Origin of the sequence: Xanthomonas sp. WHRI 10204 (assembly GCF_040202875.1) — a bacterium.
Classification (GTDB): domain Bacteria; phylum Pseudomonadota; class Gammaproteobacteria; order Xanthomonadales; family Xanthomonadaceae; genus Xanthomonas.
On sequence record NZ_JBEGDW010000002.1, the window covers coordinates 957,585 to 1,015,255 of the forward strand.

The window sequence follows — 57,671 nt, forward strand, 5'->3', positions numbered from 1 at the left end:
AGCTGAACTACCGCTCCGCGCTTAAAACTTTGCTTGGTGCTTAGTGGTGGGTGCTGAGGGTTTCGAACCCCCGACCCTCTCCGTGTAAGGGAGACGCTCTACCGCTGAGCTAAGCACCCTAGCGAGTCGATTAGTTTACTGCATCCTTCAGGGCTTTGCCAGCCTTGAATGCAGGATTCTTCGAAGCAGCGATCTTGATGCTGTCGCCCGTCTTCGGATTGCGGCCGGTACGCTCAGCGCGCTCGCGGACCTGGAAGGTGCCGAAGCCAACGAGGGTGACAGCGTCGCCCTTCTTCAGCGCCTTGGTGATTTCGCTCACAACCGCGTCGACAGCACGGCCAGCTTCAGCCTTGGAGATGTCAGCGGCAGCGGCAACGCCATCGATCAATTCGGTTTTATTCATTCTTGAAACTCCCTTTGCGGCAGATGCCGCGGAATCGACAATCGGCGCTCTTGCCGTTAGCGAAGAACCCGACACAAGTGGTATCGCGTGACGCATCACATTTTGCCGCGCCCACGAGTCGTGCATTTATACCAGCGCCCCCAACAGCGCGCAAGCCAAAACCCAATAACGACGCGGGTTTTGGCTTGTTTCGGGACGTCTTAGACAGCGCACGTTAGTGCTTGACGCGGGTACCCGGGGTAGTACGCGACTTGCCGCGCACGGCAACGCGCGACGCAGTCTTGCGGGCCTTTTCCTTGCCTGCCTTCTTCGGTGCGAGCGGACGCTCCAGGGCGAGATCCAGCACTTCGTCGATCCACTTGACCGGCACGATCTTCAAATCGCGCGTGACGTTGGCCGGGATATCGGCCAGGTCCTTGCGGTTCTCGTCCGGGATCAACACGGTGCGGATGCCACCACGCAATGCCGCCAGCAATTTCTCCTTCAAGCCGCCGATTGCCGACACGCGACCGCGCAGCGTGATCTCGCCGGTCATCGCCACATCGGCGCGGATCGGCACCTTGGTCAATACCGATACCAGCGACGTCACCATCGCGATACCTGCGCTGGGGCCGTCCTTCGGTGTGGCGCCATCGGGCACGTGCACATGCACGTCCTGTTTCTGCAGGAAATCCACATCGATGCCCAGACGCTCGGCGCGCGAACGCACCACCGACAGCGCAGCCGATGCAGACTCCTTCATGACGTTACCAAGCTGACCGGTCAGGATCAGATTGCCCTTGCCCGGCACCAACGTCGATTCGACCTGCAACAACTCGCCGCCGACTTCGGTCCAGGCCAGACCGGTGACCAGACCGATTTCGTTTTCTTCTTCGGCGCGACCGAAGTCGAAGCGACGCACGCCCAGGTACTTGTCGAGATTCTTCGACCCGACCATCATCAACGCCTTCGGCTTGCCCTTCTTGGCGACCACTTTCTTCGCTGCCGGCTGCGGGCCGGCAAGCGCGATTTCCTTGACCACCTTGCGGCAGATCTTGGCGATTTCGCGCTCCAGATTACGCACGCCGGATTCGCGGGTGTAATAGCGCACCACATCCTGGATGGCGTCGCTGCCGATTTCGATCTCTTCCGGCTTCAGGCCGTTGGCCTTGATCTGCTTGGGCACCAGGTAACGCATCGCGATGTTGAGCTTTTCATCCTCGGTATAGCCGGGGATGCGGATCACTTCCATGCGGTCCAGCAGCGGGCCGGGGATATTGAGCGAGTTGGAGGTGGCGACGAACATCACTTCCGACAGGTCCAGATCCACTTCCAGATAATGGTCGTTGAAGGAATGGTTCTGCTCGGGATCGAGCACTTCCAGCAACGCCGACGACGGGTCGCCGCGGAAGTCCATCGACATCTTGTCGATCTCGTCCAGCAGGAACAGCGGGTTCTTGCTGCCGACCTTGTTGAGGTTCTGCACCAGACGACCCGGCATCGAGCCGACGTAGGTCCGGCGATGGCCACGGATCTCGGCCTCGTCGCGGATGCCGCCCAGGCTCATGCGCACGAACTTGCGGTTGGTCGCCTTGGCGATCGACTGGCCGAGCGAGGTCTTGCCCACGCCAGGCGGGCCGACCAAGCACAGGATCGGACCCTTCATCTGCTTCACCCGCGACTGCACTGCCAGGTACTCAAGGATGCGCTCCTTGACCTTGTCCAGGCCGTAGTGATCGGCGTCCAGCGTGTCTTCGGCAACCTTCAGATCCTTGCGGACCTTGGTGCGCTTCTTCCACGGCACGCCCAGCAGCCAGTCCAGATAGTTGCGTACCACCGCCGCCTCGGCAGACATCGGCGACATCTGCTTGAGCTTGTTGAGCTCGGCCTTGGCCTTGGTCTCGACCGGCTTGGGCATGCCGGACTCGGCGATCTTGCGCGCGAGCTCTTCCAGTTCGCCCGGCGCATCGTCCAGATCGCCCAGCTCCTTCTGGATCGCCTTCATCTGCTCGTTGAGGTAGTACTCGCGCTGGCTCTTTTCCATCTGCGACTTCACACGCCCGCGGATGCGCTTTTCCAGCTGCTGCACGTCGATTTCGCCATCCACCAGCCCAACCAGCAGCTCCAGGCGTTCACCGATCTCGGTGATCCCCAGCAGGCGCTGCTTGTCGGCCAGACGCACGCCGATATGGGCAGCGATGGTGTCGGCCAGACGGCCCGGCTCGTCGATGCCGGCCAGCGTCTGCAACAACTCCGGCGGCAACTTGCGGTTGGTCTTGACGTACTGCTCGAACAGGGACATCAGCGAGCGCGCGATCGCTTCGACCTCGCGCGGCTCACGGCCATCGCTGGCCTCCACTTCGGTGCCCTGCCCCTGCAGTGCGCCGTCCAGTTCGACGACCTTGTCGACGGTGACCCGCGACAGGCCCTCGACCAGCACCTTGATGGTGCCATCGGGCAATTTGAGCAGTTGCAGCACCTGCGCCAGGGTGCCGACGGTGTACAGATCGCCGGCGGCCGGGTCGTCGGTTTCGGCCGACTTCTGCGCCACCAGCAGGATGCGCTTGTCCGCCTCCATGGCCTTTTCCAGCGCGCGCATCGACTTGTCACGGCCGACGAACAGCGGGATCACCATGTGCGGAAACACCACCACGTCGCGCAGCGGCAACACCGGCAGATCGAGAACTTCTGGTTGGGACTGGGCCATGGGGCGCTCCGCAGGAATCGGGGAAATTAGGGCGTAAAAAAAGCCGATGGCCCCGTTATGGGGCCATCGGCGAGGTGTTGCAAGTAGCTGTCGGAAACCCTTTATCCGCGAGCGGGGCCAAGGCCTGGCAACGCGAATACGGAGCTCAATCGCCGGACGCAGCCTTGGCCGGGGCCGGTTGCGCCTGGTAGATCAGATACGGCTCGGATTTGTGCTCGATCACCGACTCGTCCACCACGACCTTGCTCACATTTTCCTGCGAAGGCAGCTCGTACATCGTATCCAGCAGCACCGATTCGACGATGGTGCGCAGACCACGCGCGCCGGTCTTGCGCTTGAGCGCCTTCTTGGCGATCGCAGACAGTGCGTCCGGGCGGAACTCAAGTTCCACGCCTTCCATGTCGAACAGCTTCTTGAACTGCTTGGTGATGGCGTTCTTGGGCTCGGTCAGAATCTTGATCAGTGCCGGCTCGTCCAGCTCCTCAAGCGTGGCGACCACCGGCAGGCGGCCCACGAACTCGGGAATCAGGCCGAACTTGATCAAATCTTCCGGCTCGACCTCTGCCAGGATCTTGCCGACTTCCTGCTTGCGCTCGCTGCTCTTGACCTTGGCACCGAAGCCGATGCCGCCAGCGTCGTTGGAGCGCGCCTGGATGACCTTGTCCAGACCAGCGAACGCGCCGCCGCAGATGAACAGGATGTTCTTGGTGTCGACCTGCAGGAATTCCTGCTGCGGATGCTTACGACCACCCTGAGGCGGCACCGAGGCAACCGTGCCTTCGATCAGCTTCAGCAGCGCTTGCTGCACGCCTTCGCCGGACACATCGCGGGTGATCGACGGGTTCTCGCTCTTGCGCGAGATCTTGTCGATTTCGTCGATATAAACGATGCCCTGCTGCGCTTTTTCGACGTCGTAGTCGCACTTCTGCAGCAGCTTCTGGATGATGTTTTCCACGTCCTCGCCGACATAGCCGGCCTCGGTCAGCGTGGTGGCATCGGCGATCGTGAACGGCACATTGAGCAGGCGCGCCAGCGTTTCGGCCAGCAGCGTCTTGCCCGAACCGGTCGGACCGACCAGCAGGATGTTGGATTTGGCGAGTTCGACTTCGTCGTTCTTGCTGCGGCTCTCGATACGCTTGTAGTGGTTGTACACCGCCACGGCGAGCGTGCGCTTGGCGCGCAGCTGCCCGATCACGTATTGATCCAGCACTTCGAGGATCTCGCGCGGCTTGGGCAGACTGGAACGTGCCGACTGCGCCTTCTCTTCGAGCTCCTCGCGGATGATGTCGTTGCACAGCTCAACGCATTCATCACAGATGAATACGCTGGGACCGGCAATCAGCTTGCGGACTTCATGCTGACTCTTACCGCAGAACGAGCAGTAGAGAATCTTGTTGCTGTCGCCGGAACGACCTTGGCGGTCTTCGCTCATGCTTCTGTTACCCAGTTACCCCACCCGATGCACGGGGGTTCGATTTCGAGAATAGCACAGGGTCGGGAGGACGTTCGCCCCGCCCGACCCTGCCGGTTTTTCCTGCAATTTCAGCGACCTGGCGATCAAGACGGCTGGATCGACTCTTCCGGACGACGCTCCAGCACCTGATCCACCAGACCATAGGCCTGTGCATCGACCGCGCTCTTGAAGTTGTCGCGCTCGGTATCGCGCGCAATGGTCTCCAACGACTGGCCAGTGTGCTTGGCGAGAATCTCATTCAGGCGCGAACGCAGGGTCAGGATCTCGCGCGCATGGATGTCGATATCGGTCGCCTGGCCCTGGAAGCCGCCCAGCGGCTGATGGATCATCACGCGCGAATTCGGCAGCGCGTAGCGCTTGCCGGCCGCACCCGATGCCAGCAGCAGCGCGCCCATCGAGGCAGCCTGGCCGACGCAGATGGTGGCCACGTCCGGCTTGATGTACTGCATGGTGTCGTAGATCGCCATGCCGGCGGTGACCACGCCACCGGGCGAATTGATGTAGATGCTGATGTCCTTTTCCGGATTATCCGCTTCCAGAAACAGCAACTGAGCCACGATCACGTTGGCCATATGGTCGTCGATCGGACCGACCAGGAAGATCAGACGCTCCTTGAGCAGACGCGAGTAGATGTCATACGCACGCTCGCCACGGCTGGTCTGTTCGACCACCATCGGCACCAGATTCAGGGCTTTGGTCACAATGCTCATCGGTCTTCCTGTTGTGGCACCAGCTTGCGCCGATAACCGGGTTTGACGTCCGCATCCCAGCCAGCAGGATGCGGGTTGGTGTCACACCGCCGCTTTTAGACGCGGATCGCGTCCTGGAACGACAGCGGCTGCTCGGTATGCTGGGCGCGCTCGGCGATCCAGTCGATCACCTGCTCCTCCATCACACGGCTCTGCAGCCCACCCATCAGTTGGGGATCGTTGCGGTACATCTCAATGACCTGTTCCGGCTCTTCGTAGGTCGAGGCGATCAGACGCAGCGTTTCGCTGACGCGCTTGGACTCCAGCCGCAGTTCGTTGCGGCGTGCCACTTCACCGACCAGCAGACCGACCAGCACGCGCTTGGCGGCGGCATCCATGAAACCCTGGTGTGCATCGTCCGGCACCTGGCCTGGATCGCGACCGCTGCGGCGCACCTGCTCAACTTGCTGGGCCAGCATCGAACGGGCCTCGTTCTCGACCAGACGCGGCGGCATCTCGACGTGCGCGTAGGCAGCGATCAGCTGCTCGCCCACTTCGCGACGCAGACGATTCATCAGCGCACCCTTGAGCTCGCGCTCCAGGTTGGTACGGATGTCGGCGCGGAACTGCTCGGCATCGCCGCTCTTAACGCCGAAGCTCTTGATGAACTCCTTGTCCACCACCGGCAGCACCGGCTCGGACACTTCAACTGCTTTGACATGCACCTGCACGGTCTTGCCAGCCAGCTGCGGCACGCGCCACTCGGCCGGGAAATCGATGGTCAGGGCCTTGTCTTCACCCTTGGTCAGGCCTTCCAGGCCCTTCTCGATCTGGTCGAACATCACGCCCGAGCCCAACACGCTGCTGCCGGTTTCCACGCCTTCGGCAGGCAAACGCTCGTCGCCGGCCTGCGACCAGGTCTCCAGCGCCACCAGATCGCCGACCTGCGCGCCGCGCTCGACCGGGTTCCAGGTACGGCGCTGCAGACGCAGGTTTTCGATCATCTGGTCGATGTCGGCGTCGGTCACGTCAGCGGTGTGACGCACCACCGACAGCTTGGCGACATCGATATCGCCGAAATCCGGCACCACTTCGAAGGTGGCGACGAAGTCGAAATCGCTTGCGCCCTGATCGATGCGCGGGTTGCCGGCCAGACGCAGCGAGTGCTCGCGCACGGCCGAGTCGAAGGTTTCACGCAACAGGCCTTCCATCGCCTCGGCACGCACCTGCTGACCGAAGCGCTGCTCGATGACCTTGGTCGGCACCTTGCCGGGACGGAAGCCCTTGATGCGCGTGGTCCGCGCCAGTTCGCGCAGGCGGCCACCGACGTGGGTCTCCAGACGCTCCTGCGGCAGGGTGAAGGTCAGGCGGCGTTCCAGATTGCCGGTGGATTCGATCGATGCTTGCATGTTGACTCCTGCCACCGACAGCACAAGCGTCGGCACGAGATGGAAGAGACGGGTTGACGGATGGCGAGAATGCCGCCGAGCCTTGTAGTTTCGCCGATAACGGCGACGGCTGCCAGCGGAACGCGCGTACCGGCGTTTGCAGCGGAAAAGACGGGTTTGCCGGAACGGCAGCGGCCGGAGCACTCACGGCCGCACTGCATTGGTGCGAAAGGGGGGACTCGAACCCCCACGCCTTGCGGCGTCAGAACCTAAATCTGGTGCGTCTACCAATTCCGCCACTTTCGCGATGTCGCAGGTGCATGCGCATTGTTGCAGGGATGCCGGCAAAGAAAAAGCGCCGCGAACGGGCTGCCAAGGCCGCGCGCCGGGTTGGGGCAGGCATGGCAGGCATGCACCTGCCAAATCGGCGCTCCGGAGGTGCCCGCCAACCGAACTCAAGTGAACGATTCACCCCCCAGCCTGATCCCAGCCCAAACCTGATGCTTTTGCGTGTACATGACTGCGTCAATATTTGCGAAAATTCCGTTAAGCCCAAGTCGAGAGAGCGCGCCGTCGCAATGAGAGACCGATACCGCCAGATCGTGGCACTGTCGCGAGACTGCATCAAAGAGATCGACCTCGACGGGCGGATCACGGCGATCAATGCCAATGGACTGACCGTCTTGGGCGCCAGTCGTCCCGAGCAGTTGCTTTCTCGCCCGTGGCGGGACTTCTGGCCGGCGGGAGCCGTCGGTTTGATCGATACGGCACTTACTGCATCGCTCGCGGGCGCGGTGCACGAGTTCGAGGCCAGCTGCGTCAACTTCGTTGGCGTGCGCCAGACCTGGCAGGTGGTCACCAGCCCGTTGTTCGACGCAGACGGCAACGTCGAGGCGATCCTGGCGGTCAGCAAGAACATTTCCGACCGCCGTGCGTTGGAGGCTGCCTTCCATACGCTGGATCGCACCTTGAAGGCGGAGCGCGAGTTCTCCACGGGCGCACTGATGCTCGCACGCACGCGCGAGAATTCTCTGTCGACCGAGCTGCACAGCCTGCGCGATCTACAGGAGCGCATCGAGGACGATCTGGACATTGCGCGCGCCGCACAGGGTGCTGCCGAACGAATTTCCGAACAGGCACAGAAAGGCGAGGCGGTCGGGCAACTGCTGGCCGGCGTGGTGCACGATCTGAACAATGTGCTGCAAGCCGCCACCTCGGCGATCGACCTGGTGGTCCAGCGTGGGCAGATCGACGCACAGGACACCAAGCTGCTCGGCGTGGCCGATGCCGCGCTTCAACATGGCTCGGTCATGGCGCAGCGCCTGGTTGGATTTTCGCGCCAGTATCCGTATAGCCCCGAACCTGTTGACCTTGCCGCACTGGCCGACCAGCTCAATCCGTTGCTGGAACAGGTCATCGGCACAGACCTGCGCTTGCAGGTGAACACTGCTGCGGGCGGATGCTGCGCCATGGTCGACCGTCATACGGTGGAGCGCGCGATCTTGAATCTGGTCATCAATGCGCGCGATGCCTGCGCAAGCGGTGGTGTCATCCGTGTGGAGACCGGCCAAACGCAGGTCGCCAAGGCCGATGCAACCTTGACCAAACCCGCTGGCGAGTTCGCCACCATCGCGGTTGCCGATGACGGTCACGGCATGGACAGCCATGTGCAGTCGCGGCTATTCGAGGCGTACTTCACCACCAAGAGCGCGGACAAGGGAGCCGGGCTGGGCCTGGCGCAGGTTTACAGCGCGGTGCGCCAGGCAGGCGGCTTTATCGACGTGACATCGGCACCGGGCAAAGGCGCGCGCTTCCTGCTTGCGTTTCCGCGTGTGGACCAGGCGTAACACTCGGTTGGCGAATGCAAACATGCGTAGCTGCATGCGTGCGTTATGCAGTTAAATTGACGTAAATCGCTAACTGCGTCGATTGCGCGCGGCGTTGCAATTGCAGAATTCTTTCACCACTGTCTGCAACATATCGGTAACACCCTTGCCTTAATCGAGGCGAAGGGAAGTTTCGAATATCTAAGGCGGCAGTTGGTAGCCCGCTGATCAAGTGATGCAGCAGCATCCATTCAGTATTCGATACTTCTTACTTAATGCCCATGCATATCGTTCCGGCATTGATGTGTCGCGCTGCTTACCGGGCGACAGCGTGCAGCGCCGCCATAGTGAGTTACCAGCAGGGAACCAGGCGTCGCGCACCTCTCTGCCACCTTCAATCACTCTGCGAATCTATTGCGTCAAACACCCGATAAACGCGGAGCGGCGATTAATCGCCTCACACAGCGCGCGTTCGCACTCGGAGTGCGGGCTTCGTTGTTGGGAAATCCTGGGCTAGCCCACAAGCACATCATCTGGCGCTCTTAACTCGCAATCGCAATCGCAATCGCAATCGCAATCGCACTCGCACTCGCACTGTCGGCATATCGCATGCCACTTTTTTGAAAGCACGTTGGCCGATACGCGCCTGACTGTAAGTCGTTACCGGAAACAAGACTTGCACCAACACCAGCAAGGGATTGCGTCGTAGCGGGAAGCTTTCGAATTCCCGGTCGCTCCCCACGCAATCCGCACTTCTCGGGTAACTACCTATGAGACACCACTCCATGGTCCAGATACGGAATCGCAACGCGTCACGCCTGTTCACTGCCATTGGCACTGCACTGGCTTTTCTGCCGATGATCGCAATGGCATCACCTGCGCGCGGCACGCTGCTCAGCAGTAACTTCCTGACCAGCTATACCCGCTCGGCACTTGCCGCCTTGCTGCCCGACGACAAGGCTAGCGACCTTCCGACATGCGATGTTCGCGTGGCCGAGTTCACCTACGCCACGATCGGTGTCCAGGGAGAGCCGACTACCGCGTCGGGCGTTCTGCTGGTACCGGGCGGCACACGCTGCACCGGCCCCTACCCCTTGCTGAGCTGGAACCAGGGCACCCAACCCAAACGTACCGCGGAACAGGCGAAGGACATCCGCGATGCAAAGGGCGACGACCCGCTTGTCACTCGATTGGCGGGCAAGGGCTATGTGGTGGTCAGCACCGATTATCTGGGATTGGGCAAGTCGCAGTACCCGTTCCCTCCTTATCTGCACGCGGCCACCGAGGCCAGTGCGAGCATCGACGCGATGCGCGCCGCACGCCAGGTTCTGGCACGTTTGCATACGCCACTGTCGGGCAAGGTCATGTTGTCGGGATATTCGCAAGGCGGGCATGCCGCGATGGCGACCCAGCGCGAGATCGAAGCGCACGATTCCAAGGAATTCAATCTGGTTGCCAGCGCACCGATCTCCGGGCCGTATGCACTGAGTCAGACCTTCCTGGACAGCTGGAGCGGGACCAATACGGTTGGCGAAAGCACCTTCGGCCTGGTGCTGGCCACTTACGCGCTGGTCGGCATGCAGCATGCATATCACAACATCTATCTCGCTCCGTCGCAGGTCTTTCAGGACCCGTGGGCCAGCAAGGTCGAGGGTTACTTTCCGGGTAAGGATGAGCTGACCGATCTTGCGATCGGCGACGCACTGCCGGGCATCGACAAGATCGGCAGCTATTTCCAGCCGAGTTTCTACAAGGACGTGCCACGCAATCCGAACAACCCGTTCCGCAAGGACTTGGCGCGCAACGATCTGCTGGACTGGACGCCACGCACACGCACGCTGCTGTGCGGCTCGTCCAATGACGCCACCGTGCCACTGAAGAACGCCATCACCGCCATCGACAGCTTCAAGCGACACGGCAGTACGCAGGTTTCGGTGCTGGATCTGGGAAGCGGCAACCGCGACGACAACAGCGCTCTGGAGCACCTGATCATCAAGGAGAGCTGCATGATCGCCGTGCGCCAGCAACTGCTGGACAAGCAGCGCTAAAGCCAGGGCGCGTGATGCATCGCTGCGAGGCGAGGCGACAACGCATCAGGCGGTACGCGGAGCATTGTCGCCGCCTTCGGATCGCCACTTCGTCATCTCCAAGATGACGAGGTCGAGCCGATCGACTTCGCGCACCGACTTGGGCACCAAGCGTTGCGATGAACGCGTAGATGGCTACGCAGCGATGCGGGGAATGCAGTGCGCCTGGACCAGGCATCGGCACAAAGAAAAACAGCCACTCAACTTGCGCTGAGTGGCTGCCTGTCTGGTGGGCCGTCAAGGATTCGAACCTTGGACCTATTGATTAAGAGTCAACTGCTCTACCAACTGAGCTAACGGCCCTGAAACTGGTCGCACATTGTATGTGCATTTTTGCTTCGTTGCAACACCCCGCGATGCATCGGGTCGAACTTTCCTGCAATCAGTGGGGTGGCTGAGGGGACTCGAACCCCCGACATCTGGAATCACAATCCAGTACTCTAACCAGCTGAGCTACAGCCACCACTGAAAACCTACTTCCTACCGCACCGCCGATGGCGCGCCCGACAGGACTCGAACCTGTAACCGCCGGCTTAGAAGGCCGGTGCTCTATCCGGTTGAGCTACGGGCGCCCGGACCGAACTTTGCACTCCCACGCCGTCAAGAGCTCGGAATGGTCGGGGTAGAGGGATTCGAACCCCCGACATCCTGCTCCCAAAGCAGGCGCGCTACCAGACTGCGCTATACCCCGGCGGGACCTTTCCATCCCAAAGGCTGGAAAGGTCGGCTATTTTGGGAACGATTGGCCTCGCTGTCAATCACTCTGTGTAAATTCGGCGATCCGGTATCCTCGCAGCAACGCTCACCGGTACGGCGAGCACCACTTTCATGGAGAACACGCATGCGTAGCGGTAACCCGGCTCTTCGGGAATCCACGTTCCTCGACCTCGGCTCCGGCTCGGTGGTCACCCGCGACGGCCAGGCAATGACACTCAACGGCACGGTCAACAAGACCGGCCTGCTGTTGCTGATGGCCGTCGCCACCGCTGCGTTTGCCTGGTCGCAATCGATCGGCGCGGACGGCGCGCCGCTGCCGGCAGCGCGCCTGTACATGATCGCCGGTGCGATCGGCGGGCTGGTGTTTGCACTGGCGACCAGCTTCAAGCCGACCTGGGCACCGGTCACCGCGCCGCTGTACGCGCTGATTGAAGGCTTTTTTCTGGGTTCGATCTCGGCCGTCTACGAGGCACGTTTCAACGGCATCGTGTTCCAGGCGGTGCTACTGACCTTCGGCACCATGTTCGCGCTGTTGTTCGCGTATCGCAGCGGCTTGATCAAGGCCACCGAGAACTTCAAGCTGGGTGTGGTCGCGGCCACCGGCGGCATCGCGCTGGTGTATCTGGCCACCATCGTGCTGGGCTTGTTCGGTGTGCGCATTCCCTTCATCCACGACTCGGGCCTGATCGGCATCGGCTTCAGTCTGTTCGTGGTGGTGGTGGCAGCGCTGAATCTGGTGCTGGACTTCGACTTCATCGAAAGCGGCGTCGAGCAGGGTGCACCCAAGCACATGGAGTGGTACGGCGCGTTCGGCCTGATGGTGACGCTGGTGTGGCTATACATCGAGTTTTTGCGCCTGCTGTCGAAGCTGCAGTCGCGCAATTAAGCGGGGAATCGGGAATCGGGATTGGGAAATCGCAGCAGCGATTGCTTGGCCTGATGGTTTGACACTGACGTTAAGCAATCCGCTTCCACCAAAAAGAAAGGGCGCCTAGGCGCCCTTTCTTTTTTACGATCTACCCGCGCGCTCAGAGGCGGCTGGCGATGGCCTTGGCGAAGCCCATGGTGTTGCCGGTGCCACCCAGGTCGGGGGTCAGCGAGTCCTTGGCTTCCAGCGTAGCGACGATCGCTTCGCGCAGGCGCTCGGCGTTCTGCGGCTGACCGATGTGGTCCAGCATCTGCGCGGCGCCCAGCAGCAGTGCGCATGGATTGGCCTTGCCCTGCCCTGCGATGTCCGGCGCCGAGCCATGCACGGCCTCGAAGATCGCCGCATCCAGACCGATGTTGGCACCCGGGGCCAGGCCCAGGCCGCCGACCAGACCGGCACACAGGTCGGAGATGATGTCGCCGAACAGGTTGGTGGTCACGATGATGTCGAACTGCTCCGGACGCATCACCAGCTGCATGCAGGTGTTGTCGACGATCATTTCCTGGAATTCGATTTCCGGGTACTGCGTGGCGACGTCACGGGCGACTTTCAGGAACAGGCCCGAGGTCGACTTGATGATGTTGGCCTTATGCACCGCGGTGACCTTCTTGCGGCCGGTGGCGCGCGCCAGGTCGAAGGCGTAGCGCACGATGCGCTCGGAGCCCTTGCGGGTGACGCGGGCGCCGGAGAATGCGGTCTCGCCATCCTCAGACACGGTCTGGCCTTCGCTCAGATACGCGCCTTCGGTGTTTTCGCGCACCGTGATCAGGTCAACGCCATCGGCGAAACGCGACTTGGTGTTGGGGAACGACTTGGCCGGACGCACGTTGGCGTACAGGTCGAACTTGCGACGCATGGCGACGTTGATCGAGCTGAAACCTTCGCCAACCGGCGTGGTCAGCGGGCTTTTCAACGCCACTTTGTTCTTGGTGATCGAGGCCAGGGTGGACTCGGGCAGCAGATCGCCGTGCTTTTCCAGCGCGACCAGGCCAGCGTCTGCGTACTCGTAGGTCAGGCCAGCTTGCAGCGCGTCGAGCACGAATAGCGTGGCATCCATGATCTCCGGGCCAATACCGTCGCCGCGGATGACCGTGATTGTCTGCGTCATAAGGTTGGGGTTCCGAACTTGAAGGGGGGAGCGCCAGCCGTCAAACCCGGCAAAGCGGCGCAAGGAGGTTTCACCGGCAATTATGCCCGATGCCGGTGACCGCGCCCAAACCGACCATCGTCTAAGGGGCTGGCAACAGGGGCAGCGGCCGCAGCGCGCGTAGCCCGGACGGATGCCGAACCGGTGCGTGTCCTCCCAACCCCTGCGGGCTCTCCACGACACCGCGCGCGGCAGCGCGAACGAGGTCCCGTGCGCCGGATGGCCGCTAGGCCCCAAAACGCAGCGCGCCGCCTCGGTGGGCGGCGCACTGGAGCCACAGCAGCGCTGCATCAGCCGTGGCTGTGTTCGGCCGGCGCCGGCGCGCCGCCTTCGAGCTGGTCGAGGAAATCCACCGCGCGGCGCAGATGCGGGATCACGATGGAGCCACCGACCACCAGGCCAACCGAGAAGGTCTCGAAGAACTCTTCGCGGGTGACCCCGGCCTCCTTGCATTGCGCCACGTGGTAGCTGATGCAGTCGTCGCAACGCAGCACCATCGAGGCGACCAGGCCGAGCAGCTCCTTGGTTTTCACATCCAGCGCGCCGGCCTGGTAGGTCTGGGTATCCAGCGCGAAGAAGCGCCGCACGACTTGGTTGGGCTCGGCCAGGATGCGCTGGTTCATGCGCTGGCGGAAGTCGGTGAACTCGCGCAGGCGATCGGCGCTGCCGTCGTCGGAACCACTCATGCCTGGCCGCCCGCAGCGGAGAACAGCGGTTCGAGTTTGCCCGCGCGGTGCATGGCCATCATGTCGTCGTAGCCGCCCACATGGGTGTCGCCAACGAAGATCTGCGGCACGCTGGTGCGTCGCGCCAGGGCGACCATCTTGTCGCGCTCGACCGGGTCGAGATCGATCCGCACCTCGGTCCAGGTCTGGCCCTTGCTCTTGAGGAAGTTCTTGGCCGCCACGCAGTACGGGCAGATGGCGGTGGAATACAGGGTGATCTGCGGGCCGGTGGCCGCGTCCTGCCCGGTGTGGTCTTGGCTCACAGGAAACTCCGTGGTGGGTCTGAGGTCTGATACATGGTAGCGGGCGACTGGAATTTCCATGTCGTCACCGCAACACTGTGGATTAATTGCCGATTCACACCGCTGCGCTGCGCTGCCCGCATGCTCCGCGCATCACCTGGGAGTTTCACTTGCGCCTGCTTCCGCTCGCCACCGCCCTCACCCTGGCCCTCGCCATGGGCGTGGCACCAGCCCAGGAAAGTCGCCTGCCCGATATCGGCTCGTCGGCGGGCGAGCTGCTGACCCCGGCCCGTCAGGCCGAGTACGGCAAGATGATGCTGGCCGAGTTGCGCAACTACGACTACGTGCTGGACGACCCGCTAATCGGTGACTGGCTGCAGACCATGGGCACCCGCCTGGGCGCCAACAGCGACCAGCCGCAGCAGCCATTTACCTTTTTCATGCTGCGCGACCGCCAGATCAATGCGTTCGCCACGCTGGGCGGCTATATCGCAGTCAACGCCGGGCTGGTGCTGACCGCCGAGCGCGAGGATGAAGTGGCGGCGGTGCTCTCGCACGAAATCGCCCACGTCACCCAGCAGCACGTGCTGCGCGGGGTGGAGCGGGCGCAGCGCGACCAGATTCCGATCCTGCTCGGCATGCTGGCGGCGGTGGTTGCGGCGCAGCAGGCCGGCGGCAATTCCAAAGGCGATGCCACCATGGCCACCATCACCAGTGCGATGGGGCTGATGCAGCAACGCCAGATCGACTACACCCGCTCCAACGAATCCGAAGCCGACCGACTGGGCATCCGCACGCTGGTGCGCAGCGGCTACGACGTGGACGCGATGGCCGGCTTCTTCGAGCGCATGTCGGTGGCGATGCGCGCCAACGAGGGCGGCTACAGCGCGCCGGACTTCCTGCAGACCCACCCGGTCACCACCACCCGCATCAGCGAGGCCAAGGCGCGCGCCGAGCAGATGAAGAAGAACACCGTGGTGTTGACCACCTCGGTGCCGGGCGGAACGCGCCAGGAGCGCGTGGACCCGGCCGACCCGTCGTTGTCGGAACCGTTGAGCCGCAATGGCAACGCGCTGCTGCCGTATGCGCTGCGGCTGCCGGTGGATGCGTTGAACCGTGGCGGCGATCAACAGAGTTTCGACTGGGCCAAGGAACGTCTGCGCGTGCTCAGTGCGAGCACGCCCGATGCGGCCATTCGCGAATACGAAAATCTGCGCCGCAGCGCCAAGCAAGGCCTGACCGATGCGCAGCGTTACGGGCTGGCGCTGGCACAGCTGCGCAACAGCGGAAGCCGGCCGAGCGAGCCGGTGGCCGAACTGGCCGGCCTGCTGGAGGCGCATCCGGACAACCTGTGGCTGGCGTTGGGCCTGAGCGAGGCGCAGGCGCGCGTGGGGCAGCGCGAGGCGGCCAATGCGCGCTTCGATGCGCTGCTGAAGCGGCTGCCGAACAACCGCGCGGTGGCGTTGACCTATGCCGGCGCGCTCAACGAACAAGCCAGCAAGGAATCCGGCCAGCGCGCGCGCCAGGTGCTGGAACCCCTGCTCTACCGCAACGGCGAAGACCCGTTGCTGCAGCAGACCTACGCCCGCGCCTGCGAACTCGCTGGCGACCATCTGCGCGCCAGCGAAGCCTATGCCGAATCGGCATCGTTAAACGGGCGCCCGGAGCAGGCCCTGATCCAGCTGGAAGCACTGAAAAAGAAGGATCTGGATTATGTGACGCGGGCGCGTGTGGATGCGCGCATCGCTGCGATTACGCCCACCGTGCTGGAGCTGCGTCGCCAGGGCATTCGCGACCCGGATCTTTCCACGCGTTGACAGCTGGCACCGCATTGGCGCCGGCGGCGGCATGCGGCGCCCGGGCCTGGAGCCGCTCGCAACGGCTCAGCCCGCTTCGCAAAATGGCAGCCTGTCTACAAGCAGCGCCAGCGATGTCACATTAGAGTCACAAAACCGTAGTCTACTGGCGATCACCAAAGCCAGACGGTAAGCCCCGCGTGCAAAAACGCATTCTAATCGTCGATGACGAACCCGCGATCCGCGACATGGTGGCGTTCGCGCTGCGCAAAGGCGAGTTCGAGCCCATCCATGCCGGCGACGCGCGCGAAGCACAGACCGCCATTGCCGACCGCGTCCCCGACCTGATCCTGCTGGACTGGATGCTGCCGGGCACCAGCGGGCTGGATCTGGCGCGGCGCTGGCGCAAGGAACAGCTGACGCGCGAGATTCCGATCATCATGCTGACCGCGCGTGGCGAAGAGAACGACCGTGTCGGCGGGTTGGAAGCCGGAGTCGACGACTACGTGGTCAAGCCGTTTTCGGCGCGCGAGTTGCTGGCGCGTATCCGTGCGGTGATGCGCCGCACCCGCGAGGACGACGAAGACGGCAGCGTGGCCGTTGGCCGGCTGCGCATCGATGGCGCGGCGCACCGCGTGTTTGCCGGTGATGCGCCGGTGCCGATCGGCCCGACCGAATACCGCCTGCTGCACTTCTTCATGACCCATCCGGAGCGCGTGTACACCCGCACCCAGTTGCTGGACCATGTCTGGGGCGGCAGCGTGTATGTGGAAGAACGCACCATCGATGTGCACATTCGCCGCCTGCGCAAGACGCTGGAACCGTTCGGCCTGGAAAACATGGTGCAGACCGTGCGTGGCTCGGGCTATCGTTTTTCGTCGGCAACTTAAGTACGTGCCGCACGGCAACCCGGCCGCTGCCTGGCCGGGTTGGCTGCCCACCTGACGCTTCGTGGTAACGCCTTCCATGCCCCAACATATCCGTTCCGCCTGGCTCAAGACGCTCGGCACCCTTGCGCTGTTATTGGGCGCTGCCGTCGTAGCGGGCGTGCTGATCGGGCATGTGTGGATGGCACTGACGCTCACCGCGCTGGGCGTGCTGGCCTGGCATTACTGGCGGTTGCGCCAGGTGCTGCGTCGCCTCACCGCACGCCAGCGTGCCGAACCTGCCGCCGGCGTGGGTGCCTGGAACGAACTGGACCGTCTGCTGTATCGCAGCCAGGCCGAAATGCGTGGGCGCAAGCGCCGCTTGATCGACATGCTGCGCACCTACCGCGCCGCCGCACAGGCGCTGCCGGATGCGGTGGTGGTGGTGGATCGCAACAGCCAGCGCGTGCAGTGGTTCAACAAGGCTGCCGGCGGACTGCTGGGCTTGCATCATCCCGGCGACATGGGCGTGTCGGTAGTGGAGCGGCTGCAGCCGTTGCCGCTGGCGCACTGGCTGGCAGCCGGTCGCAACGCCGAGCCGATGCTGGATGCGGCCTCGCCAGTGGACCCGGATCTGCGCCTGAATCTGCGCCTGATCCCCTACTCCGACGACTACTGGCTGTTGGTGGCACGCGATGTCAGCAAGCTGCTGCGTCTGGAACAGGTACGTCGCGATTTCGTGGCCAATGTGTCGCACGAGCTGCGCACGCCATTGACGGTGGTGCACGGCTATCTGGACATGCTCGACCCGGAGGACTTCCCGGACTCCGGCCCGATGCTGGCGGAGATGCGCAAGCAGTCGCAGCGCATGGCGCAGCTGGTCGAAGATCTGCTGACCTTGTCGCGACTGGAATCGCAGGAAGAACTCGGCGAAGAACACGTGGCGATGGCACCGATGCTTTCGACACTCCGCCGCGAGGCCGAGGCCCATAGCCAGGGCCGGCATACGGTGGACGTGATTGATGAGGCCGGCGTGGACCTGCTCGGCTCCAACAAGGAATTGCACAGCGCATTTTCCAACCTGGTCACCAACGCGGTGCGTTATACGCCCGGCGGCGGCACGGTGACGATTCGCTTCGTGCGCGAAGGCGATGGCGCGGCGTTGGCAGTGCGCGACACCGGCTACGGCATTCCTGCCTCGCATCTGCCGCGCATCACCGAGCGCTTCTATCGCGTGTCCAGCAGCCGCTCGCGCGAGAGCGGCGGCACCGGGCTGGGGCTGTCGATCGTCAAGCACATCCTGGGGCTGCACCAGGCACGGCTGGAGATCGAAAGCGAAGTGGGACGCGGCAGCGAATTCTCGTGCCATTTTGTGGGCGCACGCATCGTGCAGCGCGAACAGTCCCTGCCACTGTCACGCTTGGCATGATATGTAGGGAGTGCGCGTCGCCGCGCGGCGCGATGCACCTGCGCAACGCACGTTGCATGCGCTGCACCGCAACGCGCCTGTAGCAACACCGCACACCAACTCGTCTTGATGACCGACTCCATGGGCCACGCCAAACAACTGCACGACGTCACACCTTCCGAAGACATCGCCACCGATCCCTTGCGTGATCCGGCGTTGTACATCAATCGGGAACTGTCGCAACTGGACTTCAATTTCCGGGTGCTGGCGCAGGCGCTGGACGAACAGGTGCCGCTGCTGGAACGGCTGCGGTTCCTGTGCATTTCGTGCACCAACCTGGACGAGTTCTTCGAGATCCGCGCCGCCACCGTGCGGCATGCGCAGGAGTTCGGCCTGCCGCCGGCGCCGGACGGATTGAGCCCCACGGCCATCCTCAATGCTGTGCACGACCGCGCGGCCAAACTGGTGGAACAGCAGTACCACGCATGGAACGACGTGCTGCGCCCGGCGATGGAAGAGGCCGGCGTTGCCGTGCTCGGCCGCGCGACGTGGACCTCGCGCCAGAAGCGCTGGTTGCGTGCCTACTTCCGCAACGAAATCATGCCGGTGCTGTCGCCGTTGGGGCTGGACCCGGCGCATCCGTTCCCGAAGATTCTCAACAAGACCTTGAACATCGTGGTGGTGCTGGAAGGCCAGGACGCGTTCGGGCGCGCCGGCCATCTGGCCATCGTGCGTGCGCCGCGCTCGTTGCCGCGCATCATCCAGTTGCCGGCCAGCCTGTCGCCGGAGGGTGCGCAGAGCTTTGTGTTCCTGTCCTCGGTGTTGTCGGAGTTCGTGGACGAATTGTTCCCGGGCATGCAGGTCAAGGGCTCCTACCAGTTCCGTGTCACCCGCAATTCCGAACTGGTGGTGGACGAAGAAGAAGTCGAAAACCTGGCGCTTGCACTGCGCGACGAGCTGGTCACGCGCGGCTACCGGCCGGCGGTGCGGCTGGAGATTGCGCACGATTGCCCGGCGCCGATCATGCGCACCTTGCTGCAGAACTTCGGTTTGAACGAGAACGCGGTGTATCGCATCGTCGGGCCGGTCAATCTGAGCCGCGTCACCCAGGTCTACGACCTGGTGCAGCGCCCGGAGCTCAAGTACCCCTCGTTCAACCCGCGCACTTTGCGCGACAGCGAGGGCATCTTCCAGATTGTCAGCAAGGGCGATGTGCTGCTGCATCATCCCTTCGATGCGTTCACCGCGGTGCTGGATGTGATTCGCCAGGCCGCCGTCGACCCGAACGTGCTGGCGATCAAGCAGACGCTGTATCGCACCGGCAAGGATTCGCTGATTGTCGATGCGCTGATTCTGGCCGCGCGCAACGGCAAGGACGTCACCGTGGTGGTGGAGCTGCGTGCGCGCTTCGACGAAGAGGCCAACCTGGGCCTGGCCGACAAGTTGCAGGAAGCCGGCGTGCAGGTGGTCTACGGGGTGGTCGGTTTCAAGACCCACGCCAAGATGCTGCTGATCGTGCGGCGCGAGGGGCGCAAGCTCAAACGCTATGTGCATCTGGGCACCGGCAATTACCACAGCGGTACCGCGCGGCTGTATACCGACATCAGCCTGATCACCGCCGATGCGGAGATCGGCAACGACGTGCACATGCTGTTTCAGCAGTTGTCCGGGCTTGCCCCGCGCATGAAGCTGGAACAATTGCTGCAATCGCCATTTACCTTGCATGCCGGTGTGCTGAAGCGGATCGAACGCGAGACCCGCCTGGCGCGTAACGGCCGCCCCGGCCGCATCATCGCCAAGATGAATGCCCTCAACGAACCGCAGGTGGTGCGTGCGTTGTATTCCGCCTCGCAAGCCGGGGTGCAGATCGATCTGATCGTGCGTGGCGCCTGCACGCTGCGGCCGGGAGTGCCCGGTGTGTCGGACAACATCCGCGTGCGTTCGATCGTGGGGCGGTTCCTGGAACACAGCCGTGTCTATTGGTTCGGCAACGACGGGGCGGCCGAGTTGTACTGTGCCAGCGCCGATTGGCTGGAACGCAACCTGTTGCGCCGCGTGGAAACCTGCTTCCCGATCCTGGACCCGGATCTGGCCAAGCGCGTCTATCGCGAAGTGCTGCAGAACTACCTGGACGACAACGTCAGTGCCTGGGAACTGGATGCCGAAGGCGTGTACCACAAGCGCACCCCCGGCCCTGGCGAACCGGCACATTCGGCGCAGATGACCTTGCTCGATCGGATCTGAGAACGCCGCGGCCGTGGCCTCTCACGTGGCCGACCGCCCATCGGCTACCATGCGGCCATGCCAACGCCCTCCCCCACGATTCCGCCCCTGCGCGACGGCGATTTTCTTGCCGCCATCGACTTAGGGTCCAACAGTTTCCACATGGTCATTGCGCGCTACCTGATGGGTCAGCTGCGCGTCGTCGACCGCCTGCGCGAAACCGTGCGCATGGCCGACGGCCTGGATGGCAAGGGTGGCCTGTCCAACGAAGCGCGGCAACGTGCGCTCGAATGTCTGGCGCGCTTCGGTCAACGCATCCGTGAAGTGCCCTCGCTGCGCGTGCGCGCGCTGGCGACCAACACAGTACGTCAGCTGCGTTCGCCGCAAGCGTTTTTGATGCCGGCGGAAACGGCGCTCGGGCACGCGATCGAAGTGGTCAGCGGGCGTGAGGAAGCGCGCCTGATCTACCTGGGCGTTGCCCATGCGCAACCGCCCAAACCCGATCAACGCCGGCTGGTGATCGACATCGGCGGTGGCTCGACCGAATTCATCATCGGCCGCGGATTTCAGACGCTGGAACGCGAGAGTCTGCAGGCCGGCTGCATCGCCAGCACGCGGCGGTTTTTCCCGGGCGGCAAGCTGTCGAAGAAAAAATGGAAAGATGCGCTGACCGAGATTGGCGCCGAATTCCAGCAATTTGCTGGCCAGTACAAGGCGCTGGGCTGGCATGAGGCGATCGGCTCGTCCGGCACCCACAAGGCGATCGGCGACATGTGCGCGGCGATGAAGCTCACCAAGGGTGCGATCACCGCGCAGGCGCTGCCGGCGCTGCGCGATGAGCTGCTCAAGGCCAAGCGCATCGAAGATATCCAGTTGCCCGGCCTGGCGGCCGAACGCCGGCCGATCATCGCCGGTGGAATTCTGGTGCTCGAAGCGGCCTTCCAGGCCCTGGGCCTGGAGAAGCTGATGGTCAGCAAGGCGGCGATGCGCGAAGGCATCCTGTACGACATGCTCGGCCGCGGCGGCGAAAACGACCCACGCGATAGCTCGGTGGCCTCGCTGGTGCAGCGCTACGGCATCGATGAGGTACAGGCGCAACGTGTGGAAGCCACGGCCTGCCGCCTGTTCGATCAGGTGTGCGAATCCTGGCAGCTGGATGGCGACGACGCGCAGGTGCTGCGGCGTGCCGCACGCCTGCACGAGCTGGGCCTGATCATCGCGCACAGCCAGTACCACGTGCATGGCAGCTACATCCTGGAACATTCGGATATCGCCGGTTTTTCGCGGCAGGAACAACAGGTCGTCGCCTCGCTGGTGCGCACGCATCGACGCAACGTGCCCAAGACCGCCTTCGACGCGCTTCCCGACCGGCTGCTGCTGCCCACCCGCCGCAAGGCTGCGCTGCTGCGGCTGGCAGTGCTGCTGCACCGTGCGCACGAATCGGACCCGATTCCGACACTGGAACTCACCGCCGACGACACGCGGCTGTCGTTGATCCTGTCGCAAAGCTGGATCGACTCGCGCCCGCTGCTGCGCGCTGATCTGATCGGCGAAGTCGAAAGCATGGCCGGCCTGGGCATCGCGTTCAAACCGTTTGTAACCTGAGGCCTGCGGCCTCAGGCGGGAATCGGGAATGGGGATTCGGGAATCGGGATTAGTCGATCACGCGGCTATGAAAAATTTCTGACTGGCGGCGATTATGCCGAACGAATGCAGCACGCTGCCTTTGCGATTCCCGATTCCCGATTCTCTATTCCCCATTCCCGGCTCCACTGTCACTGCCGCGTCTTGTCGGCGCAACATCAATGCCATCGCCCTGCCGGAAGCTAGCGAAAACGGGAGAGCGGCATGCGCTACGCGATCGTTACCGAAACCTATCCCCCCGAGGTCAACGGTGTTGCGCTGACCGTCCACGGCCTGGAAACCGGCCTGCGCGCACGCGGACATCAGGTGGACGTGGTGCGTCCACGTCAGAGCAGCGACACCGGCACATCCGATGCGTTGCTGGTACGTGGCGCTGCACTGCCGCGCTACCCGGGGCTGAAATTCGGGCTGCCAGCGACCCAGCGACTGATCCGTCATTGGCGAACGACGCAACCGGATGCGATCTACGTGGCCACGGAAGGCCCGCTGGGCTGGTCGGCAATGCGGGCGGCACGCCGGCTGGGCATTCCGGTCGCATCCGGCTTCCACACGCGCTTTGACGAATACCTGCCGAACTACGGTGCCGCCTGGCTGCAAGGCACCGCGCTACGCTGGATGCGGCGCTTTCATAACCAGGCCGACGCCACGCTGGTGCCGACGCGCGAGCTGCAACAGTTGCTGCGCGACGACGGCTTCGAACGTGTGCAGTTGCTGGCACGCGCGGTGGACAGCCAGCAGTTCGATCCGGGCCGTCGTGATCATGCCTTGCGCGCAGAATGGGGCATCGAAGGCGAAGGCTTTGCGGCGATCTATGTGGGACGGATCGCCAACGAAAAGAATCTGCCCTTGGCGGTGCAGGCATTTCGCAAGTTGCAGCAGGTCCGCCCGAAAGCGCGCTTTGTGTGGGTCGGCGATGGCCCGGCGCGCGCAAAGATCGCGCACGAGAATCCGGACTTCATCTTCTGCGGTGTGCAGCGCGGCGATGCCTTGGCGCGCCATTTTGCCAGCGGCGATCTGTTCCTGTTCGCCAGCCGCAGCGAGACTTTCGGCAACGTGACCCTGGAGGCGATGGCCAGCGGTGTGGCGACGGTCGCCTTCGACTACGGCGCCGCCCGCGAATATCTGCGCAATGGTCAGACCGGCGCGGCGGTAGACACCGATGCGGCCTTTATCCAGGCCGCAGTCGCGCTCACCCAAGACGACGCGCTGCGCCAACGCCTCGGTGCGGCGGCGGCGCAGGCGATGAAAAGGCTGCATCCGGACAATGTGGTGTCCGACTTCGATGGCTTGTTGTTGGGCATCACTGCGGCACGGGGGCGTTATGTCGTCAACGCGGCTTGAGGTCTTGCGCGGCCACGAAGCGCGCTGGTGCCGGCGCGCAAATCACTGGTGCCGGCGCCACCCGGTACGCCGCGCATTCGCCACCGTCAGCCGGCTGGGCGATGGCGTGTTCTGGTACAGCCTGATGGGCATTCTGGTGCTGCTCGACGGCATGGACGGCGTGCGCGCATCGGCGCACATGGCCGCTACCGGCGTGCTCGCATTGACCCTGTACAAGGCACTCAAACGCTGGACCCGCCGCCCGCGCCCGTATGCGGCCGACGTGCGTATCCGCGCCTGGGTGGCACCGCTGGACGAGTTCAGTTTTCCGTCCGGCCACACCTTGCATGCGGTGTCCTTCAGCATCGTGGCGCTGGCCTATTACCCATGGCTCGCACCGTTGCTGGTGCCATTTTCGGCATGCGTGGCGCTGTCGCGCGTAGTGCTCGGGTTGCATTACCCCAGCGACGTACTGGCCGCCACGGCGATCGGGGTGGGACTGGCGAGCCTGTCGTTGTGGGGGCTGCCGGCGCTGATTGGCTAGCGCGGTGTTGCGACACTGCGCTGCAGGTCCTCGCATGTGCCCTCGCTTCATGCCCTCATCGTTTTCCGCAGGAGAGCGGACTCTGCCCGAGTTGCCTGCGCAGGCATGCCCCGCTGCAACGCGCTAATCGCCCGCTCACGCAATCGCAGTTCCCGCGCCTCGCCATCCGGCGGTCGCGCCGTACAATGGCGCGATGACGACACTGTTCATTTCCGACCTGCATCTGGATCCGGCCCGGCCGGCGATCACCGCGCTGTTTCTGGATTTCCTGCGGACGCAGGTGCCCGGTAGCGATGCGCTCTACATCCTTGGCGATCTGTTCGAAGCCTGGATCGGTGATGACACGCCGTCCACCGCGGCAGACGAGGTGGCGGTGGCACTGCACGCAGTGGCCGATTCCGGCGTACCGGTCTTCTTCATGCCGGGCAACCGCGATTTCCTGGTGGGCGATGCCTACGCACAGCGCGCGGGCTTCCGCATCCTGCCCGACCCCACCGTGATCGATCTCTACGGCCATACGACGCTGCTGATGCACGGCGACCTGCTGTGCACCGACGACACCGCCTACCAGGCATTCCGCACGCAGACGCGCGACCCGGCGTTCCAGGCGCAGTTTCTGGCGCAGCCGCTGGCAGCGCGCGTGGCGTTCGCGCAGCAGGCGCGTGCGGCCAGCCAGGCCCGCTACGCCGAACTCAAGCAGGGCGACCAGGCGGAGCTCGAAACCGTCACCGACGTGTCGCCGGCCGAGGTGGAAGCGACCTTCGTGCGGTACGGGCTGGATCGCATGATCCACGGCCATACCCATCGCCCTGCAATCCACACCCTGCAAGCCGGTGGTAACACCTGCACGCGCATCGTGCTGGGCGACTGGTACGAGCAAGGTTCGGTGCTGCGTGTGGATGCCGATGGCGTTGCGTTGGAGCAGTTGTCGCTGTAGATCCGGCACTCGCAGCTGCAGCTGCAGCTGCCCCTGCATGCGGGGATCGCGCCGCGGTGAGTCCTGACGCCGCCGGTTTTGCGCGCCGCCGCTGTTATCCGCATCGCAGGCCTCCGCATCGCAGGCCAATCGTGCCTCATGCTTCGCAAGCACGACGGCGTGCGACTGGATACCGGCAAGGACGTTCGGTAAGGCCAGCCAATGAAGAGCGCGCTCAAAACGACGCAGCGCGCGCGTTCCGCATTTCAATCCGAGTGTCGCAGCGAGTCCACGCGGCATCGGACACATCGCTGAATCGCGCTGTTGAAGGGCCGCACTTGGCGACGCTCATCGACAACGGACGCCGCTAGCAATAGCGCACTTTGGTGCGGAAACCCTCAATTCTCAGCGCTTGGTGGCAACCCAATGCGGGCGCGTACTCCTGCGTGGCCAAACCACTTCAACGCGTCACTGCGTGCTGCGCGCACGCTCGGCGTAGTCGACGAAATCCGCATTGACCACGTCGTACCAGAACAGTGTGCCGTCGGCCTGGACGCGGAAGCGGTCACGCACCGGACTGGTCTGCGGGTCGCCTGGGCAGCCGTCGCCGTGGCGTTCGTGCACGGCAAATTCAAACACGTCCGGCGATGGCGGATCGTCTTGTTCAGCCATGATGCTGATGCAGTTGTCCGGGTACACCTTGTCGCTCTGCAAGCGCGTTTCGAGTACCTGCAACGCACGCGCTTCGGCAGCGTTTTCGGTGGTCGGCGCTGGCGCCGCAACTGCGGGCTTGGGTGGAGTGGCGGCGGGCTCGGCAGGTTGCTGTTTGCATCCGGCAACTGCCAGCGTGGCCAGGCACAGCAGCGCATAACGCGAGGACATGGACATGAGTGCTCCGCTGACGGGACGTGGCCGGCAGGCGCCGACGGTGCGTCTAGTCTGCGCGATCACCGCGCTCGGGTGTAGCGCAATAGCCCGACACCTGTCGGTGCCGGGCCATCGCAATCACACAAGAAATCGGCGAAAGCCGCAAAGATCAGCGGAAGCCGGCGATCGTGGCCTTGGTGTTGACCAGCACGCGCTGATTGTCGGCGGTGCTGGCATTGCCCATGGGCACGCCGTTGTAGCTGATGTTGGGATTGGACCAGTAGTTCAGCCGCGGGCAGCCGCTGGTGCAGTCGTAGGCCATGATGGTGCGCCAGCTGTTGCCGTAGCGATAGCCGTGACCGTAGGCGTATGGCGAGGTGCTTGGGTCGTTGGTGGAATCGTGGCGGGCGCTCTGCAGATGGCCGATTTCATGCGCAAAGCTGTAGTAGCCAGTGGCGCAATCCCAGTACACCGATGCGAAGGCGCTGGCGGCCGTGGAGCCGATGCCCGAGGCCAAGCCGCAGTAGCTGCTGTTGTCCAGCACGATCACGCCCACATCGGCCGTGTAGGTGTTGCGGCTGGTGTGGATGCTGTCCATGTAACCGTCATTGGTGACGCGGAAGCGCTGCAGGTCGGTGGTGAAGTTGCCGGTTTCGGTGTAGCTGGTGGTCTCGTAGCGGGCCAGCTGCAAGGTGATGCCGACATTGCTGTTGATGTAGCCCTGGTTGGCTTCGGCCACCGCCAGTTGCACCAGCGACTGCATGTTGCCGCCGTACGCCGTCACTGCCTTGTTGGTGGCCACGACCAGCACGCGGATGGTGGCCGGGCTGCCGGATGAGGCGGCCGCCGCGGTCACGCGCCCATCGCCAGGCATGTCGAACTTTGGCAGCAGGCTGTATTCGGCCGGATGCTCCTGCGGCATGCGCTGCTCGTCGACCTGCACCAGCACATGGCGGCCATCGGCCAGCGGACGCAGGCGATACAGCTTGCCGGCGTAGCGAATGGTGCCGGTGACGGTGTCGCCGCTACGCACCAGGATGGCCGAGTTCAGCGGATCCACGCCCGACAAGGTGCGTGCACGGGTGCCGGCACGCGGGCCGAGGTTGCCGTACCACACGCTATCGCCGCCTTCCAACGCATCCACCTTGGCCTGCGTGGCGGTGATGGTCTGGCCATCCAGCTGCAGTTCCAGCAGTTTTTCACCGGCAACCACTGCACCGGCGTCGAGCTGCACCACCTGTGCGTTGGTGGTGGACGGGGCGCTCAACAGGCGTTGCAACGAGGGTTCTGCGGTAGCGGTTGCCGCAGCGCCGCGGCTGAGTGCCGGGCCGGTCTGATACAGCGGCTTGCCGGCAGCGGCAGCCGATCCGGCCAGGCACATGGCGATCAGACCCACTGTGGTGCACATCGACTTCGACTTCATCGTCTCTCTCTCCTAAGACATGGAAGCAACGGGTGCGAAATACCGGGCCCCTGTCCCCGGGACGCCATTAGGGCGCGCCGGAATGTACCGAATGCAAGTTGTTGCAAAAGAAAATTACATTTCTGTGATGCTTGCCGATGACTGGATGCGATTCCGGCGCGCCTGCGCAACGACGTAGCGCACAGTTCCGGTCACCCGGGGTGGCGGTGATGTGCGTGCGTTGTGCCGCACCCCGGATGTCGCGGCGGCGAGGGTCAGCCGGTTCAGGCAGGTGCATCGACAGACTGGGAGCCGGTAACGCACCACTACGTGTCGATCAGCAGGGTGTCGGTGTTGTTCGGCTGGGTCTGCATCAGGTGGACATGCGGGATGCCGGTTCTGGGTGCGCCTTCTGCAGCCAGCTGCCACTTGTTCGCGGCGTTTTGTCAGCCGCTCTAACAGCGAGGGGTTCTCGGTTTCTTGGGAAGCTTGGGTGCTTTGACTGGGTCGGTTGCGGAGCGCTTGATCGGCGCTTTATCTGCGGGGTCCTTGCCCGCTCACCATCGCGGGACGCGCCGTGCATCCATCCATGGAGCTCTCCCGCTGTCTTGGGAAGCTTGGGTGATTTGACTGGGTCGGTTGCGGAGCGCTTGATCGGTGCTTTATCTGCAGGGCCCTTGCCCGCCCACCATCACGGGACGCGCCGTGCATCCATCCATGGAGCTCTCCCGCTGTCTTGGGAAGCTTGGGTGCTTTGACTGGGTCGGTTGCGGAGTGCTTGATCTGCGTTTTATCTGCAGGGCCCTTGCCCGCCCACCATCGCGGGACACGCCGTGAATCCGTCCCTGGAGGCTCTTATGCGGCATCCATGCCGCATAAGGTCCCGCGACGGTGAGCGGGCAAGGACCCATCGTGATGGTCGGTGTGTCTGGTTTTCAATCGCACAATCGGCCAGGGCTCTGACGCGATGTACTCATTGCCTGAGGGAAAAACGGCGGCGGCAGGAATGGATTCACTGCGTGCCTTCCGACTGGTGAAGGCACTACGGCATCGACCAGCGCAGCTTGCGAAGCTCCGACTACACCAAGCGCACGTACCGCGCCACTCTGCGGCCAGTGCCCGACCAGGCATGCGTGTGTTCCGCTCCACAACAGCACGATCAACCCGCTTACTCAGCCGGCCTGCTCCACCAGATCGGCCAGCTCGTCTTCGTCGAAACCGGCAAGCAGCCGCGCCTGCAGATTGAACGGGCCATGCAGGTAGCCGCCGGCGTACTCGCGCAGCAACGCCTTGAAGCGCGCCCGTGGTTCGATGCCGGCCTGCGCGCAATACCAGCGGTACCAGCGCGAGCCGGCCGCGACGTGCGCCACTTCCTCGCGCAGGATGGTCTCCAGCACCTCGGCCGTGGCGGCATCACCGAGCGAGCGCAATTTGACGATCATCGCCGGTGTCACGTCCAGGCCGCGCGCTTCCAGCACCCGCGGCACCAGCGCCATGCGCGCCAGACCGTCATGCGCGGTTTTCTCGCACATTTCCCACAGCCCGTTATGCGCGGCAAAGTCGCCGTAGTCGTGTCCATGCGCTTGCAGGCGCGCGCGCAGCAGCATGAAGTGGCGGGATTCGTCGTCGGCCACCGCCACCCAGTCGGCATAGAACTCATCGGGCAGGCCGCGGAAGCGATAGGCCGCATCCCAGGCCAGATCGATCGCATTGAGTTCGATATGCGCAATCGCATGGATGAAGGCCGCGCGCCCTTCCACTGTCCCCAGTCCACGCCGCGGCAACTCGCGCGGATGCACCAGTGCCGGTGTGGCCGGCCGGCCCGGCATGCGGATCGGCGCAGGCGCTGGCGCGGCCGCATTCAACCGCAGCTCGCCATCACGAAACGCGGCCGCGTACTGTTGCGTCAACGCGACTTTTTGCAGCGGATCGGCAGCATCCAGGCAGGCGCGCGCGGCGTCGAACAGATCGGTGATCACGGCGCCTGCCGCACCTGTTGCTGACCCAGTGCCGCGAGCGATGCGGCACGTACCCGCTCGCAGGCGTTTGCCTTGATCCGCAACTCGCAGGCCGTGCGTTTGGCACACACCAGCGCGAATAGACGGGTGCGATCGGCCTGCGCAGGCGCTGGCACCGATGACGGCAGCGCGCCCGGGCCGCCCGCACCAATACCGATTCCTGCACCGAGCAAGCGCGCCTGGTCGCTGCGGCAGTCCACCGCGTACGTCCATTCCGCCAAATCCGCTGACGCAGCGGCGGCGGCCTCGCGCAGGCGCACGATAACAAGTGACTCGCCCACGCGCGTGGCGCCGGCTAGATCCAGCCGTTGCGCGCCGGCAGGCGTGGCGAATGCGGGGTCCAGCACGGCCTGTTGCTGCCAATCCAATTGCATGTCCAAGGTGGTGCTCAGCGCAACAGGCACCTGCCCGTTGCGCAAACGCGGGTCGTCCAGCGTGCGGATCGCCGCAGCGTCATCGGCGGCGCAGCCCGCCAGCAGCGCTGCCACCCCGGCAGCGACCACGGTCAGCTGGCCGCGGCGACGCAGCAGTTCAGGCGCGGCGACGCTTCTTGGCATCGTCCGAGCGCAGTTGCTGGATGCGTTCGAAATAGCCCGGCTCGATGCCGGTGATGTACTCGCCGTTGAAGCACGAGGAATCGAACTGCTTGATGTCCGGGTTGCCTTCGCGCACCGCCACTTCCAGATCTTCCAGGTCCTGGTAGATCAGCCAGTCGCAGCCGAGAAATTCCTGGATTTCCAGCTCGCTGCGGCCATGCGCGATGAGTTCTTCGGCGGCCGGCATGTCGATGCCGTAGATGTTGGGATAGCGCACCGGCGGCGCGGCCGAGGCCAGATACACCTTGCGCGCACCAGCATCGCGCGCCATCTGCACGATCTGCCGGCTGGTGGTGCCGCGCACGATGGAATCGTCCACCAGCAGCACCACGCGGTTGCGGAATTCCAGGTGGATCGGGTTGAGCTTGCGACGCACCGATTTCTGCCGCTCGCCCTGCCCCGGCATGATGAAGGTGCGGCCCACGTAGCGATTCTTGACGAAGCCTTCGCGGTACTTCACGCCGAGCACGTTGGACATTTCCAGCGCCACATCGCGCGAGGTGTCCGGGATCGGAATGATGGTGTCGATGTCGTGATCCGGGCGCAGGCGCAGGATCTTTTCGCCCAGCTTCAAGCCCATGCGCATGCGCGCCTTGTGCACCGAGATGTTGTCGATCATCGAATCGGGACGCGCGAAGTACACGTACTCGAAGATGCACGGCGCATTGATGGTCGGGGCTGCGCAGACTTCCGAGAACAGCTCGCCGCGCGCGGTGATCACCATCGCCTCGCCGGGACGCACGTCGCGCACGCGCTGGTAGCCAAGAATGTCCAGCGCCGCCGATTCGGAGGACACGATGTATTCGGTACCTTCGGCGTGCTCGCGCTTGCCCAGCACCAGCGGACGGATGCCGTGCGGGTCGCGGAACGCCACCAGACCCAGACCCAGCACCACGCTCACCACCGCGTAGCCACCCTTGCAACGACGGTGCACGCCGGCCACCGCGCGGATCGCCGCCTCGGGGGTCAGCATGCGCTGTGCGTCCAGCTCGTAGGCAAACACGTTCAGCAGCACTTCGCTGTCCGAATCGGTGTTGATGTTGCGGCGGTCGGCTTCGAACACCTGCTGGCGCAAGGCCTCGGTGTTAATCAGGTTGCCGTTGTGCGCCAGCGCGATGCCGTAGGGCGAATTGACGTAGAACGGCTGCGCCTCGTCCATGCCTTCCGAGCCTGCGGTCGGGTAGCGGCAATGCGCGATGCCGACGCGGCCTTCCAGCACCGCCATCTTCTTTTCGTCAAAGACATCGCGCACCAGGCCATTGGCTTTTTGCACGCGCAAGCGCGTGCCGTCGGCGGTGGCGATGCCTGCGGCGTCCTGCCCACGATGCTGCAGGACGGTCAGACCGTCATAAAGTTGCCCGGCGACGTTTTGGTTGCCGACAATACCGACGATGCCACACATGGTGCGCGTTCTCCGCTGCGGCTTGCGCCGTTACTGTGAAGGTGGCCGTGCCTGGCCTTGGGATTCGACCCGAGCCGGGTCGCTTTCTCCGCCGCGAACCTGCGCCGGATCGATATTGGCCGGCATCGCCTGCGCCGGATCGCGTCCGTCGCTGGCGGCATTGCCGGGTTTGCCAGGTTTACCGAGCGCCCGCGACACGGTGTCGCTCAAGCCAGACCCGGACAGCATTTTGCCCAGGTCGGTATTATCGCCTGTCGAGGGCAACTTCCCCAACTCCGTGGGCAAGTTGCCGAGTTCCATGGATGGCATGTCCATCGACGGCATGCGCCAGGCCGGCAGTTGCGCTCGCATCCAGCCGGCGCCGGGCTGCAGCATCGGCAACAGCACCGATTGCCGCCACGCCGGCTCACGCGGCAACGGCGTAAACCCCATCAGCAGCACCAACACGCTGGCCAGAAACCCGCCACGCACCACGCCCAGACCGAACCCGAGCATGCGGTCGGTGCCGCCGAGTTTGACCGCATCCACGCCGGCGCGAATGACCATGCCGATCACCGCCACGCTGATCAGCACACCGACAAACACCATGGCGTAGCCACCAAACGACTCAGTGGCCGACGGATGCTTGCCATCGGCCAGCCAACGCGCCGCCGCGCCGCCAAACAGAAATGTGGCCCAGCCCGCCAGCAACCACGACAAGGTACCAACCACGATCGCGACAAAGCCGCGCAGCAAGCCCAACAGGGCCGACACCAGAATGATGACGCCCAGCACCATGTCGATCATTGGCGACTTCTCCGCGCGGCGCATGCGCCGGTCCAACGTGGCTTGCTGATCATTGCCTTCCCCTCCGTGGGCGTGAGGCTGTCGAAATTGCGGGTATGGCCGAAAGATGCCAGCGCTGATCATCCGCCACTGCGGTGCCTACAACACGTGGACGGACGCGTGGCTCACACCGATTCGCACCGCTGTCGCGCTCGCCTGGCGGCGGCGCGACGCGTTGCGCTCATCTCAAGGATGCGGACGCACCATGCCGGAAATGCCGACCTTGGCCGCGACCTGCGCACGCAACTGCTCGGCATCGCCACGGTTGGCGACCGGGCCGACGCGCACGCGGTTGAGCGCGCCCTTGTCGGTACGGACCTGTTCGACAAAGGCGCTGAAGCCGGCAGCGCGCACGCGGTCGCGCAGGGCATTGGCGTCTTCGGCGCGGCCGAACGCGCCCAGCTGCACGGCAAACCCGACGCCGCTCGCGGCAGGGGCCGCCGGCGCGGTGGGTGCGGCGGCAACGGGCTTCGGAGCCTCGGGCTTAGTCGGTTCTACCTTGGCAACTTCCGGCTTGGCCGGCGCCGGTTTGGGCGCTTCGGCCGGCTTGGGAGCGGCAGCGACCGGCTTGGCCGGTTCCGGCGGCAGGCTTTCGGTCTTGGGCGCGGCAGGCGCGCTGGCAGCGGCCACGCTGCTGCTCGGTTTTGCAGCCGGCGCGGGTGTCGGCGTCGCAACCGGCGCCGGTGCGGCGGCATTGGCGTCCAACGTCACCACCTGCGCATTGACGTCGCCGCGCACCTTGACTGCCTGCAGCCTGGCCGATTCGGCCTGGGCCTGATCGGCATACGGCCCCACGCGCACGCGCCAGGCAGGGCGGCCATTGATCTGGGTCTTCTCGCTGAAGCCGGGTAATTGCGCCTGTTTGAGCCGCGCGATCACCGCATCGGCGTCGGCGCTGGTGGCATATGCACCAAAATTCACTGCGTAGTTGCCGGCCGCCACGTCCGGAGCAGACGGCGCGCTGCTGGGGTTCGCCAGGTCGGCTGCGTCCGGATTGTCCTGCACCGCCGCCGGAGCGCTGGGGGCACCCGCCATGCCCAGTGCACCACCCGCCGGCGCATTGCCAGGGGTGACCAGCGGCAATTCGCGGGTTTCGAACTCGCCATTGCCGGGCGCGGCAGGCGCCTCCAGCGGCACATCGGCGACGCCGCTGGACGGCGCGGGGCCCTTGACCAGCATCGGCAGGAAGATCACGGCAAGCGCCACCAGAACGATGGCGCCAATCAGTCGCTGTTTCAGAGCAGTGTCCACAGTAAAGAGAGCTACAGGCGTGGCGGGGTGCCGCGGCGATTATAAGGCCGGCGCCACCTCGCCGACCCTAGTGGGCTGAACGAAGTGCGTTCAGCGCGTCGGCAACGGTATGAAACGAGCCAAACACCAGCACGCGGTCGCCCGGGTTGGCCATGGCGAGCACCGCTTGCACGGCGCCGGCGACGGTGTCATGGCATGGCGCCTGCGCAGCAACCGTGCCTTGCAGGCGCTGCTGCAGAGCCTGTGCAGACTGACCACGCGCACCTTCCAAGCCGGCCAATGCCCAATGATCGATCTGCGCGGCCACCGCCTCCACCACCGCCGAGACGTCCTTATCTGCCAGCGCCGCGTAGATCGCATGCGTGCTGCCGGCAATTGGCTGCGCGCCGAGCGCCTGCGCCAGCGCGCGCGCGGCCTGCGGGTTATGCCCAACATCCAGCAACACTTCCACACCGGCGACGTCGCTGCGCTGCAGGCGCCCCGCCACCTGGGCATCGGCGATGCCCAGCGCCCATGCCGTTTGCGGCAGCTCCACCGGCAAGGCCTGCAGTGCAGCGATGGCCGCGGCAGCGTTGGCTAGTTGCACGGGGGCCTGCAATGCCGGCATCGGCAGCTCCAGGCGCACCGCCACATCGCGCCAGCACCAATGCTGGGCGTCGATCGGCTCGAAGAAATAATCGCTGCCGGCGCGGATCGCGTTGGCACCAAGTTGGTAGGCGCGGCGCAGCACGCTGGAGGGCGGGTCGATCTCGCCCAGCACCACCGGCTTCCACGCGCGGATGATGCCCGCCTTCTCGGCGCCGATCGCCTCGCGGTCCTCGCCTAGCCAGTCGGTGTGGTCGATATCCACGGTGGTGATTACCGCCACATCCGAATCGATGAGGTTGACCGCATCCAGGCGCCCACCCAGGCCGATTTCCAGCACCGCCAGGTCAAGTTCGGACCGCTGAAACAACCACAGCGCCGCCAGCGTGCCGTACTCGAAATAGGTCAGCGGCGTCGTGCCACGTGCCGCCTCCACTGCCGCAAGTGCGGCGACCAGCGCGGCATCGCTCGCATCGACACCATCGATGCGCACACGCTCGTTGTAACGCAGCAGATGCGGCGACGTGTACGCCCCCACCTTCCACCCAGCGGCGCGGCCGATCGCCTCGACAAAAGTCACCGTCGAGCCCTTGCCGTTGGTGCCGCCCACAACGATGACATGCTTGGCCGGCGCCTCGATCTGCAGCCGCGCAGCCACCTCGCGCACGCGCTCCAGCCCCATCGCAATGCTGCTGGGGTGTTGCTGCTCGATGTAGGCGAGCCAGTCGGTGAGTGTGGTGGGAGTGGTCACGGGGTTACCTGGAGTTTTGCAACCGCCATTATCGCGCTTTCACCATGCATCAAGAAAATCGGCTTACTGTCCGATGCTCTGCGTAGCGTAGCTGAACTGATTTGACGGAGCTGGCATGCGGCGTGCACGGGCGTGACGAGAAAGCAAGCTTCCTTGCTGCTTATTGTGGTCCGTAGATTTTGCTGACACGTAAGCCTAAGAGTGAGCGCTGGCCGTTCAATGTCACCGCAATCTGCTGATCAGGGTAGCGCTGGTAAGACGCTTCACTGATGCACAGATAGTCTGGAAATGCATGCTCCACTGGCCCACCTCGCAACTGATACTCGCATCCCGCACTCGACTGGTAATACGTCTGCATGACATAGGCTTCTTCAAACTCACTACCAAAAGTCAACGTCAATAGCCAAGGCAAGGTTTTTGCCAACAGCAACCAAAATAGAAATCCCATCATCACCGGCATCCCGAAGAACATGGCCACCTTGGTAACCCTCCCTTCGCCATCAAGCTCGAGCGGCAAACCGAGACGACGGTTACGCCTGCGAAGCAGCATAGTCAGCAGGATGCCGACCAATAAAGCCGGCCACTTCCAATAACGCCCCTGTAGAAATTCGGCCGGGATGAATTCAGTGAACAGGCTCAGCAAAATGAGCCCCATGATCACGAATATGGAAGCCACTTTCAGCAACGCAAATAGCTTTGGCTTCGGCATCACCAAAAACCCTTCGGAGGCATTATCAAATAACCCGAACAAAACAGAACAATGAAGAGCTGGACTCGGCTCAGCCAACATTCCACAGGCGATGCAAGCGGCAATACACCTGACCTAGACAAACCACGCATGCCTGGGCACCGAGAACGCCGCAACAAGCTTTCATGAGGGCAACGCTGTCGCTCCTAAAGCTACAACGCCCGATGCTTGGCTTCCCCAAAGAACGGGGTGTGGTGCGCGCAGTCGTTGAGGCGCACCACTTCCAGGTGATCGACGTCGTCGCCTTCTAGCAGGTTGAGCGTGGTCGGGGCCTGGCGGAAGCTCCACAGCTTGGACAGCGGCAGGCCCAGGATCTTGCACAGGATCACGCGGTTGACCGCGTCGTGCGCGACCACCAGCAAGGTGTCGTCGGCACCCAGGCCATCGGCCGCGCGCGTCAGTCCGCGCCAGCTGCGGTCCAGCACCTGACGCAGCGATTCGCCGCCCGGCATCAGCACGGTGTCCGGCTCTTCGCGCCAGGCGCGCAGGCGCGCGGGGTCCTTGTCGTTGATCTCGCTGGCCAGCAGGCCTTCCCACTCCCCATGGGCAATTTCCTGCAGGTCCGGATCGGTCTGCAGCAGGCTTTCGCGCGATGCGCCCAATGCAGCCTTGGCAGTGGCCTGCGCGCGTGACAGCGGCGAGGCGACCGCACGGGTGATCTGCAACGCCTGCAGCCGCTCACCCAACGCACGTGCCTGGCCTTCGCCAACCGGCGACAGCGGAATATCGATCTGGCCCTGGTAACGGCCTTCGGCGTTCCACGGCGTCTCGCCGTGACGAGCAAGCAGGATGCGCATGCGCTGAGAGTTCCTTGGGGGAGGGGCCGGCACGCCGCGGCGAAACCGGACCGCATCATAACCGCTCCCCGCCCCTTCCCTCTGCGCTTCAGCGCACGCCCTGTTGCCTGCTGACCGCGGCGCGGCCGTTACGCACCCCATCTGAGCCTCTAGATCCTCCAAGCTGAGGCTGTGCGCTCCCGATCCTCGGATCCTGGTGAACTTGTCGAGGCCGGCAGCGGTGCCGGCGCGTTCAACCTGGAGATCGGCCGCTGTGTGCCGGTGTCACGCGCGCGATGCAGCGAACAGCGCCGCCACGCTGGACCTGCACTCCTAGCGTGCAGTACGCGTCCCGATATGGCAGGGCGCTGTTCCGGGCCAATATCCGCCACCCAGTGGGGCGCACTCAGACGCGACCGAACGCTGGATCACTCCGACTGGGCTTGCCGGTTTCCAGATGGCCGGCCAGACGCCGCCGGAACGCGCCACCCGGTTGCTCGACGACCACGTCGTACCAGTGGTCGCTTGCGGAGAGCGGCAACTGCAGGATCTGGCGCTGACCTGCAGAAAGTTGCAGCGCGCGCGGGGCCGGATCTGCGTAGTCCAGCGCACGCAGTTGCAGCGTGCAAGGCTGTTGCCCGGCGTTACCGATCTCCAGGATCAGCGTGCCGCCGTCCTGGCGCGCTTCGAGCCATGGTGCTGCCGCTGGTTGCGGCGTGGTCGCCAGATCGCCGGCAAATTCACGCAGAAATCCATTCGGCCCGTGCACGCGCAGCGCATATGCGCCGTCGTGCGCGGCGCCCATCGGCACGTCATCGAGCCGGGTACCAGGTAATACCGTGTAGTACCACGGCCCGCCAGTGGACGCGCTGGTGTAGACGTTGAATGCCGCCGCAGCCGTCCCGGTGTTGACGAACTGCAACTGCAGCGCGCCATCGCCCTGCACGCGTGCGTTCACCTGTACGGCATATGGCAACGCGCGCGCCGGACGTTGGCCGGGCTCTTGTCGTGGCATGACGGCGTTGGTCGGCGGCACCGGCAATGGCTTGTTGCGTAGCGCCGCCGTGCGTGCGCGGTAGTCGCCGATGGACGGCAATGCGCTCAGCGCCGAATCGTCCGGCTTGCGGAAATCGAACACGCTGGTGAGATCGCCACTGACCGCGCGACGCCACGGGCTGATATTCGGCTCGGCCACACCGAAGCGACGTTCCAGCAACCGCAGTACCGAAGTGTGATCGAACACCTGCGAATTGACCCAACCGCCACGCGTCCATGGCGAAATCACCAGCATCGGTACGCGGATGCCCAGGCCCACCGGCACGCCGTTGTAAGCCTCGCCGCGTACGTCGACATTGCTGCGGCCCATGCGCGCGTCCAGCGCTGGCAATGGCGCCGGCACATGATCGAAAAAACCGTCGTTCTCGTCGTAATTGATGATCAAGGCTGTTTTCGCCCAGACCTGCGGATTGGAGGTCAGCGCATCGATCAACCGCGCCACCAGCGATTCGCCGTAAGCCGGCGGCGCTTCGGGATGTTCGCAATATGCAGTCGGCGGAATGATCCACGACACCTGCGGCAAGCGATTGCCCTGCACGTCGGCGGCGATCGCGGCAATCAGGTGGTCGGCCTGCGTGCTGGCTGCATTGTCTGCGGTGGATCCAGGCACACAGGCACGCGCGCGGCGATAACGTTCGTCGGCTGTGTCCAGTCCTCGGTAGTGCGCAAAATACGCCAACGAGTTGCAGCCGAAGTTGTCGTATTCCTGATACACGCGCCAATCGATGCCGGCCGCCTGCAAGCGCTGCGCATAGGTGGTCCAACCCATCGCCGCATAGCCTGGTTTGTCGCGCGCCATGTCGGCGGTCCAGTTGCCGTCATCGGCGTTGTCGGCCACCTGCGCGCGGGTATCGCCCACACTCAGCCCGCTGGTGCCGGTGAACAGATACATGCGATTGGGATTGGTCGGCCCGTGCATCGAGCAGAAGTAGCCGTCGCAGATGGTGAACGCGTCGGCGAGTGCGTGGTAGTACGGAATGTCGTGACGTTGGAAGTAGCCCATCGTCAACTCGCCCTTGTAGGGCACCCACGCGTCGTATTCGGCCCAGCGCGCCGGGTCCTGCCCGTGGCCGGCTTTCCACGAATGATCCAGGCTTTTGATCAGCGGCGCGCTCGTGGTTTGCGCATCGAAGGCAAACGGCAGCAGTCGGCGCCCATCGGCCGCCGGCTGACTCCACACCGGCTGACCATCGCGCAACTGCAGCGCATGCGGATCGCCGAACCCGCGCACACCGCGCAGCGTGCCGAAGTAATGATCGAACGAGCGATTCTCCTGCATCAGGATCACCACGTGTTCGATATCGCGCAGCGTGCCGGTCCGTGCATTGGCTGGCAGTGCCAGCGCGCGACCGATCGACGACGGCAATGCCCCGGTGGCAGTGAGCGCAGCAACGCGCTTGAGGAAATCGCGGCGCGAAGAAGATGACGTCATGACGAAAAAACCCTGCAAAAGTCGGTGACGTGCAGCGCGCACGGCGACCGCACACGACACGTATAGCGGGCCTAAGCGACAGTTTTGCGACAGCCACCGTCATCAATGTTTCATGAGCCATTGACACCCTGCGTCGCGAAACGCCGGTCTTGCACCGTGCGTTCGCCCTCAGCCGTGCTCGAACAGGACTCCCCCCATGACTCCCGCCCGTCGTCTCCATGTCACGCCACTGGCATTCGCCCTCGCCGCGCTGCTTCCCGTCATTGCGCACGCCACCGATCCGGTCGCTGCCAGCGTGGCGGACGCACCGGTCACGTCCGCCGATGCGGCCGGCAACGCGACTCAGCTGGATGCGATCAACGTGGTCTCGCAAGGCAGCACGCGGCAGGTGCAGCGCATCAGCCGGCAGGATATCGAGCAGCTGACGCCAGGCAGCAGCGCCTTCAAGGCGGTTGAAAAACTGCCCGGCGTGCAGTTCCAGTCCGCCGATCCGTTCGGCACCTACGAGTGGTCCACCCAGGTCACCCTGCATGGCTTCGACCAGAGCCGCCTGGGCTACACGCTCGACGGCATTCCGCTGGGCAACATGAGCTACGGCGTCACCAACGGCCTGCACATCACCCGCGCCATCATTTCCGAAAACCTCGGCTCGGTAGAGATCGCACAAGGCGCCGGCGCACTCGGCACCGCGTCCAACACCAACCTCGGCGGCACCATGCAGTTCTACTCCGCCGATCCGCAGACCACGCCCGGCGCGCGGCTGGTGCAGACGGTGGGCAGCGATGCCACGCGACGCACCTTCGTGCGCGCCGATACCGGCGATCGCGATGGCTTGTCGGCGTATCTGTCCTACGCCAATGCCACCACCGACAAGTGGAAAGGCTTCGGCGATCAGCAATCCGAACAGGCCAACCTCAAGACCGTGTACCAATGGGGCGACGGCAATCGTCTGAGCCTGTTCCTGGATACCTCGCGGCGCAAGGAATACGACTACATGGATCTGTCGTTGACCAGCCAGCGCGCACTGGGCTGGGACTACGACTACCTGCAACCGGATTGGGCCACCGCCGTGCAGATGGCGCGCGCCTACCAGAGCACCGGCGCCACCAGCGGCGTGGCCAACGGTTACCCGCAATCGCTGGCTGGGTTGCCCAGCGACTACAGCTGGCTCGATGCCAGTTACTACGCCGGCGGCGGCCTGCGCCGCGACAATCTTGCCGGCCTGTCGGGCACGTTCGTGTTCGGCGGTGTCACGTTGGATGCCACCGGCTACTACCACGCCAATCGCGGTGAAGGGCAATGGGTCACGCCGTATGTCGTCACCTCGGCGCAGATTCCGGTGTCGATGCGCACCACCGACTATGGCCTGGACCGTTTCGGCGGTACCAGCGCACTGAAGTGGTCGTGGGGCACTCACGATCTGGAAGCCGGCGTGTGGGCCGAAAATGCGCGCACCACGCAGGGCCGCAACTACTTCGCGCTCGGCAACGAGGGCTACACCTCGCTGTACAACGTGTACGAAGCGCAGACCCCGTTCCGCCGCGATTTTCTGCAGCGCTACACCACCCAGACCCGCATGCTCTACGTGCAGGACACCGTGCGTTTGCTCGATGATCGCCTGACGCTCAACTACGGCGCAAAGGCGCTCAACACCACCACGCGCGCGCAGTCGCTGGTGCCCACCACATCACTGGCGCAAGGCCGCATTCGTGCCGAAGACAGCTTTCTGCCGCAAGTCGGCGTGAACTACAAACTCGACGAACGGCAGGACATCTACGCGTCCTACAGCAAAAACATCGCCGCCTTCGGGTTCACCCCGTTCGCCACCTCGCAGGCCGCGTTCGATCGCAGCCGCTCCACGCTGGAGCCGGAAGAATCGCAAACCGTGCAGATGGGCTACCGCATGCAGGACGAGCAGTTCCAGCTCTCGGCCGATGCCTACTTCACCAAATTCTCCAACCGTCTGCTGACCACCTCGCCGTGCAGCGCGGTGCAGACCTGTGCCTCGATCCTGAGCAATGTCGGCGCAGTGCATAGCGCCGGTGCGGATCTGGCGGTGATGTGGCGCCCGACCGACGGCCTGAGCTGGTTGAACTCGCTGTCGTGGAATCGCTCGCGCTATCAGGACGATTACCTCAACAACGGTGTGGTCGCGACCTCGGGCAAGAACGTGGTTGGCATCCCGGCGCTGATGTTCTCTTCCAGCGCCAGCTATCAGCTGGGCAACCTGCGCCTGGATCTGGACGGCAAGTACGTCGACAAGCGCTACATCACCTTTCTCAACGATTCGCAGGTGCCCTCCTACTGGCTGTTCAACGCTGGGGCGCGCTACGACTTCGGTCGCGTCGGCGGCGTGGCGGATATCGCCCTGGCGCTCAATATCACCAACCTCACCGACAAGCGCTACTTCGCCAGCACCGGCACCAACGGCTACGTCGCTTCCGATCCGGACGGCTACAACCAGACCATGGTGGTCGGCGCCCCACGCCAGTACTTCATGAGTCTGGACGTGAAGTTCTGAGCAGCCCTGCAATCGCCGTTCTCCCGCTGGGGAAGAGGTTGGGGTGATGAGACGGGCGCCAAGCGAGGGCGCATGGCGACGCGGTTGTGTGGCTGACTGCCTCGGTGCCTGAGGCACCCCTCATCCGGCGCTGCGCGCCACCTTCTCCCGCACGCGGGAGAAGGGATGCGGACGATCGCCTGGCGTCTTGCATCGGTCCGCCGCTGCGTAGCCCGACCCAATCCTTCTCGTCCTCTTGCCTTCTCGCCCTCTTGCCTTCTGGCCTCCTGGCCTCCCGGACTCCTGGCCCTCTCGCCTTCTGGCCCTCTCGCCTCCTGGCCTCCTGGCCTCCTGGCCTCCTGGACCTCTGGCCTTCTGGCCTTGTCGACTTGTCGACGTATTCGGCTTCTCGACGTGCACTGCTTCTCTGGCATCCCTGCCCTTCCCCCGCCAGCGGGGGAAGGTGCCCGCAGGGCGGATGGGGGCAGCAGTCGTCAGCCAACCCACGCATGCGGCCCCCCAACCGATCCTGCGCCGCCTTCGCCACCACTCAGCCGAACGGCAGCCATCACTGCAGACCGGTTCTTGCACCGCCACATGGCAGCCACCTCGCCCCGCATATAATTGGCCACTTACTTTTACTCAGCAGGCCCCGCCAGATGGCGCAGACGATGAAGGCGCTGGTCAAGCGCGAAGCGAACAAAGGCATCTGGATGGAGCAGGTTCCCGTGCCCACGCCCGGCCCCAACGAGGTGCTGATCAAGCTGGAAAAGACCGCCATTTGCGGCACCGATCTGCATATCTACCTGTGGGACGAATGGAGCCAGCGCACCATCACGCCTGGCCTGACCATCGGCCATGAGTTTGTCGGCCGTGTGGCCGAGCTCGGTTCGGCGGTCACCGGTTACCAGGTCGGCCAGCGCGTCTCGGCCGAAGGCCACATCGTCTGCGGTCATTGCCGCAACTGCCGTGGTGGCCGCCCGCACCTGTGCCCCAACACGGTGGGCATCGGCGTCAACGTCAACGGTGCATTCGCCGAATACATGGTGATGCCGGCGTCCAACCTGTGGCCGATCCCGGACCAGATCCCCTCCGAGCTGGCCGCGTTCTTCGACCCGTACGGCAACGCCGCGCATTGCGCGCTGGAGTTCGATGTCATCGGCGAAGACGTGCTGATCACCGGCGCCGGCCCGATCGGCATCATTGCCGCCGGCATCTGCAAGCACATCGGTGCGCGCAACGTGGTGGTCACCGACGTCAATGATTTCCGCCTGAAGCTGGCCGCCGACATGGGCGCCACGCGCGTGGTCAACGTGTCCAACACCTCGTTGAAGGAGGTGATGAAGGACCTGCACATGGAAGGCTTCGACGTGGGCCTGGAAATGAGCGGCAACCCGCGCGCGTTCAACGACATGCTCGATTGCATGTACCACGGCGGCAAGATCGCCATGCTCGGCATCATGCCGCGCGGCGCCGGCTGCGACTGGGACAAGATCATCTTCAAGGGCCTCACCGTGCAGGGCATCTACGGCCGCAAGATGTACGAGACCTGGTACAAGATGACCCAGCTGGTGCTGTCGGGATTCCCGCTGCAAAAAGTGCTAACGCATCAACTGCCGATCGACGACTTCCAGAAAGGCTTCGACCTGATGGAAGAAGGCAAGGCCGGCAAGGTCGTATTGAGCTGGAATTGACCGAGCGGCAGTGAGCAACGCAAAAGGCGCCGCAAGGCGCCTTTTGCATGTCGCATGTTCGGTGTCCGACAGTTGCATCACGCGTGGCAGTCATCGCCCGCCACGCATGCACCAGCCACGCGTCTAACGCATCGCACTCACGGCCAGGTGACGGTGGCGGTCGCCACAAGATGGTTCTGCGAATTTTGCCGCCCGAAGCCGAATTCGGCCGCTTCGCTGGTGTCGTAATAGCCCACGGTCAGACCTAGCGGGCCGAAGGTCTTGCCCACGTTCACGCCGAAGTCGTTGTAGTCGTGGTCCACCTGGCTCAGCGCCGAGGTGTAAATGCTGTGCCCGGCGTGCGCGCCAACGGTGAAGTCATGCGGCAACGCCCAGTTGGCGTCCAGTGCGTAGTAATACCCATCGGTGTCGGTGCCGTACAGATCGTTGGTGTAGGCAACGGTCAGGCTGTAGGTCTTGAGGAACGTGGTTTTGGTGATCAGCTCGGCGTAATTGGAAGCGCCCGCGCCCAGGTACTGGTAGCGGTTCACCATCACGTCGAGGTTGAAATTGGTGCTCAGATCGGTGTTGTAGCCGACAAAGCCGTCCACTTCCCAATCCGGATCGCCAGCGCCGAAATCGACATTGGAGGCCCAGGTGCCGACGTAGAACCCGTACGGCAATTTGTAAGTCAGCCCGGCCTGAAACGCGGGTTCTTCGTTGGTCTGCGAGATACCGCGGAACAGGTAATCGCTGGTCACCGCAAAGGTGCCGCTGAGCGGCGACGCGGGCGCCTCTTCGTCCTGTGCCTGTGCAAGCGGCACCACACCCAACAGCAGCAACGACGACAGACAACAAGCGAGCGGGGAAGGCTTCATGGGCATCTCCTGAAACGATGGGCGGTCGGTTGGCGAGCGAAGACTGCAATGACTTCTTAGTCCAACTGTCATTGCAGCGCAACATAAAAGTCGCGCTCGCTCGATCCAGCGCACATCTCTGGTCGCCGATGCGCTGGTCAGATGCCTGTTTCATCGACCGATCAGGCCGAATCTTGATGGCAGGGAGTGGGGAGTGGAGATTCGCAACAGCCACAGCAGGACGCATGCGCTGCGAATCTTCCCTGCCGACTGCCTAGCCAGACGCAGGGCGTCGCCCACCTGCCTGCATCAGGCTGGAAACACGCCGTAGTGCCGTGCGGACAGTCGCAGCTGCTGGCCGGGCTCGAAGCTTCCTGCCGAGGCCGGTAGTTCCACTTCCACCTCATTGCCTGCCGGCTGCAGCGTGGCACGCAGGCGCAGGCGCGCCCCACTACGCTGCGACCAAGCCACCGTGGCCGGCCAGCCGGCGTCGTCGGGCACCAGATCTTCCGGACGCACGTACACCTCGACCGGACCGGCGGCCAGTGCGGCGTTGGCAGCCGGCAACGCGTGGCCTGCCACCTGGATCTGCCCTTGCGCCAGCACACCGGGAATGCGGTTCACCGCACCCACGAACGAATACACGAACGGCGAAGCCGGCTTGTCGTAGATCATCGCCGGGGTGTCGAGTTGCTCGATGCGGCCACGGTTGAGGATGGCGACGCGGTCGGCCAGTTCCAGCGCTTCTTCCTGATCATGAGTCACGAACACCGTGGTCAGACCGGTCTGCTCGTGCAGCGCGCGCAGCCAGCGCCGCAGATCGCGGCGCACCTGCGCATCCAGCGCGCCGAACGGCTCGTCCAGCAGCAGCACGCGCGGCTCGATCGCCAGCGCACGCGCCAGTGCCACACGCTGGCGTTGCCCACCCGAGAGCTGGGTGGGATAGCGTTGCTCCAGGCCCTGCAATTGCACCAGCGCCAGCAGTTCTTCCACCCGCGCACGGATACGCGCTTCGGCCCAGCGCTCGTTGCCGCGGCGCACCCGCAGCCCGAAGGCGATGTTCTCGAACACGTCCATATGCTTGAACAATGCGTAGTGCTGAAACACGAAGCCGACCCGGCGCGACTGCACGCTCATGCGCGTGGCGTCTTCATCGCCGAACAGCACCTGCCCGCCATCGGCGTGCTCCAGCCCGGCCATGATCCGCAGCAGCGTGGTCTTGCCCGAGCCGGAGGGGCCGAGCAAGGCCAGCAACTCGCCCTGACGCACGTCCAGGGTGATGTCGTCCAAGGCGGTGAAGGTCTCGAACTGCTTGCGCAGGCGGTGGATGCGGATACCCATGGTCACCTCAATGGCGGTGGTTGGCGGCCAGCGAATCGCCGTGCCGCCATTCCAGATACGTCTTCAGCGCCAGCGTCAGCAGCGCGGTCAAGGCCAGCAGCGACGCGCACGCAAATGCGGCGCTGTAGGCGTATTCGTTGTAAAGAATTTCCACATGCAGCGGCAGCGTATTGGTGCGTCCGCGAATATGCCCGGACACCACCGACACCGCACCGAACTCACCCATCGCACGCGCCGCGCACAGCAACACGCCATACAACAGGCCCCAGCGGATATTGGGCAAGGTCACGCGCCAGAACATCTGCCAGCCGTTCGCACCCAGACTCAGCGCGGCCAATTCTTCGTCGCTGCCCTGTTGCTCCATCAGCGGCATCAACTCGCGCGCAATAAATGGGAAGGTGACGAAGGTCGTCGCCAGCACGATGCCCGGCAGCGCGAACACGATCCGCGGCAGCTGGATCACCAGCTCGCCCAAGGCCGGCAACTGCACCCGCCAACCTTCGTCGATCAATGGCCAGGCCCAACCGCTGCGGCCGAAGATCAGCACGAAGATCAAGCCCGCCACCACCGGCGAAACCGAGAACGGCAGGTCGATCAGGCTGACCAGCAGGCGTTTGCCCCAGAACTGATGTTTGCTGATGGCCCACGCGGCGGCAACGCCGAAGATCAGATTCAACGGCAACACGATCGCCGTCACCAGCAGCGTCAGCTTGATCGCCGACAACGCATCCGGGTCGACTACCGCGCGCAGAAACACGTCCCAACCGCCGCGCAGCGCTTCGGCAAATACCAGCACCAGCGGCAGCAGCAGGAACGCCAGCAGAAAGACCAGCGCCCCCAGAATCATCAACCACTGCACCCAGCGCGGCTCATTGGTGGCCGAGTCGGTGATGCGGCGCGCCTGCTCGGTCATCGTGCGGGTCTGCAACATGGAAGGCAGCGACGAAGCAGCATTGCTCATGCGGGCCTCTGTTGATAGCGCAGCAGGCGTGCCTGCAGCGTGTTGACCAGCAGCAGGATCACGAACGACAGCAACAGCATTGCCGCTGCGATTGCGGTGGCACCGGCATAGTCGAATTCTTCCAGCCGGATGGTGATCAGCAGCGGCGCGATCTCGGTGGAATTGGGCAGATTGCCGGCGATGAAGATCACCGAGCCGTACTCGCCCACACCGCGCGCGAAGGCCAATGCAAACCCGGTCAGCACTGCCGGCCACAGCCCCGGCAGCACTACTCGCCACACGGTCTGCCAGCGCGACGCGCCCAGCGTGGCAGCGGCGGCTTCCAGCTCACGCTCGCTCTCGGCCAGCACCGGCTGCACCACCCGCACCACAAACGGCAATCCCACGAACACCAGCGCCAGCACGATGCCCAGCTGGGTGTAGGCCACCTTGATGCCGATCGCCTCCAACCAACGCCCGACCCAGCCGTTTTCACCATACAAGGCGGTCAGCGCAATGCCGGCCACCGCAGTTGGCAACGCAAACGGTAGATCGATCACCGCATCGAACAAGCGCTTGCCCGGAAAGCTGTAACGCACGAACACCCACGCCACCCAGGTGCCCATCACCGCATTGAATGCGCCCGCCACGAAGGCGGTGCCAAAGCTCACCCGCAGCGCCGACAGCACGCGCGGCTCGCTCCACACCTTCCACAAGCCTTCCCAGCCCAGGCCGCTGGTCTTGATGAAGATCCCCAGCAGCGGGATCAGCACGATCAATCCGAGCCAGGTCAGGGTGATGCCCAGACTCAGGCCCAGCCCCGGCATCACGCGTCGGCGCGATGGCGACGCTGGGCGTGCAACCGACGTCTGCATGCCTACTTCTTGGCCTGGATCTGGTCGAACAGGCCACCATCGGCAAAGTGTTCCTGCTGCGCCTTATCCCAGGAGCCGAACGCCTGCTGGATGGTGACCAGCTTGATGTCCGGAAAACGGGCCAGGTCCGCCGGGTCGGCGAATTCGGGGTGGCGCGGGCGATAGAAATGCTTGGCGGCCAGCTTCTGGCCTTCCGGCGCGTACAGATAACGCAGATAGGCCTCGGCCACATCGCGCGTACCGTGCTTGTCCACGTTCTTGTCGACCAGCGCCACCGACGGCTCGGCCAGGATCGACAACTTCGGCACCACGATCTCGAACTTGTCCTTGCCCAACTCTTCGCGCGCCAGCAACGCCTCGTTCTCCCAGGCCAGCAGCACATCGCCGATGCCGCGCTGCACGAAGGTCGTGGTGGCGCCGCGCGCGCCGGTATCCAGCACCGGCACGTTGCGGAACAGCGCCTGCATGTAGCGCAGGATGCGTTCGCGGTCGCCCTTGAAGATGTGATCGGCGTAGGCCCAGGCGGCCAGATAGTTCCAGCGCGCGCCACCGGAGGTCTTGGGGTTGGGGGTCACCACCGCCACGCCCGAGCGCAGCAGATCCGGCCAATCGTGGATGTTCTTCGGGTTGCCCTTGCGCACCAGGAACACGATCGTGGAGGTATACGGCGCACTGTTGTCGGGCAGTCGCTTCTCCCAATCGGCATCGATCAGCTTGGCCTTCTGCGCGATGGCATCCACGTCGTAGGCCAGCGCCAGCGTGACCACATCTGCCTCGATCCCGTCGATCACCGCGCGTGCCTGCTTGCCGGAGCCACCATGCGAGGTCTCCACGGTGACCGTGTCCTGCGGGTGCTGCTGCTTCCACTGCGCCGCAAACACCGTGTTGTAGTCGCGGTAAAACTCGCGCGTAGGGTCGTAGCTCACATTGAGCAGCCCGATGTCGCGCGCCCCCGCCGGGCCGGCCAGGGCCAGCAGGGTGCAAAGAAGGGAAGCAAGACGGATACGGGGGTGTGTCACAACGATCTCCTGGCCGGTGGGCGCAGCTGAACAGCAAGCATGCCATGCTGCGCAGCGGCACGCGGGCGGTGAAATGACATCAGTGCCGCCGCTTATGCCGATTTTGCATGACGTAGTGGTATGCCATTGTGATCGTTAACATTGCGCTTCTTTCTTTGCCACAGCGACCGCCATGACCCGTCCGCCTGCCGCGCTCACCGCCCACTACGCCGCCGAACTGGAGACGATCCAGTCCCAGGGCCTGTTCAAGTCCGAGCGCATCATCACCGGCCCGCAGTCGGCGCGGATCACGCTGGCCGACGGCCGCAGCGTGCTCAACTTCTGCGCCAACAACTACCTGGGCCTGGCCGACCACCCGGACATCATCCAGGCCGCCAAGGACGCACTGGACACGCACGGCTTCGGCATGGCCTCGGTGCGTTTCATCTGCGGCACCCAGGATCTGCATAAGCAGCTCGAGCGCACCATTGCCGATTTCTTCGGCACCGAAGACACCATTCTGTATGCGGCCTGTTTCGATGCCAATGGCGGCCTGTTCGAGCCGCTGCTCGGCGAGCACGATGCCATCATTTCCGACGCACTCAACCATGCCTCCATCATCGACGGCGTGCGCCTGTGCAAGGCCAAGCGCTTCCGCTACGCCAACTGCGACATGGCCGATCTGGAAGCGCAGCTGCAGGCCGCCGATGCGGCCGGCTGCAAGACCAAACTGATCACCAGCGATGGCGTGTTCTCGATGGACGGCTTCATCGCGCCGCTGGACGAAATCACTGCGCTGGCGCGCAAGTACAACGCGCTGGTGCATATCGACGAATGCCACGCCACCGGCTTTCTGGGCGCCACCGGGCGCGGCTCGGCCGAGGTCAAGGGCGTGCTGGACCAGATCGACATCTTCACCGGCACCCTGGGCAAGGCGATGGGCGGCGCGCTGGGTGGTTTCACCACCGCAAAGCGCGAGGTGATCGAACTGCTGCGCCAGCGCTCGCGCCCCTACCTGTTCTCCAACTCGTTGCCGCCGCACGTGGTGGCCGCCGGCATCAAGGCGTTCGACATGCTGGAAGCGGCCGGCGACCTGCGCACGCAACTGGTCGAAAACACCCGCTATTTCCGCGAGCGCATGACCGCCGCCGGCTTCGACCTCAAGCCCGGCGTGCATCCGATCAGCCCGGTGATGCTCTATGACGCACCGTTGGCGCAAAAGTTTGCCGAGCGCCTGCTGGAAGAAGGCATCTACGCCATCGGCTTCTTCTTTCCGGTGGTGCCCAAGGGGCAGGCGCGTATCCGCACCCAGATCAGTGCCGCGCATACCCGCGAGCATCTGGATCTGGCCATCGACGCCTTCATCAAGATCGGCCGCGAACTCGACGTCATCGGGGTCTGAGCATGCGCACGGTGCTGCGCCAACGGCTCCTGCTCGCGGCGCACACCGATGTCCAGGCGCAGCTGCTCGCAGGCAGTTGGGAAACCCGCTGCCTGCATTGCCGTCGCCGCCTGCAGATTCGTATCGATGGCGAACCGCTGGGCCACACCACGCTCGAACACGTGGTCCCGCAGGCCTGGTTCGGACGCCGCGCGGCGGCGGCGCTGTGCGCGCTGGTTGGCGACGACCCCAACGACGCGCGCAATCTGGCGCTGGCCTGTGCAGGCTGCAATCACGCCAAAGGACGGCGCCACGATGCCAATGGCGCCGGCGATGCACGCGCCGTCGAGGTCGTCAGCGCGCTGCTCAGCGCGCGTCTGGCACGCTGGCGGGAACCGACGTCAGCGCCTGGACTTCCTCCGCGCTGAGCATCCGCCAGGCGCCTTTGCCCAACTCGCCCATCGGCAGCGGCCCGATCGCCACGCGCACCAGCCGCAGCACACCGATGTCCACGGCCGCCAGCAGCCGACGAATCTGCCGGTTACGGCCTTCGTCCAGCACGATTTCCAGCCAGGCATTGCGCTCACCCTCGCGCAGCAAGCGCACCTGCTTGGCGCGCAGCAGCGCGCCATCACCGTCGGGGTCGGGATCGATCACTCCGGCCTGCAACTGCGCCAGCTGCTCGGCGCCGGGGCGGCAGTCGATCTGCACGTGATAGGTCTTGTCGGGCCCGGTCGCCGGGTCGGTCACCGCCGCCGCCCATTGCGGGTCGTTGCTGAAAAGCAGCAGACCTTCGCTGGCCTTGTCCAGCCGCCCCACCGGCGCAATCCACGGCAGGCCGGCGCCGTCGAAACAGCGATACACCGTGTCCCTGCCCTGCTCGTCGCGCACCGTGGTGACCACGCCGCGCGGCTTGTTGAGCATCAGATAGACCCGCGCAGGCCCGGCCAACGGCTGGCCATCGACCGTAATCGCCTCATGCTGGTCGGCACGGATCGGACATTCAGGGTCGCGGATCACCCGCGCGTCCACGCTGACCCGCCCATCGGCGATCCAGCGTGCCGCTTCGGTGCGCGAACACACCCCCAGCTTGGACAACACCCGAGCCAGCCCATGGCGTGGCGCGGCGGTCACCGGTCCTGCAGCCAATGGACGCGAGACGCGCGTCGGCGCTGCCGAACCACGGTTGCGATGCCGGGACGTTGCCGGCGGAGGCCGCCGGGTCATGCCGTCCCGACCGTGCGGCTTACTTGTTTTCGATCGGCTTGGCGTCGGCTGCGGGCGCAGCCGGAGCCGGTGCCGCAACCGGACGCGCCTTGACCACACGCACGCCGCGCGCCTTCATCCAGGCATCGAACTCTTCGGCGGTCATGCGCTTGCCGTTCTGGCTCATGTCGAAGCGCCACGGCGTGTTGTCGAACGCGGTGGTGGCCTTGTAGGCCGCCGGATCGTTCGGATTGACGGTGCCGCCCGGCGGAATGACCTTGGCCAGATCCTGGCAACCTTCCACGCGCAGGCGCAGCAGCACGCGGTCCACCGACTGATCGCTGCTGTACGGCTGTGCCAGCACGCCGGTGGGCATGCCCAGCTGCACGCTGCGGGTGTAGAACTCGGCGGCTGCCGGTGCGATGACGGTGGCGGGCAACGGCAGCGGCTGGGACACCGTGCTGCCGGCGCAGTTCGGAGCGGCGTAGGCGGCGGGAATCAAGGCGAGACAGAGCAATCCTGCCGAAGCGGTACGCAGCATCGTTGGTTCTTCCAATAAAAGTGTGGTGTCGACGCGGCGAGTGTAGGCAGCGATGAACGCTGTTTCAACCGGAACCGTGCCTGGATGGCAACACAGACAGCATTGCGGCCTGTGTGCGAAGGAATTTGGGGATGTTCGGAGCGCACATAGACAAAACCCGGCACAAGGCCGGGTTTTGTATGGAACAAGCTAGCGGTCCGATTAGTTCTGGACGTTCAGCTCGGTACGACGGTTCTTCGCACGGCCTTCCGGATTGTCGGAACCATCCGGGTTGGCGTTCGGAGCAATCGGACGGCTCTCGCCGTAGCCGATCGGGCCGACCAGACGCGACGCATCAACGCCGTTCTTGGTCAGGTAGTCGTACACGGTGGTCGCACGACGCTCGGACAGCTTCTGGTTGTACGCGTCGGTACCCTTCGAGTCGGTGTGACCGGCAACCTCGACCTTCAGGTCGGGGTAACGCTTCAGGATCTCGGTCGCTTCGCTCAGGATCGACATTGCGTCAGGACGCAGGGTCGACTTGTTGAAGTCGAAGTTCACGCCCTTCAGGTCGATCGACACAGGCACCGGGCAACCGTCCGGACCGATGGTCTGGCCAGGCTGCGAAGCCGGGCACTTGTCGTCGCAGTTGTTGACGCCGTCACCGTCGTCATCCAGGTCTGCGCAGCTCGGAGCAACCGGAGCCGGAGCCGGCGGCGGAGCGGTCGACGGAGCCGGTCCCAACGGGATCACGACGCCGACCGAAGCCAGCACGTCGCCGAACCAGTCTTCCTGCGGAGCAGCAACGCTCTGGTCGTTGAAGTCGGCGCGGTAGGCCAGTTCAGCACGCACGGCGACGCGCTTGTCGAAGGTGGTCTGCAGACCGACACCAGCCTTGGCGGCAAAGTTGCCGTCTTTCTGCTGGCCCGGCGAAACCGGGTTCGGGGTTGCGTCGAACTCTTCTTCCGAACGCTGATAGCCCAGACCGAACAGCAGGTAGGGGTTCCAGCCGCGGCCTTCCTGGATGAAGTGGCGACGCAGGTCGAACGAGATGCCGTACTGGCTCCAGTTCTGATCCTGGTTGGCATCGAAGTTCGGGTTCTGATAGTTCAGTTCACCGTCGATCGACCAGTTCGGGCTGACAAACTTGCCCAAGCCCAGGGTGACGAACGGAGCATCATTGGTCAGACGATCGCTGTCCTGGAAGTTGAAGCCAGCGCTACCGGTCAGGTACCAACGGTCATCGAACTCCTGCGCGGACGCAGCCTGGGCAACTGCCAGACCGCCGAGCAACGCGGCAGTGAGAATTTTCTTGTTCATTTATACAGCTCCTTCTTTGGGAGATAAACCGATAGAGGCGTTGTTCTTGGTAAAGATGCTCGTCACATCCAGAGCCATCGGGGCGCAGATTAAGCCGGCCTCAGTGAAGATCGCGTTAACGGTCATATAACATGTGAAAGCAATCACCAGGGTTGCAAACCCCAGCCAATACTACGTATACAGTTTCATGAAGGAAAGGACCGGGCACTCACTTTTACCGGCCACTCCATCTGAACGGCAGCCGACTCAAGCGTGTTGAATACGATTACAAGCCTGCTGGTTTTCAATGGCCACGACCATGCCAAAAACCACATTGGTGAACGCAAGGCCCCGTGCGAGCTGAATTGTGGGGCCGGTAGTTGCAGCGGACTCGCTTCACAACGCACCCTGAACTTCCCATCAGGAGAGCCCCGATGAAAGCCGTCGCCCTCACCCGCTATCTGCCGATCGACGATCCGGCATCGCTGCTTGACATCGACGTCCCCGTCCCTGCGGCGCCGTCGGGGTATGACTTATTGGTACGTGTCGAAGCGATCTCCGTGAATCCGGTCGATACCAAGCTGCGGGCGCCGAAGCCGCAGCCCCTGACCGAGCCGAAAATCCTGGGATACGACGCGGCTGGCGTGATCGAAGCAGTGGGCCCGGAGGTCACCGCGTTTGCCGTGGGCGATGAGGTGTACTACGCCGGCGATATCGGCCGGCCGGGAAGCAACGCGCAGTATCAGCTGGTGGATGCGCGCATTGCCGGGTGCAAGCCCACCTCGCTGAGTTTTGCGCAGGCGGCCGCACTGCCGTTGACCACACTGACTGCGTGGGAGCTTCTGTTCCAACGCATGCCGTTCGCGTTCGATGGCGCACGCAATCGCGGCCGGCATCTGTTGATCATCGGCGGAGCCGGCGGCGTGGGGTCGGTCGCGATCCAGCTGGCGCGGCATGCCGGCTTCACGGTGATTGCCACTGCCTCGCGCCCGGAGAGCATCGAATGGGTGCGGCAGATGGGCGCGCAGCAGGTGATCGACCACCACCAGCCACTGCAGCCGCAGTTGCAGGCGTTAGGTCTGACGCACGTGGATGCAGCGCTGAATCTGGCCGACACCGACCGCTACTGGCAGCAGCTGGGCGAGATCCTGGCGCCGCAGGGGCATGTCGGTCTGATCGTCGAGCCACGCGGCCCGCTGATGATTGGCGACCCCTACAAATCCAAGTGCATCGGCATCCATTGGGAGCTGATGTTTGCGCGGTCGCGCTACGCCACCGACGACATGGTGGAGCAGCATCGCATCCTCAACCGTACTGCGAGCCTGATCGATGCTGGTGAGCTGCGCACGACGCACACCGAGACGCTGTCGCCGATCAATGCAGACAACCTGCGCGAAGCGCATCGGCGGCTGGAGGGCGGCAGCACGATCGGCAAATTGGTGCTGGCCGGGTGGTAGCCGCGGCGGCTGACGCCGCCTGTTTGCACGGCACTGAAATACAGCCCGAGGGCGCCCGCGCCCGCCTTCGGGTTGCACGAACGCTGTGATCGAGCGCCACCGCCGCATGGGCAGACGCTCCGCAAGGCAGGTCTTGGCCTAGCGGACGGTGTGACGTCGGCCAACCTGCAACTGCGTCGCGGCCGGCAGCGCGGAATTCGGCACCCAGGGCTTGCCGCCAAGCCCGTTTGCCTGCATCGTGCGCACTCCGTACGCCAGCGTATCCATATCATGTCGCCCGCCACCGGCCCTTCCGCCCCCTCCTTCCCGCACCTGTTCACGCCACTCGATCTGGGTTTCACCCAATTGCGCAATCGCGTCCTGATGGGCTCGATGCACACCGGGCTGGAAGATCGTGCGCGCGATTTCCCCAGGCTGGCCGCCTATTTCGCCGAACGCGCCGCAGGCGGAGTGGGCCTGATTGTCACCGGAGGCTTCTCGCCGAACGTAGTGGGTTGGCTCAAGCCATTCGGCGGCAAGCTGTCGTGGCCCTGGGAAGTGCGCCCGCACCGCCAGGTCACCCGCGCGGTGCACGAACACGGCGCCAAGATCTGCATGCAGTTGCTGCACGCCGGGCGCTATGCGTATCACCCGTTGTCGGTGGCGCCATCCAAGCTGCAGGCGCCGATCAACCCGTTCACCCCGCGCGCGCTGTCGGCAGCGGCGGTGGACCGGCAGATCGCCGCGTATGCGCGCGCCGCGCGGCTGGCGCGCGAGGCCGGCTACGACGGTGTCGAGGTGATGGGCTCGGAAGGCTATCTGATCAACGAGTTCACCGCCGCGCGAACCAACAAGCGCACCGATGCCTGGGGCGGCGACGCAGCCAAGCGCATGCGGTTTGCGGTGGAGATCGTGCGTCGCATCCGTGAAGCCTGCGGGCCGGACTTCATCATCATCTACCGGTTGTCGCTGGTGGACCTGGTCGAAGACGGCAACCAGTGGCAGGAGATCGTGGCGCAGGCGCAGGCAATCGAAGCCGCCGGCGCGACCATCATCAACTCCGGCATCGGTTGGCATGAAGCGCGCGTACCGACCATCGCCACCTCGGTGCCACGCGCCGCATTCGCCGGCGTTACCGCCAAGCTCAAACCGCACCTGCGCATTCCGGTGGTGGCGAGTAACCGCATCAACATGCCGGAAGTGGCAGAACGCATTCTGTCCGACGGCGCAGCGGACATGGTGTCGCTGGCGCGCCCGCTGCTGGCCGACCCGGAGTGGACCAACAAGGCCCGCGCCGGGCAGTCGCATGCCATCAATACGTGTATCGCTTGCAATCAGGCCTGCCTGGATCACGTGTTCGAAAACAAACTGGCTACCTGCCTGGTCAACCCGCGCGCAGTGCACGAAACCGAGCTGATCTATACGCCCACCACGACACCCAAGCGCATTGCCGTGGTCGGCGCCGGACCGGCGGGGCTGGCGTGCGCGACGGTGGCGGCCGAGCGCGGGCATCGCGTCACCTTGTTCGATGCGAGCAGCGAGATTGGCGGGCAGTTCAATGTCGCCAGGCGTATCCCCGGCAAGGAAGAATTCAACGAAACGCTGCGCTATTTCCGTCACCGCATCGAAGCGACTGGCGTCCAGCTGCGTCTGGACACGCACGTGCAGGCAGCAGACCTCAAGGACTTCGACGAGGTTGTCCTGGCGACCGGCATCGAGCCGCGCAAGGTCGACTTCCCCGGCGCCGATCACCCGATGGTGGTGAACTACCTGGATGTGGTGCTGGGTCGGCATGTGGCCGCCACCAAGGTGGCGATCATCGGCGCGGGTGGCATCGGTTTCGATGTCGGCGAATTTCTGGTGCACGCCGGGGAGTCGCCAGCGCTGGATCCGCAGCGCTGGATGGCCGAATGGGGCGTGGACCCGACCTTCGAAGCGCGCGGTGCGCTGGCCAAGCCGCAACCCGAGCCTCCTACCCGTCAGGTCTGGCTGCTGCAGCGCAGCTCCGGCCGCCCCGGTGCCCGCCTGGGCAAGACCACCGGCTGGATCCACCGCGCAACGCTCAAGGCCAAGGGCGTCAAGATGCTCGGTGGCGTGGAGTATCTGGGCGTGGACGATGCCGGCCTGCGCATTCGCGTGGACGGCACCGAGCAATTGCTCGATGTCGGCACGGTGGTGATCTGTGCCGGTCAGGAACCGCGACGCGAGCTGCTGGTCGCCCTGCAGGCCAATGGTCAGCGACCGCACCTGATCGGCGGCGCGGACGTGGCCGCCGAACTGGACGCCAAGCGTGCGATCAACCAGGCCAGCCGACTCGCTGCGGTGTTGTAATGCGTGAGCCGATGACCCACCAGACAAGGCAGGGATAAGGTTGTGGTGCACCGTCCCGGAACATAGCAATCGAGCGGCAGGCCGCTTTCTCCACGGGAAAGCGGCTTTAACGTTGCAGCGGAATGGCTGCCACCCTCGCCTGCAATAACGCCCTCATCGCCTTCTCGCTGCCGTGGCATGCAGCGTTCTTCTTATTGTCTTGGATCGGGGCTATAAGCGGCGGATGCGGACGTCACCGACAACGCGCTTGCTCCCGCCCCTGTCAACGGACACGTTGCTGGCGTACACGGCTGCACACTTCGGCAAAAGCCTGCTCTGGTACACCGGCGAGTTGTTGCTGATCTTCGCCTTGACCGAATACGTGGAACTGAGTGCAACCGCTGCCGGCTTGTCGGTTGCAGCCGGGCTGCTCGTCAGTGCAGGCATGGGGGTGTTCGCTGCACACCGCTGGCGTGCGGGTGTCAGCCTCGCATGGGCGGGGCGCGTGCAATGGCGAGGCATGTCGCTGGCGGCAGTGACGATGTCGTTGTTGTTTCTGGTACCGGTGTTGCCACCACCTGCACGCCTGCCTTGCGTGCTGTTACTCAGCCTGCCGTTTCGTGCGGCCTACGCCATGGGTGATGTCGCGCAGAACACGTTGCTTGGACTGTGCCGTTGGCCATGGCGTGGAGCGCAAGGCGTGAGCGCGCTGCGATTGATCGGCAGCGGCTTGGCCGCATTATTGATGAGTGCAGCGATCGGACTGCTGTTGCACACAGGGCATCATGCTGGGGCCGCGACTGCAATGACGGTTGTGGGCACGGTGAGCACCATCGCAATGACCTCGTCCTGGTGGCTGCGCCAGACGCTGCACACGCACACGCAGCACGTTAGTAGCCCACCTGCCGATCGATCGATCGCATCCTCGCGTAGCCATCCACTATTACCGATAGTGGTGATTGCGCTGCTGTCGCTGGCCTTGCCGACGTTTACCAAACTGGCGCCGTATCTGGCGCAGACGCTGGTCATCTCGCAGCGTTGGGGGAGTGCGCTCCTGATCAGCTACGCCATTGGCTCGGTGGTCGTACAACCGCTGGCCGCGCGCCTGCCTACCAGCGCGCGCCAGCGACTGGGATACAGCGGTATCGCGTTGGTCGGCTGCGGGCTGCTGTTTGCATTGCAGACAACGCGCAGCGTCTGGCCGGATGCGGCGCTGGCGCTTGGCGTGGGCATGGCGGCGGGCAGCGTAGGGCACTGGGTGTGGGCGCGTCATGCCGAACTCTCCATGCACTACGACCCGGCGCACCAAGCTCGCCGCTTTGCCATGCTGACCGCCGTCGCACAGGTCGCGCTTGCGCTAGGCAGTGCTGTGGTCGGGCTGCTGCTCCATCTGTACAACGACCACGATGCACCTCAAGAGTCCCTGGCGTGGTCGATGGCACTCGGGCCCATCGCCTGCGGCTTGGCCTGCCTGCTGCTGGCCTGGAGCACCCGCGCCTTCTCGCTTGCACGGCGATTGCCTGCAGAAACAACACCGACGCCGCTATAAACTTGACCGCGCATACCTAGTTGCACGTTACGCATTTCCTCAACGATT

The 57,671-nt window shown here is 64.2% G+C and carries 44 protein-coding genes, 7 tRNA genes and 1 pseudogene (1 of these 52 only partly in view); 18 read left to right on the forward strand and 34 right to left on the reverse strand.

What is annotated here, in order from left to right; all coding sequences use genetic code 11:
* From ABQZ00_RS14945 to ABQZ00_RS14980, 8 genes are all read right to left on the reverse strand, one after another.
* Positions 1-17: transfer RNA gene (locus ABQZ00_RS14945), tRNA-Asp, on the reverse strand (it extends 160 nt beyond the left edge of the window).
* Between the two features lie 27 nt (positions 18-44).
* Positions 45-119 (reverse strand) — tRNA-Val (locus ABQZ00_RS14950).
* 11 nt (positions 120-130) lie between these two features.
* A complete protein-coding gene (gene hbs, locus ABQZ00_RS14955; RefSeq protein ID WP_002806049.1) occupies positions 131-403 on the reverse strand; it encodes a non-specific DNA-binding protein Hbs in 273 nt (90 codons plus the stop codon).
* 214 nt (positions 404-617) lie between these two features.
* Positions 618-3,089, reverse strand: a complete 2,472-nt coding sequence (gene lon / locus ABQZ00_RS14960; RefSeq protein ID WP_323538864.1) for an endopeptidase La — start codon at positions 3,087-3,089, stop codon at positions 618-620.
* A 145-nt stretch (positions 3,090-3,234) separates the two neighbouring features.
* A complete protein-coding gene (gene clpX, locus ABQZ00_RS14965; protein WP_055845975.1) occupies positions 3,235-4,521 on the reverse strand; it encodes an ATP-dependent Clp protease ATP-binding subunit ClpX in 1,287 nt (428 codons plus the stop codon).
* Between the two features lie 125 nt (positions 4,522-4,646).
* Positions 4,647-5,273 (reverse strand): ATP-dependent Clp endopeptidase proteolytic subunit ClpP, encoded by a 627-nt coding sequence (gene clpP, locus ABQZ00_RS14970; RefSeq protein ID WP_055845978.1) that lies wholly within the window; start codon positions 5,271-5,273, stop codon positions 4,647-4,649.
* Between the two features lie 95 nt (positions 5,274-5,368).
* Positions 5,369-6,661 (reverse strand): trigger factor, encoded by a 1,293-nt coding sequence (gene tig, locus ABQZ00_RS14975; protein WP_115558949.1) that lies wholly within the window; start codon positions 6,659-6,661, stop codon positions 5,369-5,371.
* Between the two features lie 200 nt (positions 6,662-6,861).
* Positions 6,862-6,946 (reverse strand) — tRNA-Leu (locus tag ABQZ00_RS14980).
* A gap of 272 nt (positions 6,947-7,218) precedes the next feature.
* Between ABQZ00_RS14980 and ABQZ00_RS14985 the strand changes: the two genes are divergently transcribed.
* Entirely contained in the window at positions 7,219-8,487 is a 1,269-nt protein-coding gene (locus tag ABQZ00_RS14985; protein WP_311239712.1) for a two-component system sensor histidine kinase NtrB, read from the forward strand.
* Positions 8,488-9,251: 764 nt separating this feature from the next.
* On the forward strand, positions 9,252-10,514 hold the full coding sequence (locus tag ABQZ00_RS14990; protein ID WP_323538863.1) for an alpha/beta hydrolase family protein: 1,263 nt from the start codon (positions 9,252-9,254) through the stop codon (positions 10,512-10,514).
* A 266-nt stretch (positions 10,515-10,780) separates the two neighbouring features.
* On the opposite strand, the gene ABQZ00_RS14995 is transcribed toward ABQZ00_RS14990, so the two are convergent.
* The 4 genes from ABQZ00_RS14995 to ABQZ00_RS15010 all read right to left on the reverse strand — a co-directional run bounded on the left by ABQZ00_RS14995 (position 10,781) and on the right by ABQZ00_RS15010 (position 11,244).
* A tRNA-Lys gene (locus ABQZ00_RS14995) sits at positions 10,781-10,856 on the reverse strand.
* Positions 10,857-10,939: 83 nt separating this feature from the next.
* Positions 10,940-11,016, reverse strand: a tRNA-His gene (locus ABQZ00_RS15000).
* Positions 11,017-11,048: 32 nt separating this feature from the next.
* Positions 11,049-11,125, reverse strand: a tRNA-Arg gene (locus tag ABQZ00_RS15005).
* Between the two features lie 42 nt (positions 11,126-11,167).
* Positions 11,168-11,244: transfer RNA gene (locus ABQZ00_RS15010), tRNA-Pro, on the reverse strand.
* Positions 11,245-11,394: 150 nt separating this feature from the next.
* On the opposite strand from ABQZ00_RS15010, the gene ABQZ00_RS15015 reads away from it, so the two are divergent.
* Positions 11,395-12,156, forward strand: coding sequence for a Bax inhibitor-1/YccA family protein (locus ABQZ00_RS15015; protein ID WP_055845987.1), 762 nt, complete (start codon positions 11,395-11,397; stop codon positions 12,154-12,156).
* 142 nt (positions 12,157-12,298) lie between these two features.
* Here the strand turns inward: ABQZ00_RS15015 and ABQZ00_RS15020 are convergent, their stop codons facing one another.
* The 3 genes from ABQZ00_RS15020 to grxC all read right to left on the reverse strand — a co-directional run bounded on the left by ABQZ00_RS15020 (position 12,299) and on the right by grxC (position 14,333).
* On the reverse strand, positions 12,299-13,306 hold the full coding sequence (locus ABQZ00_RS15020) for an isocitrate dehydrogenase (RefSeq protein WP_006451741.1): 1,008 nt from the start codon (positions 13,304-13,306) through the stop codon (positions 12,299-12,301).
* A gap of 329 nt (positions 13,307-13,635) precedes the next feature.
* Positions 13,636-14,031, reverse strand: a complete 396-nt coding sequence (locus ABQZ00_RS15025) for a carboxymuconolactone decarboxylase family protein (protein ID WP_011036180.1) — start codon at positions 14,029-14,031, stop codon at positions 13,636-13,638.
* Complete coding sequence (grxC, locus tag ABQZ00_RS15030) at positions 14,028-14,333, reverse strand: glutaredoxin 3 (RefSeq protein ID WP_055845990.1); 306 nt, start codon at positions 14,331-14,333, stop codon at positions 14,028-14,030. Before grxC ends, ABQZ00_RS15025 begins: the two co-directional genes overlap by 4 nt.
* Before the next feature lie 149 nt (positions 14,334-14,482).
* Between grxC and ABQZ00_RS15035 the strand changes: the two genes are divergently transcribed.
* The 8 genes from ABQZ00_RS15035 to lpxH all read left to right on the forward strand — a co-directional run bounded on the left by ABQZ00_RS15035 (position 14,483) and on the right by lpxH (position 25,050).
* Positions 14,483-16,129 carry a M48 family metalloprotease gene (locus tag ABQZ00_RS15035; protein ID WP_323538862.1) on the forward strand — a complete coding sequence of 549 codons (1,647 nt, stop codon included), beginning with the start codon at positions 14,483-14,485 and terminating at the stop codon, positions 16,127-16,129.
* A 179-nt stretch (positions 16,130-16,308) separates the two neighbouring features.
* On the forward strand, positions 16,309-16,998 hold the full coding sequence (gene phoB / locus ABQZ00_RS15040; RefSeq protein WP_002806631.1) for a phosphate regulon transcriptional regulator PhoB: 690 nt from the start codon (positions 16,309-16,311) through the stop codon (positions 16,996-16,998).
* A gap of 76 nt (positions 16,999-17,074) precedes the next feature.
* Entirely contained in the window at positions 17,075-18,403 is a 1,329-nt protein-coding gene (gene phoR, locus ABQZ00_RS15045; RefSeq protein ID WP_161961602.1) for a phosphate regulon sensor histidine kinase PhoR, read from the forward strand.
* Between the two features lie 120 nt (positions 18,404-18,523).
* A complete protein-coding gene (gene ppk1 / locus ABQZ00_RS15050) occupies positions 18,524-20,626 on the forward strand; it encodes a polyphosphate kinase 1 (RefSeq protein ID WP_055846336.1) in 2,103 nt (700 codons plus the stop codon).
* 57 nt (positions 20,627-20,683) lie between these two features.
* Positions 20,684-22,210 (forward strand): exopolyphosphatase, encoded by a 1,527-nt coding sequence (ppx, locus tag ABQZ00_RS15055; protein WP_115512381.1) that lies wholly within the window; start codon positions 20,684-20,686, stop codon positions 22,208-22,210.
* A gap of 243 nt (positions 22,211-22,453) precedes the next feature.
* Positions 22,454-23,590, forward strand: coding sequence for a glycosyltransferase family 4 protein (locus ABQZ00_RS15060; protein WP_323538861.1), 1,137 nt, complete (start codon positions 22,454-22,456; stop codon positions 23,588-23,590).
* Entirely contained in the window at positions 23,571-24,113 is a 543-nt protein-coding gene (locus ABQZ00_RS15065; protein WP_055846003.1) for a phosphatase PAP2 family protein, read from the forward strand. The genes ABQZ00_RS15060 and ABQZ00_RS15065 overlap by 20 nt, the downstream gene beginning before the upstream one ends.
* A 193-nt stretch (positions 24,114-24,306) precedes the next feature.
* Entirely contained in the window at positions 24,307-25,050 is a 744-nt protein-coding gene (lpxH, locus tag ABQZ00_RS15070; protein ID WP_323538860.1) for a UDP-2,3-diacylglucosamine diphosphatase, read from the forward strand.
* A gap of 447 nt (positions 25,051-25,497) precedes the next feature.
* On the opposite strand, the gene ABQZ00_RS15075 is transcribed toward lpxH, so the two are convergent.
* The 11 genes from ABQZ00_RS15075 to ABQZ00_RS15125 all read right to left on the reverse strand — a co-directional run bounded on the left by ABQZ00_RS15075 (position 25,498) and on the right by ABQZ00_RS15125 (position 38,738).
* A complete protein-coding gene (locus ABQZ00_RS15075) occupies positions 25,498-25,917 on the reverse strand; it encodes a hypothetical protein (protein ID WP_323538859.1) in 420 nt (139 codons plus the stop codon).
* A gap of 148 nt (positions 25,918-26,065) precedes the next feature.
* The gene (locus ABQZ00_RS15080) at positions 26,066-27,319 is read right to left on the reverse strand and encodes a zinc-dependent metalloprotease (protein ID WP_055846011.1); all 1,254 of its coding nucleotides are present in this window, start codon (positions 27,317-27,319) and stop codon (positions 26,066-26,068) included.
* A 1,151-nt stretch (positions 27,320-28,470) separates the two neighbouring features.
* Positions 28,471-29,277 (reverse strand): ferritin-like domain-containing protein, encoded by an 807-nt coding sequence (locus ABQZ00_RS15085; RefSeq protein WP_323538858.1) that lies wholly within the window; start codon positions 29,275-29,277, stop codon positions 28,471-28,473.
* Positions 29,274-29,873 carry a hypothetical protein gene (locus ABQZ00_RS15090; protein WP_323538857.1) on the reverse strand — a complete coding sequence of 200 codons (600 nt, stop codon included), beginning with the start codon at positions 29,871-29,873 and terminating at the stop codon, positions 29,274-29,276. Before ABQZ00_RS15090 ends, ABQZ00_RS15085 begins: the two co-directional genes overlap by 4 nt.
* Positions 29,848-31,314, reverse strand: a complete 1,467-nt coding sequence (gene purF / locus ABQZ00_RS15095; protein ID WP_055846019.1) for an amidophosphoribosyltransferase — start codon at positions 31,312-31,314, stop codon at positions 29,848-29,850. The genes ABQZ00_RS15090 and purF overlap by 26 nt, the downstream gene beginning before the upstream one ends.
* Positions 31,315-31,344: 30 nt before the next feature.
* Entirely contained in the window at positions 31,345-32,100 is a 756-nt protein-coding gene (locus tag ABQZ00_RS15100; protein ID WP_055846024.1) for a CvpA family protein, read from the reverse strand.
* A gap of 225 nt (positions 32,101-32,325) precedes the next feature.
* Complete coding sequence (locus ABQZ00_RS15105) at positions 32,326-33,390, reverse strand: SPOR domain-containing protein (protein WP_323538856.1); 1,065 nt, start codon at positions 33,388-33,390, stop codon at positions 32,326-32,328.
* A gap of 67 nt (positions 33,391-33,457) precedes the next feature.
* On the reverse strand, positions 33,458-34,726 hold the full coding sequence (gene folC / locus ABQZ00_RS15110) for a bifunctional tetrahydrofolate synthase/dihydrofolate synthase (protein WP_323538855.1): 1,269 nt from the start codon (positions 34,724-34,726) through the stop codon (positions 33,458-33,460).
* 160 nt (positions 34,727-34,886) lie between these two features.
* Entirely contained in the window at positions 34,887-35,435 is a 549-nt protein-coding gene (locus ABQZ00_RS15115; protein WP_323538875.1) for a hypothetical protein, read from the reverse strand.
* Between the two features lie 191 nt (positions 35,436-35,626).
* Positions 35,627-36,271, reverse strand: a complete 645-nt coding sequence (locus ABQZ00_RS15120; RefSeq protein ID WP_055846033.1) for a histidine phosphatase family protein — start codon at positions 36,269-36,271, stop codon at positions 35,627-35,629.
* A gap of 385 nt (positions 36,272-36,656) precedes the next feature.
* Complete coding sequence (locus ABQZ00_RS15125; RefSeq protein ID WP_323538854.1) at positions 36,657-38,738, reverse strand: phosphocholine-specific phospholipase C; 2,082 nt, start codon at positions 38,736-38,738, stop codon at positions 36,657-36,659.
* 196 nt (positions 38,739-38,934) lie between these two features.
* Here ABQZ00_RS15125 and ABQZ00_RS15130 point away from each other — a divergent pair, with 196 nt between their 5' ends.
* Positions 38,935-41,259 carry a TonB-dependent receptor gene (locus ABQZ00_RS15130; protein WP_323538853.1) on the forward strand — a complete coding sequence of 775 codons (2,325 nt, stop codon included), beginning with the start codon at positions 38,935-38,937 and terminating at the stop codon, positions 41,257-41,259.
* A gap of 638 nt (positions 41,260-41,897) precedes the next feature.
* Positions 41,898-42,932 carry an L-threonine 3-dehydrogenase gene (tdh, locus tag ABQZ00_RS15135; protein WP_193552432.1) on the forward strand — a complete coding sequence of 345 codons (1,035 nt, stop codon included), beginning with the start codon at positions 41,898-41,900 and terminating at the stop codon, positions 42,930-42,932.
* A 137-nt stretch (positions 42,933-43,069) separates the two neighbouring features.
* Here tdh and ABQZ00_RS15140 read toward each other — a convergent pair whose 3' ends face one another.
* From ABQZ00_RS15140 to ABQZ00_RS15160, 5 genes and pseudogenes are all read right to left on the reverse strand, one after another.
* Positions 43,070-43,789, reverse strand: coding sequence for a TorF family putative porin (locus tag ABQZ00_RS15140; RefSeq protein ID WP_115512395.1), 720 nt, complete (start codon positions 43,787-43,789; stop codon positions 43,070-43,072).
* Between the two features lie 288 nt (positions 43,790-44,077).
* A complete protein-coding gene (locus tag ABQZ00_RS15145) occupies positions 44,078-45,109 on the reverse strand; it encodes a sulfate/molybdate ABC transporter ATP-binding protein (RefSeq protein WP_055846341.1) in 1,032 nt (343 codons plus the stop codon).
* 7 nt (positions 45,110-45,116) lie between these two features.
* Positions 45,117-46,070: a sulfate ABC transporter permease subunit CysW gene (cysW, locus tag ABQZ00_RS15150; protein WP_055846044.1), complete on the reverse strand. Its 954-nt coding sequence runs from the start codon at positions 46,068-46,070 to the stop codon at positions 45,117-45,119.
* Positions 46,067-46,924 (reverse strand): sulfate ABC transporter permease subunit CysT, encoded by an 858-nt coding sequence (cysT, locus tag ABQZ00_RS15155; protein ID WP_055846046.1) that lies wholly within the window; start codon positions 46,922-46,924, stop codon positions 46,067-46,069. The genes cysW and cysT overlap by 4 nt, the downstream gene beginning before the upstream one ends.
* Before the next feature lie 2 nt (positions 46,925-46,926).
* Positions 46,927-48,023, reverse strand: a pseudogene (locus tag ABQZ00_RS15160) (sulfate ABC transporter substrate-binding protein).
* Between the two features lie 92 nt (positions 48,024-48,115).
* Here ABQZ00_RS15160 and kbl point away from each other — a divergent pair.
* Both kbl and ABQZ00_RS15170 read left to right on the forward strand, forming a co-directional pair.
* Complete coding sequence (gene kbl / locus ABQZ00_RS15165; protein ID WP_323538852.1) at positions 48,116-49,324, forward strand: glycine C-acetyltransferase; 1,209 nt, start codon at positions 48,116-48,118, stop codon at positions 49,322-49,324.
* Between the two features lie 2 nt (positions 49,325-49,326).
* Positions 49,327-49,731 (forward strand): HNH endonuclease, encoded by a 405-nt coding sequence (locus ABQZ00_RS15170; RefSeq protein WP_323538851.1) that lies wholly within the window; start codon positions 49,327-49,329, stop codon positions 49,729-49,731.
* Here the strand turns inward: ABQZ00_RS15170 and ABQZ00_RS15175 are convergent.
* The 3 genes from ABQZ00_RS15175 to ABQZ00_RS15185 all read right to left on the reverse strand — a co-directional run bounded on the left by ABQZ00_RS15175 (position 49,670) and on the right by ABQZ00_RS15185 (position 52,349).
* Complete coding sequence (locus ABQZ00_RS15175; protein WP_323538850.1) at positions 49,670-50,530, reverse strand: pseudouridine synthase; 861 nt, start codon at positions 50,528-50,530, stop codon at positions 49,670-49,672. The two genes, ABQZ00_RS15170 and ABQZ00_RS15175, sit on opposite strands and share 62 nt — an antisense overlap.
* 19 nt (positions 50,531-50,549) lie before the next feature.
* Positions 50,550-51,050, reverse strand: coding sequence for a hypothetical protein (locus ABQZ00_RS15180; protein ID WP_055846060.1), 501 nt, complete (start codon positions 51,048-51,050; stop codon positions 50,550-50,552).
* 201 nt (positions 51,051-51,251) lie between these two features.
* Positions 51,252-52,349: an OmpA family protein gene (locus ABQZ00_RS15185; protein WP_055846063.1), complete on the reverse strand. Its 1,098-nt coding sequence runs from the start codon at positions 52,347-52,349 to the stop codon at positions 51,252-51,254.
* 413 nt (positions 52,350-52,762) lie between these two features.
* On the opposite strand from ABQZ00_RS15185, the gene ABQZ00_RS15190 reads away from it, so the two are divergent.
* From ABQZ00_RS15190 to ABQZ00_RS15200, 3 genes are all read left to right on the forward strand, one after another.
* Positions 52,763-53,785: a zinc-binding alcohol dehydrogenase family protein gene (locus tag ABQZ00_RS15190; RefSeq protein WP_323538849.1), complete on the forward strand. Its 1,023-nt coding sequence runs from the start codon at positions 52,763-52,765 to the stop codon at positions 53,783-53,785.
* A 270-nt stretch (positions 53,786-54,055) separates the two neighbouring features.
* Entirely contained in the window at positions 54,056-56,095 is a 2,040-nt protein-coding gene (locus tag ABQZ00_RS15195; protein ID WP_323538848.1) for an oxidoreductase, read from the forward strand.
* Positions 56,096-56,318: 223 nt separating this feature from the next.
* Positions 56,319-57,623, forward strand: a complete 1,305-nt coding sequence (locus ABQZ00_RS15200; protein ID WP_503064285.1) for an MFS transporter — start codon at positions 56,319-56,321, stop codon at positions 57,621-57,623.
* Positions 57,624-57,671 lie beyond the last annotated feature (48 nt).

Coding starts and splice junctions, on each gene's coding strand:
- hbs (WP_002806049.1), bottom strand. CDS start 403: ATGAATAAAACCGAATTGATCGATGGCGTTGCCGCTGCCGCTGACATC.
- lon (WP_323538864.1), bottom strand. CDS start 3,089: ATGGCCCAGTCCCAACCAGAAGTTCTCGATCTGCCGGTGTTGCCGCTG.
- clpX (WP_055845975.1), bottom strand. CDS start 4,521: ATGAGCGAAGACCGCCAAGGTCGTTCCGGCGACAGCAACAAGATTCTC.
- clpP (WP_055845978.1), bottom strand. CDS start 5,273: ATGAGCATTGTGACCAAAGCCCTGAATCTGGTGCCGATGGTGGTCGAA.
- tig (WP_115558949.1), bottom strand. CDS start 6,661: ATGCAAGCATCGATCGAATCCACCGGCAATCTGGAACGCCGCCTGACC.
- ABQZ00_RS14985 (WP_311239712.1), top strand. CDS start 7,219: ATGAGAGACCGATACCGCCAGATCGTGGCACTGTCGCGAGACTGCATC.
- ABQZ00_RS14990 (WP_323538863.1), top strand. CDS start 9,252: ATGGTCCAGATACGGAATCGCAACGCGTCACGCCTGTTCACTGCCATT.
- ABQZ00_RS15015 (WP_055845987.1), top strand. CDS start 11,395: ATGCGTAGCGGTAACCCGGCTCTTCGGGAATCCACGTTCCTCGACCTC.
- ABQZ00_RS15020 (WP_006451741.1), bottom strand. CDS start 13,306: ATGACGCAGACAATCACGGTCATCCGCGGCGACGGTATTGGCCCGGAG.
- ABQZ00_RS15025 (WP_011036180.1), bottom strand. CDS start 14,031: ATGAGTGGTTCCGACGACGGCAGCGCCGATCGCCTGCGCGAGTTCACC.
- phoR (WP_161961602.1), top strand. CDS start 17,075: ATGCCCCAACATATCCGTTCCGCCTGGCTCAAGACGCTCGGCACCCTT.
- ppk1 (WP_055846336.1), top strand. CDS start 18,524: ATGGGCCACGCCAAACAACTGCACGACGTCACACCTTCCGAAGACATC.
- ppx (WP_115512381.1), top strand. CDS start 20,684: ATGCCAACGCCCTCCCCCACGATTCCGCCCCTGCGCGACGGCGATTTT.
- ABQZ00_RS15060 (WP_323538861.1), top strand. CDS start 22,454: ATGCGCTACGCGATCGTTACCGAAACCTATCCCCCCGAGGTCAACGGT.
- ABQZ00_RS15065 (WP_055846003.1), top strand. CDS start 23,571: ATGTCGTCAACGCGGCTTGAGGTCTTGCGCGGCCACGAAGCGCGCTGG.
- lpxH (WP_323538860.1), top strand. CDS start 24,307: ATGACGACACTGTTCATTTCCGACCTGCATCTGGATCCGGCCCGGCCG.
- ABQZ00_RS15075 (WP_323538859.1), bottom strand. CDS start 25,917: ATGTCCATGTCCTCGCGTTATGCGCTGCTGTGCCTGGCCACGCTGGCA.
- ABQZ00_RS15080 (WP_055846011.1), bottom strand. CDS start 27,319: ATGAAGTCGAAGTCGATGTGCACCACAGTGGGTCTGATCGCCATGTGC.
- ABQZ00_RS15090 (WP_323538857.1), bottom strand. CDS start 29,873: ATGCCAAGAAGCGTCGCCGCGCCTGAACTGCTGCGTCGCCGCGGCCAG.
- purF (WP_055846019.1), bottom strand. CDS start 31,314: ATGTGTGGCATCGTCGGTATTGTCGGCAACCAAAACGTCGCCGGGCAA.
- ABQZ00_RS15100 (WP_055846024.1), bottom strand. CDS start 32,100: ATGATCGACATGGTGCTGGGCGTCATCATTCTGGTGTCGGCCCTGTTG.
- ABQZ00_RS15115 (WP_323538875.1), bottom strand. CDS start 35,435: ATGCCGAAGCCAAAGCTATTTGCGTTGCTGAAAGTGGCTTCCATATTC.
- ABQZ00_RS15120 (WP_055846033.1), bottom strand. CDS start 36,271: ATGCGCATCCTGCTTGCTCGTCACGGCGAGACGCCGTGGAACGCCGAA.
- ABQZ00_RS15125 (WP_323538854.1), bottom strand. CDS start 38,738: ATGACGTCATCTTCTTCGCGCCGCGATTTCCTCAAGCGCGTTGCTGCG.
- ABQZ00_RS15130 (WP_323538853.1), top strand. CDS start 38,935: ATGACTCCCGCCCGTCGTCTCCATGTCACGCCACTGGCATTCGCCCTC.
- tdh (WP_193552432.1), top strand. CDS start 41,898: ATGGCGCAGACGATGAAGGCGCTGGTCAAGCGCGAAGCGAACAAAGGC.
- ABQZ00_RS15140 (WP_115512395.1), bottom strand. CDS start 43,789: ATGAAGCCTTCCCCGCTCGCTTGTTGTCTGTCGTCGTTGCTGCTGTTG.
- ABQZ00_RS15145 (WP_055846341.1), bottom strand. CDS start 45,109: ATGGGTATCCGCATCCACCGCCTGCGCAAGCAGTTCGAGACCTTCACC.
- cysW (WP_055846044.1), bottom strand. CDS start 46,070: ATGAGCAATGCTGCTTCGTCGCTGCCTTCCATGTTGCAGACCCGCACG.
- cysT (WP_055846046.1), bottom strand. CDS start 46,924: ATGCAGACGTCGGTTGCACGCCCAGCGTCGCCATCGCGCCGACGCGTG.
- kbl (WP_323538852.1), top strand. CDS start 48,116: ATGACCCGTCCGCCTGCCGCGCTCACCGCCCACTACGCCGCCGAACTG.
- ABQZ00_RS15170 (WP_323538851.1), top strand. CDS start 49,327: ATGCGCACGGTGCTGCGCCAACGGCTCCTGCTCGCGGCGCACACCGAT.
- ABQZ00_RS15175 (WP_323538850.1), bottom strand. CDS start 50,530: ATGACCCGGCGGCCTCCGCCGGCAACGTCCCGGCATCGCAACCGTGGT.
- ABQZ00_RS15180 (WP_055846060.1), bottom strand. CDS start 51,050: ATGCTGCGTACCGCTTCGGCAGGATTGCTCTGTCTCGCCTTGATTCCC.
- ABQZ00_RS15185 (WP_055846063.1), bottom strand. CDS start 52,349: ATGAACAAGAAAATTCTCACTGCCGCGTTGCTCGGCGGTCTGGCAGTT.
- ABQZ00_RS15190 (WP_323538849.1), top strand. CDS start 52,763: ATGAAAGCCGTCGCCCTCACCCGCTATCTGCCGATCGACGATCCGGCA.
- ABQZ00_RS15195 (WP_323538848.1), top strand. CDS start 54,056: ATGTCGCCCGCCACCGGCCCTTCCGCCCCCTCCTTCCCGCACCTGTTC.
- ABQZ00_RS15200 (WP_503064285.1), top strand. CDS start 56,319: ATGCGGACGTCACCGACAACGCGCTTGCTCCCGCCCCTGTCAACGGAC.